Origin of the sequence: Sphingomonas sp. CFBP 13714 (genome assembly GCF_014842205.1) — a bacterium.
GTDB classification, from domain to species: Bacteria; Pseudomonadota; Alphaproteobacteria; order Sphingomonadales; family Sphingomonadaceae; genus Sphingomonas; species Sphingomonas aerolata.
The window spans coordinates 1-52,300 of sequence record NZ_JACYVG010000011.1 but is presented as its reverse complement, the minus strand read 5'-3'; the positions used below and the strand labels follow the sequence as shown (position 1 = coordinate 52,300).

51 protein-coding genes and 5 pseudogenes are annotated in these 52,300 nt (G+C 61.7%); 22 read left to right on the top strand and 34 right to left on the bottom strand.

All coding sequences use genetic code 11. The features are described from left to right. Positions 1-40 precede the first annotated feature (40 nt). From IFT54_RS18715 to IFT54_RS18705, 3 genes are read left to right on the top strand one after another with little or no spacing between them, the layout of a single operon-like run. Positions 41-739 (top strand): hypothetical protein, encoded by a 699-nt coding sequence (locus IFT54_RS18715; protein WP_192071743.1) that lies wholly within the window; start codon positions 41-43, stop codon positions 737-739. Between the two features lie 12 nt (positions 740-751). Further along, positions 752-1,174, top strand: coding sequence for a KfrB domain-containing protein (locus IFT54_RS18710; RefSeq protein WP_192071742.1), 423 nt, complete (start codon positions 752-754; stop codon positions 1,172-1,174). Then, positions 1,171-1,467, top strand: coding sequence for a hypothetical protein (locus IFT54_RS18705; protein ID WP_192071741.1), 297 nt, complete (start codon positions 1,171-1,173; stop codon positions 1,465-1,467). The genes IFT54_RS18710 and IFT54_RS18705 overlap by 4 nt, the downstream gene beginning before the upstream one ends. A 228-nt stretch (positions 1,468-1,695) precedes the next feature. On the opposite strand, the gene IFT54_RS18700 is transcribed toward IFT54_RS18705, so the two are convergent. Continuing rightward, positions 1,696-2,958: a Y-family DNA polymerase gene (locus tag IFT54_RS18700; protein WP_192071740.1), complete on the bottom strand. Its 1,263-nt coding sequence runs from the start codon at positions 2,956-2,958 to the stop codon at positions 1,696-1,698. 8 nt (positions 2,959-2,966) lie between these two features. Beyond that, positions 2,967-3,432: pseudogene (locus tag IFT54_RS18695) on the bottom strand (LexA family protein). Between the two features lie 87 nt (positions 3,433-3,519). Between IFT54_RS18695 and IFT54_RS18690 the strand changes: the two are divergent. Genes IFT54_RS18690 through IFT54_RS18685 form a run of 3 tightly spaced genes read left to right on the top strand, consistent with a single transcriptional unit; the run spans position 3,520 to position 4,581 of the window. Then, positions 3,520-3,762 (top strand): hypothetical protein, encoded by a 243-nt coding sequence (locus IFT54_RS18690; protein WP_192071739.1) that lies wholly within the window; start codon positions 3,520-3,522, stop codon positions 3,760-3,762. A 41-nt stretch (positions 3,763-3,803) separates the two neighbouring features. Next, positions 3,804-3,938, top strand: coding sequence for a hypothetical protein (locus tag IFT54_RS20815; RefSeq protein ID WP_274604175.1), 135 nt, complete (start codon positions 3,804-3,806; stop codon positions 3,936-3,938). A gap of 10 nt (positions 3,939-3,948) precedes the next feature. Continuing rightward, a complete protein-coding gene (locus IFT54_RS18685) occupies positions 3,949-4,581 on the top strand; it encodes an SOS response-associated peptidase family protein (RefSeq protein ID WP_192071738.1) in 633 nt (210 codons plus the stop codon). A 366-nt stretch (positions 4,582-4,947) separates the two neighbouring features. Here the strand turns inward: IFT54_RS18685 and IFT54_RS18680 are convergent, their stop codons facing one another. The 7 genes from IFT54_RS18680 to IFT54_RS18650 all read right to left on the bottom strand — a co-directional run bounded on the left by IFT54_RS18680 (position 4,948) and on the right by IFT54_RS18650 (position 10,687). Then, positions 4,948-6,123 (bottom strand): relaxase/mobilization nuclease domain-containing protein, encoded by a 1,176-nt coding sequence (locus IFT54_RS18680; protein ID WP_244649253.1) that lies wholly within the window; start codon positions 6,121-6,123, stop codon positions 4,948-4,950. After that, positions 6,116-6,556 (bottom strand): mobilization protein, encoded by a 441-nt coding sequence (locus IFT54_RS18675; protein ID WP_192071737.1) that lies wholly within the window; start codon positions 6,554-6,556, stop codon positions 6,116-6,118. Before IFT54_RS18675 ends, IFT54_RS18680 begins: the two co-directional genes overlap by 8 nt. Before the next feature lie 488 nt (positions 6,557-7,044). Then, positions 7,045-7,851, bottom strand: a complete 807-nt coding sequence (locus IFT54_RS18670) for a hypothetical protein (protein ID WP_192071736.1) — start codon at positions 7,849-7,851, stop codon at positions 7,045-7,047. Between the two features lie 50 nt (positions 7,852-7,901). Continuing rightward, positions 7,902-8,201 (bottom strand): hypothetical protein, encoded by a 300-nt coding sequence (locus tag IFT54_RS18665; protein ID WP_192071735.1) that lies wholly within the window; start codon positions 8,199-8,201, stop codon positions 7,902-7,904. A 352-nt stretch (positions 8,202-8,553) separates the two neighbouring features. Beyond that, positions 8,554-9,597 (bottom strand): ParB/RepB/Spo0J family partition protein, encoded by a 1,044-nt coding sequence (locus IFT54_RS18660; protein WP_192071734.1) that lies wholly within the window; start codon positions 9,595-9,597, stop codon positions 8,554-8,556. Positions 9,598-9,671: 74 nt separating this feature from the next. Then, positions 9,672-10,442: a ParA family protein gene (locus IFT54_RS18655; protein ID WP_192071733.1), complete on the bottom strand. Its 771-nt coding sequence runs from the start codon at positions 10,440-10,442 to the stop codon at positions 9,672-9,674. 29 nt (positions 10,443-10,471) lie between these two features. Then, positions 10,472-10,687 (bottom strand): hypothetical protein, encoded by a 216-nt coding sequence (locus IFT54_RS18650; RefSeq protein WP_138995683.1) that lies wholly within the window; start codon positions 10,685-10,687, stop codon positions 10,472-10,474. Between the two features lie 124 nt (positions 10,688-10,811). Between IFT54_RS18650 and IFT54_RS18645 the strand changes: the two genes are divergently transcribed. Beyond that, a complete protein-coding gene (locus tag IFT54_RS18645; protein ID WP_010218566.1) occupies positions 10,812-11,006 on the top strand; it encodes a hypothetical protein in 195 nt (64 codons plus the stop codon). Here the strand turns inward: IFT54_RS18645 and IFT54_RS18640 are convergent. The 3 genes from IFT54_RS18640 to IFT54_RS18630 form a co-directional block, all read right to left on the bottom strand. After that, the gene (locus IFT54_RS18640; protein WP_192071732.1) at positions 11,003-11,350 is read right to left on the bottom strand and encodes a hypothetical protein; all 348 of its coding nucleotides are present in this window, start codon (positions 11,348-11,350) and stop codon (positions 11,003-11,005) included. The genes IFT54_RS18645 and IFT54_RS18640 overlap by 4 nt on opposite strands. After that, complete coding sequence (locus IFT54_RS18635) at positions 11,347-11,916, bottom strand: recombinase family protein (RefSeq protein WP_192071731.1); 570 nt, start codon at positions 11,914-11,916, stop codon at positions 11,347-11,349. The genes IFT54_RS18640 and IFT54_RS18635 overlap by 4 nt, the downstream gene beginning before the upstream one ends. A gap of 436 nt (positions 11,917-12,352) precedes the next feature. Continuing rightward, entirely contained in the window at positions 12,353-13,198 is an 846-nt protein-coding gene (locus IFT54_RS18630; protein WP_192071730.1) for a DUF932 domain-containing protein, read from the bottom strand. A 160-nt stretch (positions 13,199-13,358) separates the two neighbouring features. Between IFT54_RS18630 and IFT54_RS18625 the strand changes: the two genes are divergently transcribed. Next, a complete protein-coding gene (locus tag IFT54_RS18625; RefSeq protein WP_192071729.1) occupies positions 13,359-14,108 on the top strand; it encodes a hypothetical protein in 750 nt (249 codons plus the stop codon). Positions 14,109-14,634: 526 nt separating this feature from the next. Here the strand turns inward: IFT54_RS18625 and IFT54_RS18620 are convergent. Beyond that, positions 14,635-15,126 (bottom strand): helix-turn-helix domain-containing protein, encoded by a 492-nt coding sequence (locus IFT54_RS18620; protein ID WP_244649251.1) that lies wholly within the window; start codon positions 15,124-15,126, stop codon positions 14,635-14,637. Between the two features lie 86 nt (positions 15,127-15,212). After that, positions 15,213-15,404, bottom strand: a pseudogene (locus IFT54_RS20960) (DUF3768 domain-containing protein); the annotation flags it as partial. 361 nt (positions 15,405-15,765) lie between these two features. On the opposite strand from IFT54_RS20960, the gene IFT54_RS18610 reads away from it, so the two are divergent. Beyond that, positions 15,766-16,092 (top strand): hypothetical protein, encoded by a 327-nt coding sequence (locus IFT54_RS18610; RefSeq protein ID WP_192071727.1) that lies wholly within the window; start codon positions 15,766-15,768, stop codon positions 16,090-16,092. A gap of 193 nt (positions 16,093-16,285) precedes the next feature. On the opposite strand, the gene IFT54_RS18605 is transcribed toward IFT54_RS18610, so the two are convergent. Then, the gene (locus IFT54_RS18605) at positions 16,286-16,450 is read right to left on the bottom strand and encodes a hypothetical protein (RefSeq protein WP_192071726.1); all 165 of its coding nucleotides are present in this window, start codon (positions 16,448-16,450) and stop codon (positions 16,286-16,288) included. A gap of 550 nt (positions 16,451-17,000) precedes the next feature. Here IFT54_RS18605 and IFT54_RS20635 point away from each other — a divergent pair. Then, positions 17,001-17,417, top strand: coding sequence for a response regulator (locus IFT54_RS20635; protein WP_342354870.1), 417 nt, complete (start codon positions 17,001-17,003; stop codon positions 17,415-17,417). Positions 17,418-17,511: 94 nt separating this feature from the next. Here IFT54_RS20635 and IFT54_RS18595 read toward each other — a convergent pair whose 3' ends face one another. The 11 genes from IFT54_RS18595 to IFT54_RS18550 all read right to left on the bottom strand — a co-directional run bounded on the left by IFT54_RS18595 (position 17,512) and on the right by IFT54_RS18550 (position 26,478). Continuing rightward, positions 17,512-17,922, bottom strand: coding sequence for a single-stranded DNA-binding protein (locus IFT54_RS18595; RefSeq protein ID WP_192071724.1), 411 nt, complete (start codon positions 17,920-17,922; stop codon positions 17,512-17,514). 885 nt (positions 17,923-18,807) lie between these two features. Continuing rightward, on the bottom strand, positions 18,808-19,611 hold the full coding sequence (locus tag IFT54_RS21045) for a strawberry notch-like NTP hydrolase domain-containing protein (protein WP_446740687.1): 804 nt from the start codon (positions 19,609-19,611) through the stop codon (positions 18,808-18,810). Next, complete coding sequence (locus tag IFT54_RS20625; RefSeq protein WP_244649249.1) at positions 19,601-20,383, bottom strand: hypothetical protein; 783 nt, start codon at positions 20,381-20,383, stop codon at positions 19,601-19,603. The genes IFT54_RS21045 and IFT54_RS20625 overlap by 11 nt, the downstream gene beginning before the upstream one ends. Before the next feature lie 177 nt (positions 20,384-20,560). Beyond that, positions 20,561-21,463 carry a replication initiator protein A gene (locus tag IFT54_RS18585; RefSeq protein ID WP_031393304.1) on the bottom strand — a complete coding sequence of 301 codons (903 nt, stop codon included), beginning with the start codon at positions 21,461-21,463 and terminating at the stop codon, positions 20,561-20,563. A gap of 265 nt (positions 21,464-21,728) precedes the next feature. After that, positions 21,729-23,063: a plasmid replication protein RepC gene (gene repC, locus IFT54_RS18580; RefSeq protein WP_192071723.1), complete on the bottom strand. Its 1,335-nt coding sequence runs from the start codon at positions 23,061-23,063 to the stop codon at positions 21,729-21,731. 679 nt (positions 23,064-23,742) lie between these two features. Then, positions 23,743-24,213: a MarR family transcriptional regulator gene (locus IFT54_RS18575; protein WP_192071722.1), complete on the bottom strand. Its 471-nt coding sequence runs from the start codon at positions 24,211-24,213 to the stop codon at positions 23,743-23,745. Beyond that, on the bottom strand, positions 24,183-24,665 hold the full coding sequence (locus tag IFT54_RS18570; protein WP_192071721.1) for a hypothetical protein: 483 nt from the start codon (positions 24,663-24,665) through the stop codon (positions 24,183-24,185). The genes IFT54_RS18575 and IFT54_RS18570 overlap by 31 nt, the downstream gene beginning before the upstream one ends. A 112-nt stretch (positions 24,666-24,777) precedes the next feature. Next, the gene (locus IFT54_RS18565; RefSeq protein ID WP_244649247.1) at positions 24,778-25,056 is read right to left on the bottom strand and encodes a hypothetical protein; all 279 of its coding nucleotides are present in this window, start codon (positions 25,054-25,056) and stop codon (positions 24,778-24,780) included. A gap of 27 nt (positions 25,057-25,083) precedes the next feature. Beyond that, positions 25,084-25,575, bottom strand: coding sequence for a LuxR C-terminal-related transcriptional regulator (locus IFT54_RS18560; protein WP_192071720.1), 492 nt, complete (start codon positions 25,573-25,575; stop codon positions 25,084-25,086). Positions 25,576-25,806: 231 nt separating this feature from the next. Beyond that, complete coding sequence (locus IFT54_RS18555) at positions 25,807-26,118, bottom strand: hypothetical protein (protein ID WP_244649245.1); 312 nt, start codon at positions 26,116-26,118, stop codon at positions 25,807-25,809. A gap of 222 nt (positions 26,119-26,340) precedes the next feature. Next, positions 26,341-26,478, bottom strand: coding sequence for a hypothetical protein (locus IFT54_RS18550; RefSeq protein WP_192071719.1), 138 nt, complete (start codon positions 26,476-26,478; stop codon positions 26,341-26,343). A gap of 368 nt (positions 26,479-26,846) precedes the next feature. Between IFT54_RS18550 and IFT54_RS18545 the strand changes: the two genes are divergently transcribed. Together IFT54_RS18545 and IFT54_RS18540 are read left to right on the top strand one after the other, a co-directional pair. Beyond that, a complete protein-coding gene (locus IFT54_RS18545) occupies positions 26,847-28,205 on the top strand; it encodes a hypothetical protein (protein ID WP_192071718.1) in 1,359 nt (452 codons plus the stop codon). 10 nt (positions 28,206-28,215) lie between these two features. Further along, entirely contained in the window at positions 28,216-29,082 is an 867-nt protein-coding gene (locus tag IFT54_RS18540; RefSeq protein ID WP_192071717.1) for an ATP-binding protein, read from the top strand. Here IFT54_RS18540 and IFT54_RS18535 read toward each other — a convergent pair. From IFT54_RS18535 to IFT54_RS18530, 3 genes are all read right to left on the bottom strand, one after another. Beyond that, positions 29,065-30,123: a family 43 glycosylhydrolase gene (locus tag IFT54_RS18535; RefSeq protein WP_342354869.1), complete on the bottom strand. Its 1,059-nt coding sequence runs from the start codon at positions 30,121-30,123 to the stop codon at positions 29,065-29,067. The genes IFT54_RS18540 and IFT54_RS18535 overlap by 18 nt on opposite strands. Positions 30,124-30,203: 80 nt before the next feature. Then, positions 30,204-30,338, bottom strand: a complete 135-nt coding sequence (locus IFT54_RS20800; protein ID WP_274602349.1) for a hypothetical protein — start codon at positions 30,336-30,338, stop codon at positions 30,204-30,206. Positions 30,339-30,393: 55 nt separating this feature from the next. Next, on the bottom strand, positions 30,394-33,573 hold the full coding sequence (locus IFT54_RS18530) for a TonB-dependent receptor (protein WP_192071715.1): 3,180 nt from the start codon (positions 33,571-33,573) through the stop codon (positions 30,394-30,396). Between IFT54_RS18530 and IFT54_RS18525 the strand changes: the two genes are divergently transcribed. Then, positions 33,572-34,732 (top strand): cellulase family glycosylhydrolase, encoded by a 1,161-nt coding sequence (locus IFT54_RS18525; protein ID WP_192071714.1) that lies wholly within the window; start codon positions 33,572-33,574, stop codon positions 34,730-34,732. The genes IFT54_RS18530 and IFT54_RS18525 overlap by 2 nt on opposite strands. 49 nt (positions 34,733-34,781) lie before the next feature. Here the strand turns inward: IFT54_RS18525 and IFT54_RS20620 are convergent. The 3 genes and pseudogenes from IFT54_RS20620 to IFT54_RS18515 form a co-directional block, all read right to left on the bottom strand. Next, positions 34,782-35,047, bottom strand: a pseudogene (locus tag IFT54_RS20620) (dihydroxy-acid dehydratase); the annotation flags it as partial. 1 nt (position 35,048) lies between these two features. Next, positions 35,049-36,520: pseudogene (locus IFT54_RS18520) on the bottom strand (IlvD/Edd family dehydratase); the annotation flags it as partial. Positions 36,521-36,555: 35 nt separating this feature from the next. Continuing rightward, entirely contained in the window at positions 36,556-37,713 is a 1,158-nt protein-coding gene (locus tag IFT54_RS18515; protein WP_192071713.1) for an aldose epimerase family protein, read from the bottom strand. Positions 37,714-37,875: 162 nt separating this feature from the next. Here IFT54_RS18515 and IFT54_RS18510 point away from each other — a divergent pair, with 162 nt between their 5' ends. Then, positions 37,876-39,186 carry a sugar MFS transporter gene (locus IFT54_RS18510; RefSeq protein ID WP_192071748.1) on the top strand — a complete coding sequence of 437 codons (1,311 nt, stop codon included), beginning with the start codon at positions 37,876-37,878 and terminating at the stop codon, positions 39,184-39,186. Between the two features lie 68 nt (positions 39,187-39,254). Here the strand turns inward: IFT54_RS18510 and IFT54_RS18505 are convergent, their stop codons facing one another. After that, the gene (locus tag IFT54_RS18505) at positions 39,255-40,016 is read right to left on the bottom strand and encodes a FadR/GntR family transcriptional regulator (RefSeq protein WP_192071712.1); all 762 of its coding nucleotides are present in this window, start codon (positions 40,014-40,016) and stop codon (positions 39,255-39,257) included. Between the two features lie 107 nt (positions 40,017-40,123). Here IFT54_RS18505 and IFT54_RS18500 point away from each other — a divergent pair, with 107 nt between their 5' ends. The 8 genes and pseudogenes from IFT54_RS18500 to IFT54_RS18465 all read left to right on the top strand — a co-directional run bounded on the left by IFT54_RS18500 (position 40,124) and on the right by IFT54_RS18465 (position 51,730). Further along, complete coding sequence (locus IFT54_RS18500) at positions 40,124-41,677, top strand: aldehyde dehydrogenase (NADP(+)) (RefSeq protein ID WP_192071711.1); 1,554 nt, start codon at positions 40,124-40,126, stop codon at positions 41,675-41,677. 57 nt (positions 41,678-41,734) lie between these two features. Next, entirely contained in the window at positions 41,735-42,727 is a 993-nt protein-coding gene (araD1, locus tag IFT54_RS18495; protein ID WP_192071747.1) for an AraD1 family protein, read from the top strand. A 2-nt stretch (positions 42,728-42,729) separates the two neighbouring features. Then, positions 42,730-43,656: a Gfo/Idh/MocA family protein gene (locus IFT54_RS18490; protein ID WP_192071710.1), complete on the top strand. Its 927-nt coding sequence runs from the start codon at positions 42,730-42,732 to the stop codon at positions 43,654-43,656. Positions 43,657-43,663: 7 nt separating this feature from the next. Then, complete coding sequence (locus IFT54_RS18485) at positions 43,664-45,226, top strand: alpha-N-arabinofuranosidase (protein WP_192071709.1); 1,563 nt, start codon at positions 43,664-43,666, stop codon at positions 45,224-45,226. A gap of 51 nt (positions 45,227-45,277) precedes the next feature. Next, on the top strand, positions 45,278-46,312 hold the full coding sequence (locus IFT54_RS18480; protein WP_192071708.1) for an arabinan endo-1,5-alpha-L-arabinosidase: 1,035 nt from the start codon (positions 45,278-45,280) through the stop codon (positions 46,310-46,312). Between the two features lie 2 nt (positions 46,313-46,314). Beyond that, positions 46,315-47,343, top strand: a pseudogene (locus IFT54_RS18475) (glycoside hydrolase family 43 protein); the annotation flags it as partial. A 2-nt stretch (positions 47,344-47,345) separates the two neighbouring features. Further along, positions 47,346-48,689, top strand: coding sequence for a glycoside hydrolase family 27 protein (locus IFT54_RS18470; protein WP_342354868.1), 1,344 nt, complete (start codon positions 47,346-47,348; stop codon positions 48,687-48,689). Positions 48,690-48,808: 119 nt separating this feature from the next. After that, positions 48,809-51,730: a TonB-dependent receptor gene (locus tag IFT54_RS18465; RefSeq protein ID WP_244649243.1), complete on the top strand. Its 2,922-nt coding sequence runs from the start codon at positions 48,809-48,811 to the stop codon at positions 51,728-51,730. 41 nt (positions 51,731-51,771) lie between these two features. Here the strand turns inward: IFT54_RS18465 and IFT54_RS18460 are convergent, their stop codons facing one another. Continuing rightward, entirely contained in the window at positions 51,772-52,218 is a 447-nt protein-coding gene (locus IFT54_RS18460) for a hypothetical protein (protein ID WP_192071707.1), read from the bottom strand. Positions 52,219-52,300: the final 82 nt, after the last annotated feature.

The following is a 52,300-nucleotide window of genomic DNA, read 5'->3' as shown; positions in this document are numbered from 1 at the left end:
CGTCGCGCTCGCGGCCACCGTCATCTTCTGGCTATGACCAATGAGTCCTGACCCTAGCCTCGCAAACGATGTGCAGATGCTAAACAAGCAAATGCAAACCTCGATTAGAGAAGAAAGTGATATCAAGGTCGTCCAGCATGGCGCTCATGCAATGGCGATGCTCAACCTAAGAATGCTTGCCGGTCGTTTGTATGAGGGCTGGAAAACTCACAAAGAGCATTATCCGAAGATATCGGCTATTTATGATAAAGAGCTAAAACCGAACGCAAAGTCAGCATTGACCGACTTAGAGAATTATTTTTCTCCGAAGCAGGCAGAGGGCCAGCCAAAACCGTCGCGCGCTTTACTCGCGATGGTTCGCGATAAGATAGGTTTCCATGCCGATTTTAAGATGACGGCCGCAGCGTTTGACGAGTGTAAAGATGATGCGATAATGGGTGAATACCTGTGCAAAACGATGGGTAACACTCTCTACTTTTCGACGGAGATGGTGCATCTAGAGGTCGTCGCAAAGATTGAAAAATCGTCGTCTGAGGATGCCGCTTCGCTAATGGCTTTGATGGACCACACGCGCGATGTGACAAGCCTTTTTAACACATTCGTATTTGGCTTCTCTGCGATCTTTCTTCGTCGACATTTTCCGAAGAAGATAAAGAAGCTTGCGAGAAAAAGAGTCGTCTTACCCTCGCAGCCCAAGCTTCGAGATTTAAGATTTTCTTTCTTCACAGAATTAGAATGAAAGGCTCCGATCATGAGTTCTGATCGACCGCCCGAACGTGCCGAACGCCTCGTCATTATGAACGGTAGCCGCCTCCACGAAAGGCACCTTGGCGGCCAGTGGACCGTTATGGATTCAGAACCGCAGGGCATGAACCCTCGTGGTATTCATCGCCTCGATACAGCTCGGGACGCCGATCCCAAGACCAAGGGCGAGTATCGTGGTGCGGTGCTGCACGTCGACAAAGCCAACATTTACCAGCTCGGCAACGATAGCCAGGTGGTGCGCCACGATCGCGACCGCTTTAAGGAAACGCCGCACGTCGGGGAGGGTGCGCGGATCGGATACGACAACGGCCGGGGCGTCATGTTGAACCGTTCCCCTGATCCTACCCCCCATCGAGGTATTCCCGGCCCCACGGTAGCGGCACGCGCAACGCCCGATCGTCAAAGATGATGACGGTTATCAATAACGTGGTGCCGGTGCTCGATCTCGTCATTCGCTTTACGGCTTGGATTTCCAGCCGCGACGCTAAAGGTTGGGAAGGTATATTTAAGTTTACCCTAGCCATCTGTGCATTGCTGGGCATCCTTCTCCCCTCGATCGGAGAATGGCTTGATAAGCGTTACCTCACGCACAAAGAAGATAACAAGTCTCTAGCGCTATCTTTTAAGGCTTATGGGCGTCTTTCCAGTGCACTCCTATTCGCTGGAGCAGCGGCCGGACTTTACTATGTTTCTGATTGGTAACGACTTATCGCCGTACGGTTGGAACAGGCGAAACAGTTACTTGCCCCCGCTTAAAACACCGCTTGCACTTTAGCCGCGCAATCGCCTGCGGCATTGTCTGCGGCAAACCGCCAAAGAGCTTCAACACGTTGGCGAACGGGACATTGATCGTCCGCCCGCAATGGCACACGATCCGCATATCTGCACGGTGACGCGCGTAATCCATCGTCGTTTCAAAACGCGCGGTACTCATCGCGCAACCGGGATTTCCGCGATGTTTGTCGTCCACGAATTAGATTTCTGGCTGCGCTTCGTGTCGAAAGCCTTTGGCCCGCGCCCCTGCGCCGCAACGGTGATCGTATCTCGCCCGAACCGTGCGTTTAGTCCGTCCATCGCGGCTAACAGGCCAGGAGCGCGCGGGTCGGGAATAGCGAACAAGTCGGTCTGTGCCGCTCCGGCCGGGTTTAGATCCTCCAGAAGCACGCCGCATTTCGTATATACCCCGCCCTCCTGAAACATCGCCTCGGTAAGCCTCGTTGCCATCGCGACAATTACGCGCGGGTCATGGCTCGCTGGGGACAAGCGCGCCGATCGCGATGCGCTCGGCGGATTCGGCCGGTATTTGCTGCCGTGCGCAAAGACTATCATGCGAGACGCCACCAGCCCCTGCGCGCGTATCTTCTCAGCCGCGCGAGCTGCGCGACGTGCCATCGCCTCGCATAGGTCGTCTAAGGTGCTGACAGGTGCGCCAAACTGCCGCGTGACGGCTGCTCCCTTCATAGCCTCCGGTTCAACTGTGAACTCGGCGCACTCGATACCGTTCAACTCACGCACAAGGCGCTCCAGAACGACTGTCCCGGCGTCTCTCGCGACCGCTGGGGGCAATGCAGCAAGGTCAGCCGTAGTTCGCACCCCTAGCGGCTTCAGGCGGGCCTCCAGAGCCTTACCTATCCCCCAAACCTCTCCGACCGGCCATTGCGCGAACAGCCGGCGACGCAATTCCTCGTCGTGAAGGTCGACGACGCCGCCCCAAATCTTTTCAGTCGCTTTTGCAAGAGCATTGGCAACCTTTGATAGCGTTCGTGTTGGTCCTAAGCCTATGCGGGTAGGCAAACCAACGCTTCGTGATATAGCATCAATGACGCGGTAAGCGGTTGCTACATCTCCAACGCCGCCAGGAAGAACAGGAAGACGAAAAATGCTCTCCTCTATTGAATAGACTTCAACGGTATCAGAAAGTTCTGCAATCACGGCATTGAAACGCCTATTTAGATCGGCGTACAATTCGTAATTAGACGAACGAACCTGTATTCCGTGACGTTTTACAACGTCGCGAATCTTAAACATAGGATCGCCCATCTTTATATGCAGGGCTTTTGCTTCCTCGCTTCTAGCGATGGCGCATCCGTCGTTGTTGGATAGTACGATTACCGGCACGCCACGCAAGCGAGGATCAAAAAGCCGCTCGCTCGATACATAGAAGTTTGCCACGTCACAGATTGCGTAGGACATAGCTCGATCTAACGCCGGTAGTCGCGGACGCCCGATCGCACGACGCCCCACACGTCGACCGCCTCATCTGCGATCGTCACGGGGTAGCTCGTCGATACGTTGCGCGCCTCCAAGTGCGGCACACCTTCGCGGAACACCAGTTGGCGACATACGAACCCGCCATCTACAACCGCGATTACAATGTGACCGTCTGACGGGCGCGTCTCGGTCGACCACAACCACGTCGTTATCGTGGATTCCGGCGTCCCTCATGCTGCTTCCCTCGATCCGGAAAACAAAGCTCGCGGCTCGATCCAATCGTAACAGGTCCACCAGATTGACGGACTCGCAGGCCCAGTCCTGCGCGGGCGAGGGGAATCCAGCTCCAGCGGCTGCGAGAATGCGCGGAAATATGCCTAGCGGAATATCTGCGATCGGAATTGGCTGCATCAGCGGCAGCATTTTGGCGTCTCCCTTCGGCCCCTCATAACGCATCAAAGAACAGAAAGGGAACGGGTAAAGCTGCGCGACCGATCGCATTTTTGCGGCGTCGTCTTCGTGCTTTCGGATAGAATAGCGGGGATGGTCTACCGCAAGCCGCCCCCGCTCCCTGAACAAATGTCGCTTTACTGGTCCCACTGGTCGCCAGCTCGCCAGCGTGCCGAACAAGCGCGCTATTCTGAAATAGTCCGCGCCCGTGAAGTTCGGGACAAAGCGCTAGCCAAGTTGGACCGCGATAGGTTGCGCATCATCGCCACGTTCGACGCGAGCTGCCAAACCATCGAGGCCGTGTTTCTAGATACCGAAAAAAACGGCTGGGAATGACAGACGTTGCCGCCCGGCTATCGATGCCGCATCATTCTGCAATGGATAAGCCCGACGCCTTTGAACAATCCGCCCAAATCGTTGAAGCGTTCGCGGAAGGCGAAACCGACGATCGCGTTCTGGAGCTGCTGCGTAAGATCGCTCAAGCGATCCGTGACCACGCAATAGACGACTAGGGATCGCATAATGTGCAACCGCGCCCGCATGGACGGCGAACCGGAAACCCTATGGGGATCGGCGTCGAAGCTCTTTATCGAACGCCCCCGCGACAATCGGTTTAATCCGCGCGAGCTGCGACCAAAAAGCTGCAATTACATCATCCGCGAACAGGGCGGCGAACGCGCCTGGGACGTGATGACGTGGGACGTTACGGGCGGCAAAGCCCCTTGGCCCATGACGAACGTGCGGAACCTCGCGCTCCCACAATGGCGCAAACTGGCCGAGAAGCCGGAAAATCGCTGCCTCGTGCCTCTCACGGAGTTCTGCGAGTTCACCCCGGAGAAGCACGATCTGGAGGACGGCAAACCGCCCCTCAAAGGCGAAATGTGGTTCTCGGTGCCAAGTCAGCCTGTGTTCGCTGTTGCGGGATTCTGGCAGACCACAGCGGAGGGCAACGGCTTTACGATGGTGACGTGCGATCCCAATTCGCTGGTTAGCCCGATCCACCCCAAAGCCATGATTACGATACTCGATCCCGACGATATCGAGACGTGGTTGCGCGGCTCATACGACGACGTTGTTCGGCTCCAGAAGCCTTTTGATCCCGATAAAATGACGGTGCGTGGCCCTGTCTTTCCAACACGCCGTAAAGAGCGATAGCTGGCAGAAAGTTCGTCCGGACGAACTTTCAGTCCGGCGATCGGTAGCCAGCCGGAGCGTTCGGGTCTGATTTCTTATAGCTTCCCCTGCGGGGGTTAGGGACAGCCTTCCCGTTAGAACGGCTGGTCACAACGGTATCGGGCTGCTTCGTTTGCACCGTGGCTTTCGCAGGGTCGCGATTACATGCCGCCAACGTCAGCGCCATCAGGACCGCAAGGGCGGGGGTCTTATAGCTTACGTTGGCTTTCGGCATTGTAGATCCCTTGAGCGTTTTTGCTGGTGCGATCGTAGGCATGAGGTCGATACCGGGAAAGCCGTCTGTTCGTCGTGACCGAGAAAGTTCGTCCGGACGAACTTTCCGCCGATCTATCGGGTGCGATCGGGCCGCATTGGCGTCTTCGGTATCTCGCGCTGCTTGTCGGGCGTCCGCTCTGGCTGCGGCTGTTGTGTCGGCCGTTGCCGTTCTGACCTTGTTGGAGGAACCGGCTCGGCTCGCGTCACTGGCTTACCCTCCCGATCCCGTTCGCTATGGCGGACATTCCTTGTCGCCTCTGCCATCTGCCGGGCTTGGTCGCGATCCCGTGTCATTGGATCAGGCATCGATGCGACGAACGCCCGCGTCTGCTCGGCCAGCTTTCGATCGGCGGGGTCGGCGCTGGCGTCCAGTTCGCTAGCGGCCTTCTCGTAAGACGCTCGCACCTCGGATTGCCGAACGATCGCGCTCACCTCCCAAGGTCGCGCCTTGGCTGGCTTCTCCTGTGCCATAGCTGCCGCCTCGGCTCGGCTCGATTGCAATACGCGGGGCAGCTCGGCCGTTCCGGCTTCCGCCCGATCGCGTATCTTACGGATAGGCGTCCGCTCCATCTTCTGAATAACGCCCCGCGCTCGGCGGGGTGTTGCCTCGGCTTCGATACCGCGCGCTCGTAACTCGCGTGCGAAGCTCTCGCGCCATCCGGCTAGATCGTCCTTTCTCGGATTGAACCTCTCCCCGCCTTCCCCTCGGGCCGCGACCGTTAAATGAACGTGCGGATGATCCGCGTCTGTGTGTAGCGCCATTGCGTAAGGAAAGCGCTCCAGCTCGGTGCGAGCGAACGCCCGCGCTGCTTGATACACCGTGTCCGGATCGGTGCCGGGCGGCATGGATAGAACCATCGAAATTGACGTAAGCGGTTCGCGGCGCTTGGTGGTCGCCGCTTCATCCTCGGCCCAATCCTGCGCTAACTCGCGAAGGTCCTTCACGCTCTCCAGCTTTTCGCCGTCGCTCGTTTCGACCTCAAGTTTTCCGTGTCGGCCGATATACTCCAAGTGCGCGGCGGTATGCCCGCCACCACGTTGACGGCCGGAAACCTTGACCATGACCTCCGGGACGCGGTTCGTGATCCGCTGGAGCTTTGCCTTTGTCGCCGCAACGCTCCCGCCCCCTCCCCCTCTGGAGCTTTTGCCAGCCGGTATGTTCAACCGGCCTTTCGAGCCTGTTGTTTTGCCTCCTGCTGGTGCGCGCCAGGTGGTGTCTAGAAACTCGATCTTCGGGCCGTCACTCATCCCCGGCTCTCCAATAGGATAGGTCGCCGCGCATCGCGTCACCGATCGCCTCGACTTGTTCGCTTACTGATTCCGCCATCGCGGCCAAGCGCGCAACCTCGCGGCTTACCTCCAAACGGCTATCCTCCATGTTCGCAGCGTGGAACGCCTTCACGACTTGATTGACGTTTTTCGCGATCCCGCGAAGCTGAATGCGAATGTCTGTTAGCGTCTGCCGCTGGTCGACTACCGGGACCGGCGCACCGTTTAGCCGGGTCTGGATCAGTGCGACAATCCAGTCTGTTCGCGTCAACCCGCGCTCGTCGGCCATCGCCTCCAGCCGCTTCGCGTCACCCTTGTTCAACTTAATCTCAACGCGGTATCGACCACTCGACGGCTGAACCTCGGGAAGCGGTTTTGCCTGATCGCACGCGTCCCCGATGACGAGGCGCAACGCCTTCGACCGTCCGCCATAACTCGCGGCGAGCTTATCAAACCGGGCGGCAACGTCGTCAGCCAATCTAACAATGAATGTAGCCATCGGCGGAATGTATTACAAAACCGGCTGTAAGCCTATCCTGCCATCATACCACAAGAGTTAAAATCGTTCGTCCGGACGAACTTTCGCTAATGATCGCTTCTGACCGCTTGTTTGCCCCTCCCCCTGTCCTCTCTCGGTCGAACGCCGGGCAAAGCCCGGCTCGCGCGAAAATGCCCCCGTGACGATCCAGCTCTTGCGCCGATCGTCACGGGGGCATTTTCGCGCCGCCCGGATCGTAATCCCCTACCCTCTGTTATCCTTCTGACGGCGCGTTCTCCCTCCGGTCTTCGCGTCGTCACCCCTCCATAATTTCGGCCGATCGGATCGTAACCCTCCGCGCCTCGTTCAGATTATGACGGCGCGGTTTTTCCCCCCTGTTTCCGCGCCGTCACTTACCCATCCTAAAACGCGAACGCTGCCTGTCCTGTCTTTGCCTCAACGTAGGTGACGGCATTCCCGGCGCTGTACCTGTCGCGTCCCTTCACGGACCATTGCAGGAATCCGGCGCGGTCATACTCAAACCATCCGTCTTCGATTCCGAAAATCATCGCCCACGCCTGATCCTCAAGGCTGCTGGCTTTCCCGTTGATCGGCCAACGCTCGCCGCCTTTCTTGCCCTCTGAATTGCAAGCTGACGGTTTCCCGAGTTCTCTAATGATAGAGGCGCGATTGGTCGGTTCGGTGGCTCCAAGCTCGTCCATGATCTGCCGGGCATCCAACGTGGAAAGGTGGCCGTGGCGCTTCCCCCCCTCGCTATAGTCTGAATATCGCAAACCAAAATCCACCGCGTTGAAGATGCTGCGGGTGGTGGTGAAGGCGGACGTATCGAGCAACGCGCGCCACTGGCCCGCCGTCACGAGGTCGACCGCGTGAAACCAACCGAAACTTTCGGAAGTGCTGTAGCCGTTTTCGTTGGGTGCGCCGTTCGGGTCCAGCTTGAACCCTAGCGCGGCCTCGACGTGCTGCACGAAGGGATGCCCGGCTAGATCAGGGTGACGAAGGCCGATCGTGCGGGGCCGATCGCCTCGCGCCTTGCATACCTCGATCGGGAACCGGAACAGGCGGGAAGGGAGATTCCAAGGGGAGGGCAGGGGGAAGCCGCTCGGCACGGTCAAACCGCCATTAAGGTCCAGAATGAAATCGTTCTCCGCAAGTCCTGCGGTGATGATCTGTTCGCCTAGCTCGTCGCGGGTCTTGGTGGTGGTCATATCGGCATCCTCGAAAAGAGGGGCCGGGGCGTTGCCCGGCCCGCAATGGATCAGAGGGTTTTCCAAGGTTCGTCCGAACGGACGGGCCGATATCGTAATTCGGTGCAGCCGTAGGCTTCGGCCCAATCGAGCGGGGCGAAAGCGAGGTCCGCGCCGTGGTTGATGCAACGGGTGCGACCCTCAAAATAGACCTCGCCGTCATCGTCCAAAAGCTCGAACTCGGTCGGCATCGTTGCCAGTGCGTCGGCAACCTTGCTCTCGTTCTGGTAGCGCCGCGTTTCGTCGTCGAACTGGCCGAAGTTGACTGCGTTACCGTCGTCGATTTTGTCGGTGATGATGATCCAGCGCATTTTGCGATCCCTTCATTGGCTGGCGGGAACACCCCGCAAACTCCTTCATCGTGGAATCTAACGGGGAGAGGGGGGCAGCGAGAATCTAGGGGAGTGGTGCGGGCGCAGGGAGCTTTAGCGACTGAGCCTCGGTCCCCTAGATTGTCGTTGCGGGGGAGAGGGCGCGTGCGTCCTTTCCCCCCTTTCTACAAACTACGCGCCGGCTTTCGCCGGCACTTTCTGCGGCGCTCTTCCGCGTCGCCTCTTCGTCAGTGATTGGAACCCGTAAGGGCCAAGACCCCGCTTGGGGGCTTGGGGAGCGTAGCGACTGAATGAACGGTGCCGCGAAGCGGCAGACGCCATCCCCCTCCCTTTATGAACCGAAAGCCAAAAGGCTAACGTCGTTTGGATCAACGGACTCTTCCGCTCCGTCATCGTCAAACACGACGCGAACAACTGGCGGCATGATAAGCCTCGCTGCTCGCCCATACACCATGACAGGAAGGCTTGGCTTGCTGCTGTCAGCCGCACGGGATTTTTCAGGCGTGGATTGCGCGGGCTTTCCCTCACCCTTTGGCGTTGCTGGTGTCGCATTCTTCGCAACGGGCTTCGTTACTGGAGCTGGTAGGTTTTCCGCGTCTTTTCCCGTCGCGGCCGGTGGGTCTGTCGCTGTCGATCCGTTTGGAGCTGGCTCGGAAGTTCGTCCGGACGAACCTTTTTCATCGTCGGCAGAAGTTCGTCCGGACGAACTTTTGTCGTCTGGTTCCAGCGGTAGGGGTGGCTCATCGGCGTTTGGGGTAGCTGCTGGAGCTGGTGCCGGGCGCTTATTTACCGCGTCTGCTCCGCGTACAAGCTCACGCGCGGCAGCTCGTCGAATGCCTGTTCCGTCACTGTCGGCAACGAACGCCTCGACCTTTGCCGGGTCTGCCTTCCAACCTTGATAAAGCTCGTAGAGCGTTCGGATTGCGGTCGTGTCGGCCAGGGCGCGAAGGAACGGCGGCATTTCCTGCAACGCGGAATATTCCGCGATTACCGATTTCGGCCGTCCTAGCTTCTTCGCTATGTCCGCTGCCTTATCGCCCCGCGCCAACGCGGCTCCGATCGCCTCGCCCATTTCGGCGGTCGTCAGCGGCGCGCGCTGGTCGTTCTCTATGACCTGATCGAACAAATCATCTTCGGAAACATCGGCCGTCGTCACGATCGCGCGGATTTCAGTCAGCCCCGCTATTCGAGCGGCGCGAAAGCGCCGATCGCCATAGCGGACCATAAACGACGTTCCGCCTTCCAGCGGGCGAACGGTGATCGGCTGGAGTATCCCGCGCTCCTTGATCGACTGCGCCATTTCCTCAAGCTGCGTCTGATCGAAAATCTTGCGGGGATTGTTTGGGTCGCTCGTGATCCGATCGAGCGGGATCATCTGAATAGCAACCGCGCTCGCGTTAGAATTAAGCGTAAATGCAACGTCGCCAAGTAGGCTTCCAAATTTGGACATTACTTAGCCTCCGTCGTTTCGGGTTGCTTAGGTGCAACCCGGTCGTAAACCGTCGTAAGTATCTTCCGGATTTCTGCGCCCGCTACTTTCGCGCCGGAAGTTTTGATTGTCCAAACTGGAACGGCGTCCGACATGGCCTGTTCGTATCCGTCTCGGTTAGTAATTACACCCGGAAACAACATATCAGAGCCAAGCGCGTTTATAAGCGTCTGGAGGTTGTCACGCTCTCGGTTAGAATGGCTGTTGAACCGCGAAGCGAGCAAACCAAGGAAGTTGACGGGCTTCCCGTTTCTACCCTTGTCCTGAACATTCTTCATCGACTGTAATAGCTTGCCGACGCCACTTATGGCGAAGTCCTTCAATTCGATGGGCGCAATTACATGATCGCACACAGCCATTGCAGAGAAGTTGCGCCAGCCCCAGGCGGGCGGGGTGTCGACGACACAAAAGTCAAACGCGCCCGCGATCGTCGCAAACTGCGGAATCATCGCATCCGCACCCGCCGCCTCGATGGTGTCTAGGCGTCCGTCGCTGGCTAGAACGGTGATGCCGGGTTCAGCGGTTAAAGGATCTAGCTTACCCGTCTCGAATAGGTCGGCTGCATAGCCGCCCTTTCGTTCAGCCTGTAGAACGGTGCTGGAGTTGGCTTGGCCGTCTAGGTCGATGAACAGAACACTCGCCTTTAGCTCGGCCAGAAACCAAGCAAGGTGAACGGAAAACAACGTCTTCCCGACGCCGCCCTTCTGGTTGTTGATTACGATCGTCTGCATGGCTCAAGCCTCCACCGGCTATGCCGGGATCAATGGTTGTCCGGACCCTTCCGGAGATTGCGGTCATAAAGTTCTTGGGCCGATTGATCGTAACGGTAGGGGCCTTCCCCTCCGCGTCCTGCTCCGCGATTGCGCCCGAAGGGCGTCGATCCGCGCACGAACAGTCCCCAAAGGATCAATCCTGCAATGAATAGGTAGCCGATCGCTTCGCTAATACCGCGAATGCCGTCCCATAATTCTTGCATTATCGTTCCTCCGTTACTCGGCCGGGGGTGCTTACGTCATCCGATGACGCCACCCTAGCACGATATCGTTAAATCGCCTATGATCGCTCCTGCCATCGTCAAACGCGATCGGTGTAGGAGCATTATGGACGATCAAGCAAAGCCGCGCGGTCGGCCTTCTCGTGGCGCGATGGGGTCGGTTTACGCCCGTCTCGCGGCCGATAAGCACGAACTGTTGCAGCGTATCCGCGAAGAAAAGGGCTGGTCGCTTGTGACGGCGATCGAGCGCGCTGTTGACGCGCTGGCGAAGCAAGAGGGCTATACCGAACATAAGGACTAGTGCGCTGTCGGGTTGATCGGCGGTTGGCCGGTCAACGTGTTTAAGAGGCGGTCCATTGTCGAGTTGCCAGCCGCAAGCGGCCGGGCAGGGGCCTTGAGTTGGTCGACCATAAGCGTTCGCGCCAGGTCGGCCGGGATCTCCGGAACGTGACGCTTCGCGATCGTCACCAATACGCCGGGATGACTGACCTCGGCATAGGACGCACCTAACCAAATCAAAGGCGGCTCGTCTTCCGAACCGTCCTGCAGGGCGTCCGTCCAGACGGTCAGAAAGAACGACGCAAGCGGCGCGTCCCATCCGATCGCGAGGCGCGCGCCGTTCCCCTCAAAATCGTACCGGCTCATATTTGCTGTTCCTCGGTCCGCATCACGATCCGCGAAATTGTGGCTTGGCTCACGTTGAAGGATCGCGCGACGTTGCGTTGTGTCTCGCCGCTTGCGACGCGTGCAGATGCCTCGCGTATTTGGTGGGGTGTGAGTGTCGGCTTGCGACCGAACTTGATCCCTGCCGCCTTCGCCTGAACCCGTCCCGCCGTTGTCCGTGCGATGATCCGGCCTCGCTCCCATTTGGCTGCGATCCCGAGAACGGCAATCACTACCTCGGCCAGCTCCGACGACGTATCTACCAACGGCTCCGCGATCGATCGGAAAGCCGCTTCCGATAGTTTGACCTCGTGCAAGATATTCAAAAGGTCGCGCGTGTCGCGTGCAAGCCTGTCGATTGCCGTCACCACCAGCACGTCGCCCGGTTCCAGCGACTTCAACGCTTGCCGTAATTTCGGCCGGTCGGCGTTGGCGCCGGCGCTGCGCGTCTCGCGAATAATCTTCTGACAACCAGCGGCGCGAAGCGCCTCCGCTTGCTGGGTCAAATCCTGTCCCCCTGTCGAGACGCGCGCATAGCCCAAAATCATGGCCCTCTTTTGTATCAGAAATGTGCATAGCGGAAGGCCGCGGAAAACAGCCGTTTTTGAAATGATGCAAAATTGTTGATTTCTGCATCGCGAAGCGATGCGCGCGATTATCGGCCTTCCCGATAATCGCGCCGCGCCATGCGGGAACGGTCATCGTGCAAACCTCCGGTTTCGGATGCCAGCGGCGCGGCGCAGCTCGTGCGCGACGCATACGCGGCAAGGCGGATACGTGTTGGCGTCCAGCCAGTTGACGAAGGAAAGAGCGGCGCGGGCTGGGGCCAGGTGACGCCAGCGGGTTTGTGCAACGGTCGTCATGGGTCTGTCTCCGTGACGGCACGACGCGACCCTGTTAGGGGGCGCGCGTCGGCTTGGGGTCTGTCTCCGATTGTCGGCAAAACCGGGGGGGCGGCGCTGCAATGCCGTCCCCCCACCTTTGTTAGGCTGCGGCCTTTAGGCGCTGCATCCCCTCGGCCAGTGTCCACATGGCCCGATTGAGGCTGACATTCTGGTCAATGCCGTTGATCGCGCGCGACTTGCTGCGGCGAATGCGGCCCTCGTCGGTGCGCTTCATCCCGTGCACGCCGCCACGAATGACGTTCTCCTGAATGACGTTAAACGTGCTCCAGACACTGCCGCCCACATCGGCCGAACGGCGCGGCTGAATGATCTGGTCGGGACGGATGGGGCTTTCGTCGTCGCCGTAGCGGGCGATCAATGCCGCCTCACCGAAAACGCGCTGCTCGGCCTCGCTAAGGCGCGTTCCCTTCATTTCGGCCGTGGCGTCGATGATGCGCGGGAAGTCCTTGGCGATGGTGTACGCGCCTTCGATGATCTGATCCTGAATGTTGCCCTTGTGGGGAACGCGGACCTCCTGAAACTGATCGCCGCAAATCATGCCGTTGGTGCAGACGAAACGCAGCATCCCGGCGAACATCTGATAAGCGCTCGTGCCGTCATGGCTGTTGACGATGATGACCTCTGCGGCCTCGGCGTTGCCGATATCGTCGGGACGACGGAGGCGAAGCATGTGCTTCGTATGCGCCATGCGGCCCAGGTCGCGGGGCTTCGACTGTGCCGCGAAAAACGGTGCCCAACCCTCTTTGCGAAGGCCGTCGACCAGCTCGATCGTCGGGACATAAACGTAACGCTGCGAACGGCTGTCGTGCGCTTCTTCCGCGAAGATCGAGGGGACGAGGGCGCGGAGCGTGTCGTTGTCGAGTGCTTCCAAACCGCGAATCTGGCGGGCGTTGCGAGCGAAGCGGGTTGCGAGGGTGGCGTTCATGGGTCTGTCTCCGGTTGGTGATCGCCGCTGCAAATCGGCGGGAAGGCCGTCCTTCCACTCACGATATTAAGCGATATCATTTGCTATGCAATAGGGATTTTGCATATTGCTTAATATTTTTCGATATCGTATTGTTTTGGGGAGGTTAGGAGGCTTTTAGATGCTGCTCACGCCCGAACTCGCTGCCATGTTTCCAACGCTGGGGGAGCATGACGAACCCTATAGCTGGTCCTTATTCGAGGTAGGAACGCAGCCCTCGGGCTGCCTGATCGCCATCGGCACGCTAGAAGAGGAAGGCGGGAGAAACCGCGAATTGAAAGTGCGGGTGGTCGATGTGACGAGGCTAGGATGGCATCGCTTGGTGATGACTAGCCTCGGCCGTTTCTCCGGTTCCGGGGTCAAGCTGACAGACGGTTTTGTCGAGGTGATCCATCCCCGTTTGCGAGCGCAGGGGATAGGAACGCTCGTGTTCAACGTCGTTACCGCATGGGCGCAACGCACCTTCCCCGGCGTGGCCGTCGATCCCATAACCCTAGTTCGTCCAGATACTGCGGCGCAGTTCGACCGCCTGACGCGGTTCTATGGTCGGTTCGGTTTCGCCTGGGATCGCCCGGCCGATGGCTGGGGTCGCCATTTCCCGTCTAAGCCGATGACGGTCGACGCTCTCAAACAATATCCGGAAGAGCTGTTGGCAGACGTGCGCCGCGTCGACCTGACGGCCGGTTTAACCGCGATGATTGATCGGATGCTAGAAGCCGACGACGATCGCCGGATGATCGCCGTCCTGCGCGATCAGCTCAACGAACGCCGCGACCGCTGGCGAACGATTGGCTATCGCCTCAATCTGCTAGGCTATGGAATTGCGGCGCTCGCTGGGTTCGGCGCTGCTCGGGCGCTGTTCCTGCTATAGTCGGTGCCGCTCTCGTCGTGTTCGTGACCCTTTGCACCGTTTCAACGGGACGAACGCGCTCAAATGGAAGCTGACAAAGCCGCTTGCTCCATCGTGGAGCATCGTGGCGGCGCAGCCGACACTCCCGCACTATCCACAAGGAAACCGTTCTAGATCCTTTCCAGTGGCTTCCTCGCCTCCCGCCATCAGGCGAAAACGTGTTGGCCGACTAGGCCAACTCCATCCGAGCTATGATTAAATGAATCTATTAGCGGTTGCGTCTGTAATTGAGACTCGCTGTCTCTCCGATCGATCGCCGCGCCAAATTTCTCCAGCATCTTCCCCAACTGCCCGCCTACTGTGGCTTTCGCGAAGTCGCGGCAGGAGAGGGTGGCTAGCATAGCCTTCGTCTCGGCCGCGCTGTCGGCGTGGTGCTGCTCGTGATCGATCGGGACCGGCGCCGGTCGCATCCAGCGCGGGAGATAGGCCAGGACGCGCGCCGGCAGCATCGTGCGATAGGCATTCGACGTTTGCTTGTACCGCGGCCCTATGCCCTCGACCTCAACCCGCTTGAAACGGCGCTGCGGGCAATGAAGCCGACTGCCTCCAAAATCCCCAATGCACGCGCGACCGTTGCCCGGCTAATGCCCGTCTTTTCCATCAACCATTCATAGGTCGGATAAACCCGCCCTGCGTTAAGCCGCGCCAGCTCTAGAATCCGCTCAAATATCAGGATCACGTTCCCGTTGAGCGATAGGATAGCGCGCTCGATCCGCGACGCCTTGCGCGCCTCGCGGCCGATCGTCGCCCAGATTGCCGAACGACGCGCGCAAAGCTCCTTTGCTGCCTTCAACGTCTTGTCGGTTTCGCCCTTCGCGGGAACCGCGAAAAACATATCCTCGAACGTGCCTTCTTCGATGCTGTTACGCAGCACCGGCGCGCCGGTCCTATGCGCTGCACCTGACGGCTTAGGCTTACGCGCGGAGTTCCATCCGCCGATCGCGCTCCGCGCAATCTCGCCAATCGATAATGCTTCCATCGTCCATCCCCTCGATAGGGCTGGGACAGGACGCGCGTCGTTTTGAAGGGATCGGCCGGATCCTCTGAACCCGCGCTCAGGTCGTGATTGTAATAGTCGATCTTCCAGTAGCAGTCGGTGCCTTCAAACCGGAACCGGCCCAGGTCGTGCTCGCCATACGGGTCGATGGCGTCGTCAAAGCCATCGAAGTCGCGAACCTCTCGGAGCAGTTCCGCCCGCTTGCGGAAGTTTCGGAAAAGAGTGACGTCGCCGATCAGATCTGCGATCCCGCTGGTCATCACGATACGGTTGTTGCCCGGGACGGTGAGATGCTCGCGCAGCCAGTCGTTGAGGCGGGCGATCTCCGCTGCGCCACCCTTGGCGTGGTTTGATTGGGGCGTTTGCTCGGCCATGATGGTCTCCTGCCATTGACCCCGACGATCGGGGCCTTTCGACAGGCGACAGGACGGCCGGGGCACAGGTCGCTCGCGCACCCATAGGGTCGAAACGGAGTGGAGAAGCCCGCTGGCGGGCTTGCGCGGGGGAGCGCCCCGGCCAGGACGTACGAGCCCGAAATGCCGCGCGGATCGTCGACACGGGAAGACTTCAGGTCCATGCTGATGCTGGACGACCACGCCGATCGCGGCGTATCGTTTGATCATGGAAACGGCTGCCGACATCGTTGCCCTGTGGCGCCGCTGGATGGACAGCGCTGGCGATATGCTCCGGATGAAGGCGTTGGTCCGGACCCGGTGCTGCAAATGCGGGACGCTAATGCGGGCCGAGCTGGAAGACATCGTGGCACGCCGCGGCTCCGACTATTCGCTGGTCGACAAGCTGGAGCGCTGTCGGATGGTCGAGTGCGAAGGGTCTACCTTCTATCTGGTGTCGCGAACCTATGGCCGCGAATGGGTGACGCTCCTGCGCGACCCGCGGCTGATGAAGGTGTTCGAGGAACTGCCGCCTGTCCGGACGGCGTGGAGCTGATTGCCCGCCTTCGGAAGAGATACCGCCTGAATTTGGATCCCGCACCCAAGCGGTGGGTAGAAGGGGGCAGAAGCGCGTCGTCCAGCGGCGCTGCCGTGCTTGCGCAGCGGGGCCGGGGCGGGCTCGATGCCCGCTCCGGCGCCTTCACGGTTGACGAGCGGGGAGGGGAGGGGGGCCGAAGCCCCCGGGAGGCTCAGGCGTAAGGGTCGTATTCGTTGACGATCGTGAGCGAGCTGTCGTGATCTTCGGCGGTGATGATGACGTACCCCGTGCCGACGGCGATGACGATGGTTGCCACCATGAGGGTTCTTGCTAGGCACATGGCGTTTTTGCGGGCGATCCAGATATCGTTGAACATGTCCGAGGCTCCTGTGAAGCCGACGGGGTTCATCCCCGCTCGACAGGCGCCCGACAGGACGGGGAAGGGCCGCGATCACTTTGTTGCCGCAGGCAAGAAAGCCGTAGCAAAGCGCCCGGACCCCTTGCGGGTTGATCGTACAGGGCCCTGAGGCGGCCCAAGGATTGCGCCTCAAAAGCGGGGGGGAAGCCCGCCTGCCGGGAACGTCGTGCTCAGCGTTGGTTTGCCAGTAACGCGCCCCTCGCAGGCGCGGTGGACACCTGCCCAGTCCGTGCCCCTCTCTGCGCCCCGATGTCGACGGGGACAGTGCGCTGCGCGGCGGTGCAGCCCCGGCCGGGCCAGGATGGAAGGAAGTTGCCGCTTTCCGGAAAGACGTTTCCGCGCTGTGCGTCCGTCAGTCGATCGTCACCCGAAAGGGCCGAGACCGGCTACGGCATCGGTGAAGCGAAGCGGAATAGAGCGACGGTCCCGGCTTCGCCGGGAGACGCCATCTCATTTCGAAACGCCAACAACGGCAACCAGATTTTATAACGAGGCTTCAGATCGGAAGGTGATCTCTACCGTCGCTTATGCCTTGGTAGTCGATGATGATCCGCTTATCCTGATGCACGCGTCCGACGCTCTCGTGGCCGCCGGGTTTCGCTTTCACAAGGCGGGTACGGGGGATGAGGCGAAGACCCTCCTGGGCGATCATGCCGACAATGTGATGCTCCTGTTGTCCGACGTGGAGATGCCCGGCGACACCGACGGGTTTGCGCTAGCCCATCACGTTGCCCACCATTGGCACGGGATTGAAATCGTGATCGCAAGCGGCAACCGGAAGCCGGGTCCGGGTCCGGGTCCGGGGGTCATGCCCGACAAGGCTACGTTTATCGGCAAACCGTTCACCGATCGCATGGTTCACCGACATCTTAGGCAGACGCTACCGGACAACAAGCAACCCGAGCAGCTCAAGCGGGCGGTTTAGCTGAGTTTTCCTGAACTTGTGACCTTACGGTCCTGATCGCCAATGAACGCGATAAGAGACCCGGAGCGTCAGCTCCGGGCCCGTACTGCCTCCCTCAGAAGGGGACGTCATCGGCCTCATTTTCCTGCGCGGCGCCTTGGCGTTCCTGGCGGTTCTTGCCGTAGGAGAGGAAGGTCACTTCGTCGGCGATGATCTCGACACAGTAGCGCTCGATATTCTGGTCGTCGGTCCAGCGGGTGTAGTGGATGCGGCCCCGGACCATGACCTTCTGGCCCTTCTCGACATACTGCGCGACGGTCTGGCCGACGCCGCTGAAGCAGGTGATCCGGTGCCATTCGGTGTCCTCGACTCGGCAAACTTCGCCATCCTTCATGGTCTTGCCGTCCTGGTCACGCTTGGGACGCGAGGTGGCGAGGGAGAAGTTGGTGATCTTGGTGCCGCCCTGGGTGGTGCGGACTTCAGGCGTGGCGCCGACGTTGCCGGTGAGGATGACGAGGTTCTGCATTTCGAAGTTCCTTTTTTTACTCGCCGGGGGGTCCGTCCCCTCGACTGAGCACCAAAAAAGACGGCCAGGACGCCCCCTCCACCGCAAGCGCGTAGACGCGCAGGGGAACCCCGATCAAAGGGGTGGTGCGGGCAGCCGTGGCACACGGCAACTCGGCCCGAATGATCGCGGGTTGGAGGGGGTGGACGGCCGAATTAGGTCGTTCAGGAAAGAGAGGGGATGGACCGCCCGGCGGGCAGCGGTCATGGAACCGTGAAGCAGTACGTCTTTGTCGCGTTACTCGTCCGGAAGTGCCACTCTGCCTCAATCCTGTTATCCCGGGCGGCTCTGACACTCTCCCTCGCTGGTGCTCGCGCCCTGCGCCGGTGTCTGTGGTGAAGGATGATGGTTGCGGCGTGGACCTTGGTGCGGCTTTCGCTGACACGGCGCGCGCGCGCCGAGCATGTCGAGATGACGATGGGACGGTTCGTGCTTCGCAGCATCCCGCCCGGACTGCAGGAACCAAGCGCGGCTGACGTGCCTGCCGGTAGTGCGTCCCGCCTGGCACACCGCGGCGAAGCCGGCGCAAAGGCCATCGCTGTGAGTTAGCGTGCGGCCTGAACGAGAAGCACACGGCGCGGGGCAGACTCCGGCCTCGCCCCACGGAACCGCTCCGCGTCGGAATCGCGATCTGGGCGCGATAAGCCCCCGTCAGTCGATCGTCACCCGGACGGGCCAAGACCGGCTAGGAACTCGGTGGAGCGAAGCGGCATAGCGCGCTGGTCGTTACACTATTCGCCACCAACCATCGCGAGCTTGCCCCTTAGGAACCAGTCATCACCGCTCGGCTGTTCGCCTTGGGAGCGTGCACGACCGATCATGGCCTCGACAGCGCGATCCGCGTCCTCACCATGCAGGCGGGGGGCCGAAGCCGGCGACGGTGACGCAAAGCCTCTTGCCGCTCGCGCGAGGAGCGCCGAGGTTGCTTGCGGCGACCGCGCAATCATTGATCCAAGATGATCGCGGCGACCTGGCGACCCTTGCCGGCGCCGGTGCCGTCACCGAGGAAGAAGCCGGTCCGGTACGGACGGCCATCCTCGGAGAAGCGATTGAGAGACCTTCCTCGACGGATTTGAACAGGCCGAGTAGGTTACGCCCAAACGCGTCGCCGGCATAAATCAGCGTCTCGAGCTGTGCGTCGGAGAGCGCCTTCGCGTAGACGACAGCCTGGGGCAGGGTCGGAACATAGATTGGCCGCGGCGCTGTGATCGAAGCCATCGCGATCGATTCTACCAGCGCGGTTGGATGCGCCGACGCGCAACCGATCGCGATACGGCTTGGCCGATAGGGCAGGTACACACCGACAGACTCCCCCGTCGGAAGTGGCTTGACAAACACGGTGTAATCGATCGGCGTTGCGGTCTGCGACAGCGCGCCTTTTGCGGGTGGTGCGCTCAGCCGCGGTTTGCTCGCCAAGCCGCCAAAACGCGAGCTGCGCCCGCGGGGGCGGATGAGCAGCGAGGCCGTGCGCGGGACAGACGCGGACACAGACGGAGCGGTCTTGGCGGTGATCGCCGCGGGCGCATCGGCGAGCGTCGTGCAGCGGATCATCTCGGCAGGCGTGCCGGTCACCTTTTCCAGCACCATGATCTTCACAGGTTGGCTGGTGGCATGCTTGGCATAGGTATTCGCCGGCAGTTCAAGGTGCAACGTCAGCGTACAACCCTCGGTCGCCTTCGCTCACGCGCGACTCGACGTCTCGACGCGGTCGGGCAAGATGGCGGCGCAGCGGCCTCCCGTGCCCAGACGCATCAAAGCGGTGCGAAGATGCCGGAACGCTGTTTGGCGGTCGGCGTGACGACCGATGCTGCGCGATAAAGGCGGATTGATAAGAACGGCCGTAAGGCCGGATGCTCGGCGCCAGCAGGTCGTGAATCAGCTCGGCGTCGTGCCGCGTGACGGCAGCCCCGGGGGAGTCGGCTGCGAGCATCTCGGCGCGAGCCGGATCGATCTCGTTCAGGACTAGGCGAGCATTGGCGCGGGAGGCGAACTCAGCGAGGAGACCAGTGCCGGCAGATGGCTCGAGCACCAGGTCCGTGGGCGCGATGCGCGCAGCGAGCGCGGCGAGGTACCCGATGGGCGCCGGTGTCGAGAATTGCTGGAGCTCAATCTGCTCTTCGCTGCGAACAGTGTGGGTCGGCAGATTGGCGACCAGTTCGGTAAGTGCAGCGACACAAGCGCCAGGATCGGCGGGAAGGCCTGCTTTTGCGAAGTACTTGACTTCGACGAGTTCGAGCATGTCGCGGAGCGACCAGCGACCAGCGACCATCTGCAGTCGAAGCGCCATAGGCTTGCTCCATGACCCACACAGCATGTCGCGCTGGAGCGATCCATTCTTGGCAATGGTTTCGGCGACGGCCTTGGCAGCGGTGACTGACGGTTCGGTGAAATCGAGTTTGAGAGCTGCGTCTGAGGTTCGCATCGAGGGCCTCGGTTAAGTCGTCCGGTGATCATCACCGAATCAACAAGCCGAAGGCTCCCTCTCCTCTGAACACCTTGTGCCCGACAAAGCATCGCGACCGCGAAGCCATCTTCCAAAGCCGGTCGGGCGGCGTCGGCCGCGGCTAGTCGCGCAGGATGTCAGGCATATGGATCGATATCACGCGGCCAACGTAGCCCGACCGCCTGTCGACCGATCCTTGGGCCTCATTACAACGACCGTTTCTGGCTTCCCGACCCGTCGTCCTAGTTTATCCCGCGCAGGGACCTCCGGAACAACTTCGCGCACTTCAATTGAGTAGCTCGGCATCTTATTGTCGGCCGCAATCTTCTTCAGCTGACTTTTCAACGTGCGTAGCGGCGACGTGGAGCCGATTTTCGCACCCAGCATCTCCAGAGGCATTTCATATTCTTCATCACGACAATAGCAGTGCGCCAATTCATAAAGGCGTCGTTCAATCGAGCCAAGACGAAAATAGTCGTTGTGGTAGTCATAGATACGACTGTCACGCGAAACCGCGCGGACGAGCCAGTCACAGAGCTGGACGCGGACCGGCATGAGTTGATCGACGCCGCTCGCTGTTTCGCGAGTTGTCGCCTGCGCCTCCGCGAACCATGAGAAGAAGCCCTTCGTCCCCACGGTGCCAGTTTTAATGTTTGTTCGGATTTGCGTGCCCTGTAAACGACCGAGTGCTTCGATGAAGCGATCGTAATCACGCTTCGATGGGCGACCGACGCCGGTCGCCCGGAAGAAGTCGTGTGCATTGAAGGTAAAGACGTTCTGTACTTCACCCCCGGTCCGGCCAATATGCTGCACCATCAACGACAGGACGTAGATCAGGACTTCTTTATCCCACATCGTCGCGATACCGCTCGAACTGGGCTTGATCTCGATTTTGACGCCGTCCATCTCGTAGGTCATGGCCTCCATCTGAGGCCGCTTCGCTAACGAGAATAGTGGAAAGTCCATGATGCTCTGCTCGCCGCGGACTTTGCCGTGCAGCGGGCTGTCGAGATAGTCGAACAGCTTGCCCTGGGAGAGAGCGACTTCTCGCGAATCCATCGTCGGGGCTCCCACCAGCTTCACTTAGCAAGGCCGCTTATAGCGGATCGGCCGCAAACCTGCAGTCGGATAAGCGACCGCGTTATCGATAGCACGAGGATTTGGAGCGATTTAGCCGGTAAATCGGGGTGTGTTTCACATTTTGATAGGTACGGGCCACCGCAAACCCGGTCGAGACTCGTGCTATCGGTAACGCCGTGAACCTCATTCGGAGACCCGGTGTGCAGTACGAGTTCCAGGTCTTTGAGAAGGTGACGAAATCCTGTCATCGCAGTTCAGCCCCCCGGGAAACCAGCCGCGACATCAGGCTCCCGATCGGCGTCGCGTCGGTCCCATCGGACATCCCCCGCATGGCGACCGTGCGGCTCGTGTCCTTGAGGCCGTGGAGCGTCCGCCCAAGGTTCAATTCGCCCTTGTCAGCCTTGCTGCTCATTCCGCGGAGATACGCGCCGGGCCGCTGAACCTCGCCGCGCCGGTATTTCTGGATCGTGGCGATGACGGAGGCAGCGGCACCTCGCTGGCCCATGATGCGACAGGCTTCCTTGAACGCGTGACTGCTGATCCCCGACTGTCCCGCAAGACGCTCCGCGGTGGCGACCACCTCGCCCCACGATCCATCGCGGTGGAGCAGACCGGAACAGAGCTCCGGCGCGATCGACATCATGAATTCCGGATCGACACCGTGTTTCTCCAGATCGTCGTCGACTGCAGTTTGAGGTTGAGAGGAGAGGGCGTCCCCATTTCCACTACTTTTTTCCGCCAAGCCGCTACTGGTATCTGCTTTAGCAGATTGGAGTTGGCTTGTAGTTATAGTGTGGATGTCCCTAGGTCCATCCCAGCATGAACTATCATCCTGATCGCTACCGGTACTGGGGACAGCGATCTCGGCCGAAACAGCCCCGGCTAAACGACGCGCACGCTCTTCGATCTGCTCCACACAGGCCGTCAGAAGGCCGACATCGCGGACGCAACGCATCTGGTCGGTGGCCATCAACGCCAACGCGAGATCGTCACCCGCCTTTAAATCGTGAAGATCGGCATCGAATACCGTTTGGGCCAGAGCCCTGATATTCCTGCGGGCAGCGGCAAGGCGTTTGCGGAGCACTGTCAGTGCCGCGTCCTCTGCGGCTCCCTTGGCCGCGCGGGCAGCAAATTCTTGAAGCCTAGTGCCGATCGGAGCGAGGACGATGCCGTAGCCCCATGTGATGAAGCCGTCGGCCCCGCGGCGTCCACCACGATGACCGTTCGGACTATCCCGAAAGCTGACCAGACCGAAGGCCTGTGCCTGATTTAAGAGCTTTTGAACCTGTCGGACGGTTACGCCCAGCTTTTGCGCGAGCAGGTCGTTCGACGGCCAAACGACGGGGATTTGTCCACCCTGCCAGTCCTGCGGCTTCGTCCAGGCAAACAGGAGATCGATGACGGAAACCACGCGCAGGGGCACGCCTATGTAAGGAGCCGCTCGTTTGAGCGCCGCAAGCGCTTTGGAAGGTGCCATTCCAGTTTCAAGACCGCAAAATTGCTCGGCAAGTTTCGTCGCCTTGGCGGCATGCTCGTCAAACCGGCGCAGTCCCCGGCCGGGGCTATGGGCAGTAGCCATTGTTCGTTCTCCCTGGGAGGGGAGCCCGTGCAGACAAAGCGACACCGTGGCGCCACGATCGACGCTTTGGGGTAGCAATAGGAAAGGAAGCCAGCTAAAGTGAGGTTTCTCACATCCGCCCTAGCAGGCGTCCCGAAAAGCCCGGCCTCGTGCCGGGTTTTTCATATCTGCACAGCGTCCCCCTTGATCGTTGTGACGCGCGCCCGAGTGGACGGCGGAGGTCAGCGTCGAGCTGATCCACAGCATCGATTGTTAAGCATCACTGGCGGGTCGGTCGTGCGCGATGAATCGTGCTATCAGTAACGGAATGGGTGATAATCACGTGCTATCAGTAACGACGTGTCGATCTTCGCTCGTGCTATCGATAACGCTGTCCCCAGAGGCACGTGCTATCGGTAACGCCGTCGCGCACTCGCTCGTGCTTTCGGTAACGGCGTGAGAATCGGGCGTTTCGGCAGTCTTACGTGACATGTTGCGCAGACGTAGAGCAGCCTCCTCATCGGCGCGCCGGGTAGGCGTGGCAGGGAAATGGCAATTGAGTCAGCGAGAGACTGCAAGTTCAGGCTCGAAATTGGCTGATGCCGTTTGTCCAAGCAGGGGAGCGAGTTGGACGTTTTCGGGCATTCGATATGTCACTGGTGGCTGAAAGACCGGAGTCTAGTGTGACCCGTAGACATCGTCAGCCCGATCTCCGATCCTGTATTCGGAACTCGGCAATTTGAAGATCGAGCCACTGCTCCGAAGCGACAAGAAGGGGAGTGAGCGTACCGACGATCAGGCGGCGTCCGTCTTCGGGATCCGTTTGTCTGACTATGTATCCAAGCGCCTCGAGATGCTCGATGTGGCGCAAAGCGGTGGTCGTCGAGCCTCCGCTCAGCTTACATAGCTGGGACACAGCGATGCGGCGTCGCTCGCATGCGGCTACGTAAAGTTCCAGGATCATGTCCCAGCTCGGATCATAGAAGCGGACCCCGTTGAAGTGGGTCGCCCGCCGGCGCCGGCCGACCAACACCGCCCTAGCCTCGGCAAGCCTGCGCTCGGACAGCTCTCTCGCGTCTGGCGGCATAGACAGCAACGTCTCCTCTATCGCCTTGCGCGGCAGCCGCACAACGACGTCGATCAGGTCATCTCGTTCAGATGCTGCACCCATAATCGTCTCGATCCGTTTCGGATGTGGGCCTCGGCGTTCGCCGGCAAGCGGAGCGTGCCGAGCGCAAGCGTGCCAAGCGCGAGATAAGCGTAGATCCCAAGGCCTGTATGGTAGGCAAAGAGTGGCACACCGGGCAGCAGAGCGCCGAAGATGCTCATGAAGAGGTCGGCTACTGCAAAACCTGTTGCCCAAATTGGCCAGAAGCGGATCGTCGTTACGCCCAGCCAGTAGAAGCCCGCAGCGACGCCCGCATCAATCACCAGGATCAATACCTCACCCGGGGCCCAGCCTTCTTTCGCCGCGATCAATCGTATAGCAGTAGTGGTGGCGAACTCCGCCATGTTGATGAGCGCCCCCAATCGTTCCGGCCTGCCCCCTCTGAGTGCCGCGAAGAGCAGCACGCCGAACATGACGACGTTAAAGATGACCGCGAGGATTATCTGGGCGCTCATAGGATTTCTCGCGGCCTACCCGCCGTTACCCCCGCGGTGACGTAGCCTCCGCAATCCGCGGAACGTCGATCTCCTTGATCGAAACAGATGGCGGCTTCGGCAAGTTCTCGCCTCAGTTCGTTTCTGTCAGGCCCAGTTGGCGACCGACCTTCTCGACAGACAGATGTGCTCGCATTGCCAGCTGATCCTGAACATCAACGAGGGCCGACAGTGCCGCGACCGTCGCCTTTACCGTTTGCTGCGTCATCGCGGCAGATAAGCTGTGGGCCTCCGTCGCCTCGAGTATGGTCAGTAGAAATTGCGCCGTATCACGTGTGGCTAGAGTGATCGATCGCTCCGCTCGGCGCAGGTCGTCCGCGACGATCCGGCTTGTGTCGGAAAGTGATTGCATAAGGCCTCCTTGGGCACCGAGCGCCCATCACAGTGGTTTCAATCCAAGCAGGAGAAGCAGCGTTACGATCGCCATGCCGGCCGCAGTTAGGCCCAAGGGGGTCACGATCGAGATGATCGCGGTCCAGAAGGCAACCTGCTTCCAGGTGAGCATATTCGCTGCCGCCCCAGCGGTCGGCAACGGGAGGGGAAGCGGTAAAGTTGGTGGCGCGGAAGGTAGGTCGTTTGCAGGGGGTAAAGGCTCTACCCCTCCGTCGTACTCCGCCAGGAGCCGCGCGGCATCATAACGGGTCGGCACGCCGAGGATATTATTTGCCTTTAACAGCTGCTTATCGACCGCCCGGTGGCTGCTACCCGTGGCTGCCGCGATCTCCTTCGAGCTGCGGTTCTGAAGCACCAGGCGGAGATAAGACCGCTGACGATCGGTCAGCAGAGCAACGCGCTCCGGTGTGCTTACACCCGGCGTCGGTGTTGGAGGCGTCCGTTGGGCAGGACGTTTGCCCGGTTCGATCGTCAGCATGCTCGTGAAAATACTCGCAACCCGGAATGATTCGGCTCCATGTCTGCGATGACTCCTGACGGGGCCCGTCTATCAAATCCACATCACAAGGTTCAAACGTCGCTCGAACGCGACGGACCGGGCACGTTCCAGAGCCCACGACGCCTCGCCGCTTTCTCACTTTCGACGCAGGCTGAAGCCAAGACCAGCGTAGCGATCAACTGCGATCGCCACTCAGCATGAATAATAGAGCTAATGGACGGAAGAGAATATGCAGACGGTTGCCGCTGTGTCGTTCAAGCGGGAAGCCCAGAAGGAAAGGATCTGCCCCTCCACCGGGCGATCGTCGGCTGTATACGCGGCAAACTCGGACAGGGTGCGGGCGAGTTCGGCACCTGTGATTACGCGTTCGCGTTCCAGTATTGTGGCCAGCAGCGCGAGCCAGTCGCCATGTGCCTGCACCAGCGCTTCGATCTGAAGCATTCCCGAACCACTGTTCGAGAAATCCTTCGAAGGGCTTTGGCGCCGGCGGAACCTCGTGAGCAAACTTTTGATCAAGGACATGGCGCGCGTTCCATCAACCGCCGGTAGCCGGGACGGTTGAACACGCGGCAACACTGGTAACCACGCCCCACGTATTCCCCGCACCGACAAGCCGTAGCAAGGTCATGTATCTTGCGGGCCGCCCGACGGAAGTCGGGGACCCAGCATTCGACCGCACTTGCGGGCCAAGGATGGTGTTCAAGCCACGCCGCTATGGTACAAGGCTCAGGCGAAAACACGCTGTCATTGCAAAGCTAAGCGGACCGCAGCATCCTGGAAGCAGGCATCGCGCTCGTCGACGGAGCAATATGGCGGACGGCGCGCTCGTAGCTCGATCGGGGCGCGGGAGATCGCCCCGGCGATCAGCGTATCAATCGCCATGCTTTACCAGCAAGTTCCGGCATCCGAGCACGAAGCGATCCGGGATCGGTATTTGAAATGGACACAGATACACAGTTAGCGTCGGCAGGCTCGCTGAGGCGTCACCAAGCACCTGTTTGTCACACACGGGTGACGGGAACCGGGTTTTCCGTACTTTCGACCGCTGAAGGGCAATAAATGATGGAAAGGCGACAGTCCGCTTTCGGGAAGAGGATGGTGATCGGCCGACGTTCCTGGCGGGCTGCCGCCTTTTCCAAAAACGATCACAAAACGAGAAATTCTAGCGCTGGCTGCACTTCAAATCGATTGTACTCCGGTCAAGGGCACTGAGCGTTGCCCCGACCTTTGCTACGAGCCAAGCCGGCGACGTGGCCGCATACGGCGCGCTCGGACTGCTCTGGGTAGGGCAGGCGCAGGCACTCGAGGTCACGCCTCCCGGTGAGATTGTCCGCGACAGCGTGCGCGCGACGCTGGAAGCCGAGGTTGGTACCATCATGGGCGGTGCTGCCTATCAGCGTGTCCGGCCCCGAATCGACAGCCAGTTCGCAGACTATTGGACCAGCACTGGTCGGCCTGGCGCTCGACAGTCGACAGCCCGTACCGAACATGATGCGGCCGAGCGGGCTGCAACCGAAGCCGCAACTAGGCTCGCCGCCCTCGAGCAGGGTTTCGCTGATCTTGAAGCTGCTCGGGCCAGGCTGAAGCTCTTGGATCGCGATCTTGCCGATACGGCGGATGCAGATCGGCGAAGGGTTCTGGTCGATCAGGTCGACGTCGCACGATCCGCGGCGCAATTGCGCGATACGCGGCGGGCCGAGCAAGGTCGCCTTGCGGACCAGGTCAAGGCTCTCGAGGAACTTACCGCGCGTCTGGTCGATGCCCGCAAGGCCGTCAGCAAGACGGTCGCAGAGCTTGCCAGCGCCTTCGAAAACCGATCTGCCCTGGAAGAGGAATTGGCCAACGCGCGGGAGCGAGCGGGTACGGCGCGTGATCGGTTGGCGGCGGCCCGGGATACCCGGCGAAACGCCCATGCCGCGCTCGATGCTGCCGGCAGGCTGGTGGCCACCCAAGCACGCCATGTCGAGATCGCCCGAGCACGTCAGCGGCACGACGAACTACTGCCTCTTGGAGCGCAACTCGATGTGGCGCGCGAGCTTGGTAAGACGCTGATTCCACCCAACGTCATCAAGATGTTGGAGGAGCGCGAACGGGCCGTCGACAAGGCGCGTGCGGCCGTGGAGGCGGGTGCGACCCGGGTCGAGTTGACGGGCGATGTCAGCGGCGTTCAGATCGACGGCATGCCAGCGGAGCCTGGCGACCGGACGCTATCGCGTGAGACGCGCATTCAGCTTGGTGGCGCCATGCTGATCATCCGGCCGCCAGCAGAGCTACAGAGCGCCGAAACAGTGCTGGTCAACGCCCGCGACGATCTGAGCGCTGTACTGGCTGACCACGGGGTGGCGAGTGTCGCCGATGCGCGAACTCATAATGAGGCTGCACGAGATGCCGCTGCTAACGCCCGTACGCTCGAGGTGAAAATCGCCGGGATGACCCCAGCCGTGCCGCTGCTCGGTATCGCAGGTGGTGCTTCAACCCTGAAGACTTTCGTAGCGGGATTGCACGAGAGCGCGGAAGGGGAGGGGAGTGAAGAGGGGCCAGACCTCGACGCATTGACGGCGATTGCGGCGGAAGCGGACTCCGCTTGCGAGAGCCGAGGGAGGCGATGAGGCAGCAGCAATGCACCTGCGCGAACTGGAAGCGCGCAATGCCCCTCTGATGGTTCAGGCAGCTGGCGCCGAGCGTGATGCCGCTAACGCCGAAGCACAGCTTGCTGCCCTTGAAGGCAAGTCTGAGGTCGCCGGTCTGGATGAAGCCCTGTCGGAGGCTCGTCAGCAAGAGGCGGCAGCGCTGGTCAGCCTGCAGGATGCCGAGCGGGCAGCGACGGCGCATGACGTCTCCGCGATCGAGCGGCAGATCGCCGTGTTGGACAAATGCGCCGAGGTTGCCCGGACGCAGCGTATTGATCTTGAGAAGGTGATCGCCGGGCTCGAGGCGCGGATCGAAGCCGAAGGGGGCAAGGGCCTCGCGGACCGCGCTGCGGTCTCGCGAGACGAAGCGGAGGACGCGGCCGCTAACCTCGCGCGAGTGATGCAGGAGGCGGACACGTTGAAGCTTCTTCGCGATACGCTGGAAGGCACGCGTGCGGAGACGTCACGGACGTTCGTCGGTCCTGTTGCGCGCCGCGCGCGGCGCCATATCGAGCGACTTTTACCGGGCTGTGATCCGAGCTTCAGTGATGATCTGGGCCTGACATCTATTGTGCGCGGTGGTCTTGGCGAAAACTGCGGGGATCTCTCCCGGGGCACCCAGGAGCAGCTGGCCGTCCTGACCCGGCTTGCCTTTGCGGACATGCTATTGGAGCAGGGCGTACCCGTGTCGCTGATCCTGGACGACCCGCTCGTCTATTCCGATGATAGCCGGCTCGATCTTATGACCGAGATTCTTACCGATGCAGCGACGCGGATGCAGGTCATTCTACTGACCTGTCGCGATCGTGCCTTCAGGCATCTCGGCAACCGCATAAACCTAACGGGAGTCGAGTAGGGGCGCAGAGCGGGACGTCTGTTTTGAGGCGAAACTGGTGGAAAGTCGCCCGTCCGCATTCGCGCGGCGAGCGGCATGAGTAGCCGTTCGTCCAGATGACGGGCAGCCGCCTAATCGCTGATTGCTCGCGCAATTACCTATTCCGTGCAGCTTCGGGACCGCGTCGCCTTCGGTCATAATAACGGGCACAATAGTGCCGTCGGTGCCGTAGCATACCCGGTCGATCGCAACCTGGCGCTCGCCCTTAAGCGGCGCTGGACCGGGGGGCTGGTCCCAACGATGATACACAATCAACCACTCATCCTGTGGTGTACGGACGAAGCTGTGGTGGCCCGGCCCTTGATGTCGCGTGTTGCTCGTCAGGATTGCGCCACGGTAGCGCCACGGGCCGATGGGGGAGGGCGCAGTTGCGTAATGGACCGAGTAATCAGGGCCGTTCCAGTGACCGTGGCTGTACGAGAGATAATACACACCATTCCGCTCGTGCATGAACGCACCCTCGGTGAAATTGGGCGGCTGGTGTACCGGAACTTCGCGCGCGAGACTGACCAAGTCGCGACTGAGTTCCCAGATACGCAGCTTCGCGCCGGCACTGCCGCCGGCGTAGAGATAGGCCTTGCCGGACCGTGGGTCGACGAATGCCATCGGGTCGATCGCCTCGAATTCCCCGTTCGCCTGACGACCGCCGGTGACCAGTGGCCGTCCGCTGTCGCGGTACGGGCCCTGCGGTGCGTCCGCGACGGCAACACCGATCCGGCTCGGCGTAGGGTTCTGCGGTCCGACCGAATAATAAAGATACCATTTGCCGTCCCGTGTCGCAACGCCCGGCGCCCACAGGAAATGCGCCTTCGCGCCATCGTCGCCGATCCAGCGGATTTGATCGCGGCGCATGATCTCGCCACGGGAGGTCCAAGTCTTGAGATCACGAGACGAGAAGGCACCGAACCGGTCCGCGGCCCAGCTTCCGCCCGGGCCGCCAGTCGGAAAGATCCACATTTCGCCATCGATCATCATCGCATGCGGGTCGGCGCCCTGGAACACTGGGTTGCGGGCGAGGCCTGCCGCGGCCGTTACCAGAGCGACACCGATTGTGCTTGCGATCCACGGTCCCCAACGCCGCGTCATTGCGCTGGCTGCCCGGAGTCGAGCACGAACAAGAGATCCAGGTCGGGCGCCACACTCGGCGCATCGTTGGTGGCGTACGAGGCCGACATAAGCGCGCCGAGCTCCAGCGTAGCGAAGAAAGCAATCCGCATGACAGTATCTCCTATGATCGCTGTGTCAGGTCAGGTCAGGTCAGGTCAGGTCAGGTCAGAACCGAAACCGGACGCCGAGCGAGTAGGTACGCTCGAGATAGAAGATCTGGCGTGCGAACTGATCGCCGGCGTCATCGAACTGGCGATAGCGCCGGATCGGATTGCCCAGAACGTTAACGATGTCGAACGCCAGCGTGACGCTCGGAATCGGCGTGACCGTTGCGGACAGATCGAGTTGCCCGCGCGCCTTCTCGATCACCCCGCCAGTGCGTTGAGCGCCGTTGACGTCGACGTCGAGCGGCTCCTGGCTGTAATATTGAACGAAGTCCGAGCGGAAATTATACGCGATCCGCGCCGAAAAGAACGGCCGTTCGTACAGCCCGACCAGGTTGTAAGTCCATTTCGACACGCCGTTGAAGCGTTGCTGCTGACCGGCGACGTTGGGGGACGTCGCGAGCGTCGATGCGAGATCGCCCTTAGAATCGACGTAGGTGCCGTTGGCCTGCAAGCCGAAGCCCTTCGCCCAGTCAGGCAGTCCGTCAATGTCGAGGAAGCTGGTGAAGCCGACTTCGACACCCTGGAACCGCGTTGCGCCGGTGTTTTCGGGCCTGGTGAAGCGCACGCGACCGTAAGTCGGGTCGGTGGTGAAGACGGTCGTGTTCGAGATGAAGCCCTGCGCATCACGCCGGAAGATCGCACCGGTCAGCGAGCCGGTCCGTGAAAAATACCATTCGAGGCTCGCGTCGTAGTTGTTTGACGTCAACGGCGACAGGTTTGGGTTGCCGGCCGTGATATTGCGGGCGTTGCTGTTTGGATCGTTCGAGTTCGGCGGATTGTTCGGATCGATCGTCGGCGGCGATCCGACGGTCAGTGCGGGATTGAGGTCGAAGAAGTTCGGCCGGGTCCGCGTCTGCGTATAGGCGAGCCGCAACTGCAGTTCATCGGTGGCGGCAACGCGCGCGCTGACGTTGGGCAGGTAATCGGTGTATTCGTTCTTCGCGGTGATCGGGGTGATCACGAAATTCCCCGGCGTCTGTTCGTCGCGCAGGAAGCCGCTGATCTGATTTTTCGTGCGGACGGCCCGCAAACCGACCACGCCGTCGACGACGACGCTGCCGATGTCGAAGCCGTATTTGACTTGAGCATAGGCTGCCAGCGCCTTTTCGTTCGCGCGGAAATTCTCCGAGGGATTGAACTCCGGTCGTCCAGCCGGCGCACCGTAGAAGCTCCGCAACGCGACGAGATTATCGCGGATGCTGCTCGAGGGGATTGCGGTGAAAGTATGGATCGGCAGCGTGTTGTTATAGCCGAACCCGGCCAACGTGCTTTCGGTGCTGACCGGCAGCGCGGTGATGGGGATCTGAGCCGGCAAGTTGAAAATATAGGGCGCGCCGCGATCACGGTTGGCGTCGCGATCGTTGTAGCGAATGCCGAACTGCAGGCGCTTAAGCAGGCCCTCGCCGATGTCGTACTGGACGTCGAAGCGCGACTGGATGTCCTTGCCGCCGACCTTGGTATATTCCTGGAAGAAGCCGCGGCTGAGGTAATTCGCCGGATCGGTCAGGTTGAAGGTGCCCAGGTCGAAACTCGGACCACCGTCCGTTCCTGGCGACTCGAAGACGACGTTGCGGACCGGCGAACTGCGGAACGTGTAGTCGATATTGACCGCATCGAACGTGTAGGTGCTGTCGGTGTAGGCGATGTCTCCGGAAATTTGGAGATTGTCATGTTTCCAGATTGCGCCACCGCCAGCCTGATACGTGTTGGTCGTCCCGTTGGCCGATCCATAATAGCCATCCGGTGCGTTAGCGCCCGAAACCGTCGCGCTTTGCGCGACGTTTGCGTTGCCGGGGCGCGTGACCACATTGTTCAGCTGGAAATCGGCGCCGCCGAAGTTCGGCACGAACATGAACCGGTTGGAATCGCGCCCACGATAACCTTGGTAGAGACCGTCGGCATAGATCTCGAGTTCCGGCGTTGGTTTCCATTGGAATGCGGCGTTGGCGGACGGCCGCCAGCGTCGACCATAGCCGAGGAAGAGCGACTGCGCGTCTGGATAGCGAACACCGCCGGTCGTGCCAGGCGCATTCACGGCATTGGTCGTCGCGACGACCAGCGATTGCTCGCGCGTTGAGTCCAGGAAATTGATGCCGACATAGGACGCGTTGACGAGCAGGCCCATCTCACCGATCCCGGTGTCCCAGCGGTCGCTGACGAGCAGATTGCCGTTCCAGGACATCTTGCCCGATTGTTGCCAGTTTACGCCGTTCAACGATCCCGACAGTTCGAAGCCGTTGAAGTCGAAGGGGCGACGGCCGCGGACGTTGACCTGGCCGCCGATGCCGCCTTCGATCAGGTTGGCAGTGCCGGATTTATAGACTTCCAGCGCTGCGACCGTGCCGGCAGGAAAATCCTGGATCTGGACGAAACGACCTTCGGCTGTGAAAATCTCGCGGCCATTATAGGTGGTGCTGAGATCGGGTAGGCCGCGCACCGTGACACCCGCCGACTCGCCACCACCCCGCGTCACCTGCACACCCGACACGCGCGCGAGCGCGGACGACGCGAACGTGTCCGGCAGCTTGCCAATGTCTTCGGCGACAATCGCATCAACGATGCCGTCAGAATTGCGCTTGATCGCCTGCGCCGACTGAAGGCTGCGACGCAGGCCGGTAACTACGATCTCGCCGTCTCCCTCCGTAGGACTTTCCTGCAGCGATGGCTGCGGGGCGGCGGGGTTCGCGTTCTGATCGGAGGCGGTGGTCGGCTTGGGGAGATCCTGACCGCCCGCCCGAACTTCGGCTGTCGATTTGTCGGAGATCTGCGCGCTGGCGGACGCTGTGGTAAGCAGTGCCATGGTGGCTACGGATGCGCAGAGAAGTGCCTTCGCTTTCATGTCTCTCTCCCCTTCGATGTCGATGGTTTTCCACGCGACCTGATTCCACGCTAAGATTATCCTACGGAGCTGACAACCGTTTGTAGGACAATACCGAACAATTCTTCGGTTGGTTCTTGGTGATCCGGAGCGTGGCCAGCTAGGATGATCAAAGGCGCGGCGAACAGCGCTGCGGTGATGTGGCGCGTCGTTAAGTGAATGAACGGCACGATCGCTCAACAGGAGAGGACAACCGGTGAAACAACGCACGTCGAGGCAGATGCGGGATGGATCGGAACGAGAAGTTTGCTCCGATAAGCCGCATCGGAGGATTTCGGTCGGAAGAATCGTCGCGCCCATGAGGGCGCTGCCCCCCGTCCTGCTTGCCGCGATCGTCCTATCAGTCAGCCCCGCCCAAGCGAGGGGTCGCTGGACCGGGGGACAAGCCAAGGGATGGTATGCCGCGCAACCGTGGCTGGTCGGCGCAAACTATGCGCCATCAACTGCGATCAACCAGCTCGAGATGTGGCAGGCGGCAACTTGGGATCCCAAGCGGATCGATTATGAGCTCGGCCTTGCGCAGGGCATCGGCATGAACACGATGCGCGTCTTTCTTCACGACCAGCTCTGGCAGCAGGACCCCGAGGGCTTCAAGCAGCGGATAGGCGCGTTCCTGACGATCGCTCGGGCACACGGGATCAAGCCGTTGTTCGTCTTGTTCGACAGTTGCTGGGATCCGGATCCGAAACTCGGGCCGCAGCATCCGCCGATCCCCGGCGTGCACAATTCGGGGTGGGTGCAGGGGCCGGGAATGCCAGGTCTACGCGATCGCACGCGCTATCCCGGCTACAAGGCGTATGTGCAGGGCGTGATCGGTGCGTTCGCCAAGGACGACCGGATCCTCGGCTGGGACGTCTGGAACGAGCCCGACAATGGTGCCGACCAGTATAAGGGGCAGGAGGGCAAGGAGCCGCTGGTTCGCGCACTGCTGGCGCAGGTGTTCGACTGGGCACGCGAGTCCGATCCGTCCCAGCCGCTGACCTCGGGCGTGTGGATCGGAAACGATTGGACGCCGGGCGGCAAGACCTCACCGATGGAAAAGCTTCAGCTTGCGCAATCGGACGTGGTGACATTCCACGATTATAGTTGGCCCGAGACGTTCGAGCGGCGGATCAGGCAGCTTCTGGCCTACGATCGTCCTGTAATCTGCACGGAGTATATGGCGCGTGGCAACGGCTCGACCTTTGACGGTTCGCTGCCGATTGGCAAGCGCTACAATGTTGGGATGATCAACTGGGGGTTCGTCGATGGCAAGACGCAGACGCGTCTACCCTGGGACAGCTGGCAGAAACCGTACGTGCTGGCCGAGCCGACGATCTGGTTTCACGAGGTGTTCCGGAACGACGGCACGCCGTATCGGCAGGCCGAGACCGATCTGATCCGTCGATCGAGTGCAGCGCCGAAGGGTGTCGTACCGGTGGCCCTTTCCGAAGTGCCAGCGGTACGGCGCCAACGCTGAAGGCCTATGCAGTATCGCCTTCACATAGGAAGGCGATACTGCATCTTTATCAGTGATTGTCGCGCGGTAGACCCATCGTCTGCGCGATCCGCTGGTATTTCTCGGCACCTTCGAGGATGGCGCCGGTTTCCATCTGGCCGACGGTGGCGCGCTGGATTTCCTGCCACGGCGTCTGCGAGCGCGGGAAGGCATAGCCGCCCGCCGCAGTCAGCGTGCGGCGCCGCTCGGCCAGTTCCTCATCGGAGATCAGGACATCGGCGCTGCCCTTGCCGAGATCGATGCGAACCCGGTCGCCGGTGCGGATCAGCGCGAGGCNCGACCGTCGCCGATGCAGGGAAGCGCGTGAACGCCTTCGCGGATGAGATAAGCGGGCGGACGCATGTTGACGACTTCGGCGGCACCCGGATAGCCGATCGGGCCGGCACCGCGCATGAACAGCAGCGTATCGGTGGTGATGCCGAGCGACGGATCGTCGATCCGGTGGTGGTAATCCTCGGGGCCGTCGAACACGACCGCGGGGCCTTCGAACGCTTCGGGATCGTCCGGATTGCTGAGATAGCGTTCGCGGAATTCCGGCGAGATGACGCTCGTCTTCATGATCGCGCTGTCGAACAGGTTACCGCGCAGGACGATGAAGCCGGCATCCTCCAGCAGCGGGGTCGCGAACGGGCGGATGACGCGCTCGTCCTCGATCGTCGCGGTGCGGCAATTGTCGCCGATGCTCTTGCCGTTGGCAGTCATCGCGTCTTCGTGGATCAGGCCCTGCTTCATCAGCTCGGCGACCACCGCTGGCACCCCGCCGGCATGGTAATAATCCTCGCCGAGATACTCGCCGGCGGGCTGAAGGTTGACCATCAGCGGGACCTTGTGACCGTGCGTCTGCCAGTCGTCGATCGGCAGGTCGACGCCGATGTGGCGCGCGATCGCGGCGAGGTGGATCGGCGCGTTGGTCGATCCGCCGATCGCCGAATTGACGACGATCGCGTTGTGGAACGCCTCCCTGGTTAGGATGTCGCTGGGCTTCAGATCCTCGGCGACCATGTCGACGATGCGCTTGCCGGTCTTGTACGCGACTTCCTGGCGGTCGCGGTAGGGCGCCGGAATCGCGGCCGAGCCGGGCAGCTGCATGCCGAGCGCCTCGGCGAGCGAATTCATCGTCGTCGCGGTGCCCATCGTGTTGCAATAGCCGGTCGAGGGCGCCGACGAAGCGACGAGCTTGATGAAGCCTTCATCGTCGATCGCGCCGGTCGCGAGCAGCTCGCGCGCCTTCCACACGATCGTGCCCGAGCCGGTCCGCTCGCCCTTGTGCCAGCCATTGAGCATCGGCCCGACCGACAGTGCGATCGCGGGAATGTTGACCGTGGCGGCGGCCATCAGGCAGGCGGGCGTCGTCTTGTCGCAGCCGATCGTCAGTACGACGCCGTCGAGCGGATAGCCGTAGAGCACCTCGACCAGCGCTAGATAGGCGAGGTTGCGGTCGAGCCCCGCGGTCGGGCGCTTGCCGGTTTCCTGGATCGGGTGGACCGGGAATTCGAGCGCGATGCCGCCCGCCTCGCGGATGCCTTCGCGCAGCCGTTCGGCGAGCACGAGGTGATGGCGGTTGCAGGGGCTGAGGTCGCTGCCGGTCTGCGCGATGCCGATGATCGGCTTGCCCGAACGCAGTTCTTCCAGGCTCAACCCGAAGTTCAGATAGCGCTCCAGATAAAGCGCGGTCATGTCGATGTTCTCGGGGTTGTCGAACCAGGCGCGCGAACGAAGCTTCTGAAGAGGCGTGGTCAAGTCGGTCATCGATTGGGCTTTCTGGAAATCGGATCAGCGGGGGGTCAGCGGGCGACGGAGACGCGGTAGATCATGCGGTGGTGATAGGGCTTGCCCGGGTCGACGCGCGCTGAGCCGAACGCCGGCTGGTTAGGCGTGTCGGGAAACTTCTGTGGTTCGAGCGCTAGGCCGTCGCCCATCCGATAGACGTGACCTGACTTGCCGACCAGCGAGCCGTCGAGGAAATTGCCCGAGTAAAATTGCACGCCAGGCTCCGTCGTGAATACTTCGAGCACGCGACCCGATGCAGGGTCCTCGACGCGGGCGGCCAAGCCGGGCTCCGCGCTCGCGCCCTTGTCGAGCACGAAATTGTGGTCCCAGCCGCGGCCGATGACGATCTGCGGATCGCGGCCGTCACGGATGCCATCTGACAGCGCCCGGCCCTTGGTGAAGTCGAACACGGTGCCGGCTACTGGCTTCAACTCGCCGGTCGGGATCAGCGCAGCATCGACGGGCGTATAGCGGCGGGCGCGGATGGTCAGACGCTGGCCGTAGATCCCGGTCGCCGAGCCTTCGCCGGCGAGGTCGAACAGCGCATGGTTGGTCAGGTTGACGATCGTCGGCGCGTCGGCCGTCGCATCGAAGTCGATCGTCAGTCCGCCCTTGTCGTCAAGCGCATAGGCGACCTTGACCGCAAGCGTGCCCGGATAGCCCTGGTCCCCTGCCGGGCTGGTCATCGTCATCACGACCTTCGCCTGCGCGCCGTTCGTGACCGAGACGATCTTCCAGACCCGCTTGTCAAAACCGGTAGTGCCGCCATGCAAACTGTTGGTCTTGTCATTGAGCGGGAGCTGATACGCCTTGCCGTCAAGCTCGAAACGGCCACCGGCGATCCGATTGGCATAGCGTCCGACCGTCTGGCCCCAGAAGTTCGGTGCGCTGACATAGCTTGCAGCATCGTCATAGCCGAGCGTGATGTCGACCGTCTTGCCGTTGCGGTCGGGCGCGCTGAACGACTGGAGCGTCGCGCCGAGCGTCATGATCCTCGCGCTGACGCCGTTGCTGCCGGTCAACGTCACCGCCTCGATCGCGGTACCGTCGGGCAGGGTGCCGAATGCACCGCGCTTGGCCGTCGCGGCGTTGGCGGCCTGAGCCGTCAGCGCCGCCAGTGCGACTGATAGTATGATCCCCGACTTCGACACCGACTTAATCATTGCGCGCATCCCGTCCTTAATCGTTCGGCGCCGTTGACGCGCCTTATGCGGCTATATAGTCAGACAATATATTTCTGGGCAAGCCGTGCGGGAAAAGACGATCGACCAAAGTCCGTCGATCAGTCGCCGACATGGCACGGAGGATGAACGATTATGGCGATGCCGATACAGATGCAACGACAGGTTGAGAGTGCTGCGACACAAGTGCCGCCAAGCGGGGGGCCAAGCTACCGATCCGCGTTGACGCTGCTGGCCAGTCTGTTCTTCATGTGGGGCTTCATCACCGTCATCAACAACACGCTGCTGCCGCACCTGCGCAGCGTGTTCGACCTCAGCTACACACAGACCACGCTGATCGAGAGCGTCTGGTTCATCGCCTATTTCTTCGCGTCGATCCCGTCGGCCAAGCTGATCGAACGGGTCGGCTACCAGCGCGCGATGGTGTTCGGGCTGGGTCTGATGGCGGTTGGAGCGTTGATGATGGTACCCGCCGCGCGGCTGCCCTCCTACGGCGTCACGCTATTCGCGCTGTTCGTGATCGCCAGTGGGATCACGCTGCTGCAGGTCGCCGCCAACCCGTATGTCGCCGTCGTCGGCCCGCCTGAGACCGCCTCGTCGCGGCTCAACCTGGTCCAGGCGTTCAACTCGGCGGGCGCCACGCTCGCGCCGCTGTTCGGTGGATATCTGATCCTCGGCCGCTCAACCTCCGGTACCGCGGTTGCTGGGTCAACGGCACTCCTCACGCCGGCCGAACGGCTCGCCGACGCACAGTCGGTGGTGTTGCCGTATCTCATCGTCGCCGGCGTACTGGTGGTGCTCGCGATCGTCATCGCGCGCTTCCCGTTGCCGGCGATGGGCGCATCGACGCAGCGCTCGGCAAAGACGGAGCGTAAGGGGCTGTCCCTGTGGTCGCACCGCAACCTCGTACTCGGCATTCCGGCGATCTTCATCTATCTTATCGCCGAGATCGGCGTCGCCAACCTGTTCATCAATTTCGTCAGCCAGCCGGACATCGGCAACCTCACGCACGAGCAGGCCTCGCATTACCTGTTCGTCCTGTGGGGCGGTATGATGGTCGGCCGACTGGTCGGCAGCGTAGTGATGCGGACGATCCCCGCCGAGCGCGTGCTGGCGGTGGCGAGCATCGGCGCGTTCGTCGTCATGTTGATCGCGACCTTCACCACCGGCCATGTCGCGATGTGGTCGCTGATTTCGGTCGGGCTCTTCCACTCGATCATGTTTCCGACGATCTTCACTCTCGGCATCCGTGGCCTGGGGCCGCTGACCGAAGAAGGGTCGGGGCTGCTGATCATGGCAATAGCCGGCGGCGCGCTAGTGATCGTCCAGGGTTGGCTCGCCGACACCTACGGGTTGCAGATCTCGTTCCTGCTGACCGCCGTGTGCGAACTCTATATCCTGTTCTACGCGGTATGGGGGTCGCGCGTGACCGACGCGCTGCCTGATCCCGTTCCCGTTCCTTAATCAGAGTTCAGCTTAACCAGGCTGCGGTTAGTCAGAGCAAAGGACGCCGAAACGACGGTGGCGTGCGATCAGCCCGCCATCGCCAGCTTCGTATCCTCCAGCGCCAGATCGACCAGGGTTCGCATCGCCGTGCTGGCACCGTTCGCATCGCCTGAAGCGATCGCGTCGTAGACCAGCGCGTGATCCGGGATGGGATTGCGAGGCAGGGCACGTGCGCGCTGCTTGAACTGAGTGGTCCAACCGACCGCGGCGCCGATGCTCGCGCTCAGTACGATCAATGCATCGTTGCGCGTCGCGGTCAGTACCGCATCGTGAAACTCGCGGTCCGCCGCGCGGCCGGCTTCGGTGGCCAAGGTATGCCGCCGCATCGCCGCCAGCGCATCCTTCATGATCTTGAGGTCGCTGCGCTCGCGTCTCTGGGCGGCCAGCGCCGCCGCGGCAGGCTCGACGATCGCGCGAAGTTCGAAGAGACTGCGGATCAATCCGATGTCAGGTTCGCAGGCGAACGACCACGCCAGAACGTCGGGATCGAGCAAGTTCCACCGGCTGCGCGGCAGTATGCGCGTTCCGATTTTCGGACGGCTCTCCACGAGCCCCTTGGCAGTCAGGACCTGGATGGCTTCGCGGTAAGCAGTACGCGACACGTCCAGCATCGCTGAGAACTCGACCTCCCCGGAAAGCGTGTCGCCAGGCGCGTATTTCCCGGACAATATCGCCGTTCCCAGCTTGTGAGCTACGGCCCCGTGCAACCGTCTTCCCGTACCACGGGTGGCCCGCGGCGGTTCACTTATCGCATCAACGACGTCGTTAACGTCTTGAGTCTTAGTCATTCGCGCTCCCTGTTCGACAGATACCACGCCGTTCCAAATGGAGGAATGTCGTAGATTGCCAAACTCAAACGAGCCTTATATGTCAGAGTATAAGGAGTGGATACCACATGGCCGACGTGTTTTTCACGAACAAGGTTCACGATACAGGCTTCTGGTCCGTCGAGGCGGCAACGGGTGCGACCGTAGGCGATCCGATTGCGGTTCATGGTCATGGCGACGTCGAAGCGGGCTGCGCCGCTGCAGAAGCCGCGTTCGACGTATACCGCGCGACCACCAATGACGCACGGGCGGACTTCCTGGAGCGGATCGGCGCGGAGATCGTCGCACTGGGCGACGACCTGATCGTCACCGCGATGCGCGAGAGTGGCCTGCCGCGCGCCCGGCTGGAGGGCGAGCGCGGGCGTACCGTCGGCCAGTTGAAGCTGTTCGCAGGCGTCGTTCGCCGTGGCGGCTGGATGGGGTTGCGGATCGATCCGGCACTCCCCGATCGCGCACCGTTGCCGCGTCCTGACCTGCGCTTGCGTATGATCCCGCTCGGTCCGGTCGCGGTGTTCGGGGCGAGCAATTTCCCGCTCGCCTTTTCGACTGCCGGTGGCGACACCGCGTCGGCGCTGGCAGCCGGTTGCCCGGTCGTCGTCAAGGGTCATCCTGCACATCCCGCCACCGGCGCAATGGTCGCTGGCGCGATCGATGCCGCGGTCGCGGCGTGTGGGCTGCCCAAGGGCGTGTTCTCCCATCTGGTCGGCCCCGGCAACGAGCTTGGCAGCGCGCTGGTGCAGGATTCGAGGATCGCCGCTGTCGGGTTCACCGGTTCGCGGGCTGGCGGGCTGGCCTTGGCCAAGCTGGCGCAGGTTCGCGAAGTCCCGATCCCGGTCTATGCTGAGATGTCAAGCATCAACCCGGTGGTGCTGCTGCCCGAAGCGCTGAAGGCCCGTGGCGCTGCGCTCGGTACGGCGTTCGTCGGGTCACTGACGATGGGCGCGGGCCAGTTCTGCACCAATCCCGGTCTCGTGCTCGCGCTCGAGGGCGAGGGGCTCGACGCATTCGTGTCCGCGGCCGCAACGTCGTTGCCCGAGGCTCCTGCCGCAACGATGCTCACCAGCGGCATCCATGCCGCCTACGAGCAGGGCATCGCCGCCCTTGCCGGCCACGACGCGGTGAACGAGATCGCGCGCGGCAAGGTCGGCGAAGGCGTTGCGCAAGGGCAGGCGGTATTCTTCGAAACGACCGCCGCACAGTTCCTGAGCGACAAGGCGCTGGGCCATGAGGTGTTCGGTGCGTCGTCGTTGCTGGTACGCTGCACGAGCGAGGACGAACTCCACGCCGTACTGGGTGCCGCCGAGGGTCAGCTTACGGCGACCATCCAGATGGATACGGGCGATGCCGGGATGGCGTCGCGCCTGATCCCGCGGCTCGAGCGCAAGGCGGGGCGGATCCTGGCCAATGGATGGCCGACGGGTGTCGAGGTCGCGCATGCCATGGTCCATGGCGGGCCGTTCCCGGCGACGTCGGACGGCCGCACGACTTCGGTCGGCAGCCTGGCGATCGACCGGTTCCTGCGGCCGGTGTCGTACCAGAATCTGCTGCCCGAACTACTGCCGGAGGTTCTGCGTGACGGCACGACCGTGCCGCGACTTATCGACGGCGTTCCCGCCATCTAAATCAAGATACTGGGGACGAACCGTAACAACGGCGTCCCGCTTAGGAGAGAGAGTGTGATGATTTTGCGCCTGTTGCAGCATGTTGGCGTCGACGGCACGCGATCGGTGATCGCTGCCACTAGTGAAGGGGCCACGTTCGTTACCGGCGTAGACAGCGTCCGCGCGCTCGCCGAACGTGCGCTCGCCGATGGCACCGATCTCGCCGGCGCAGTTGCAGCTTGTGGAACAGGCGCGAGCGTCGACATCGCCGCTGAGCTCGCCGCTGGTCGCCTGACCTCACCGATCGATCATGTCGATCCGGCCCACCTCATAATGACGGGCACCGGCCTGACGCATCTCGGTTCGGCTGAGGGCCGCGACAAGATGCACCGCGCGGCCGCGGACGCCGAGAAGCAGACGGATTCGATGCGGATGTTCCTCGAAGGCGTCGAGGGCGGCAAGCCGGAAGAAGGGACACGCGGCCAGCAGCCCGAATGGTTCTACAAGGGTGATGGCTCGGGTCTGGTCGCACCGGGTGCCGCGCTCGCGATGCCCGATTTTGCCGAAGACGGCGGCGAGGAGCCTGAGCTTGCCGGGATCTACCTGATCGGTCCGGACGGAACGCCGTTTCGCCTTGGTCTGTGCCTTGCCAACGAGTTCAGCGATCATGTCACGGAGCGCCACAACTACCTCTGGCTCGCGCATTCCAAGCTGCGCCAGGCCTCGCTCGGGCCTGAATTGCTGGTCGGCACGCCGCCCGCGCATATCGAGGGCATGAGCCGGATCCACCGCGACGGCGCCGTCCTGTGGGAAAAGCCGTTCCTGTCGGGCGAGGCGAACATGTCGCACAGCATTGCCAACCTCGAGACGCATCATTTCAAATATGACCTGTTCCGTCGCCCAGGCGATGTCCATGTCCACTTCTTCGGCACCGCAACGCTGTCATTCGCCGACGGCGTGACAACGCGCGAAGGCGACGTATTCGAGATCGAGGCCGCGCCGTTCACGCTTCCCTTGCGCAACACGCTGACCAAGGCAGCACCGCAGCCTGTCGTCGTGAAGGCGCTCTGAGTATGGCAGCTATCAGCATCGCGATTGTCGGCATGGGCAAGATCGCCCGCGACCAGCATCTACCCGCGATCGCAGGCAACGCCGAATTCGACCTCGTCGCCAGCGTCAGCCCGCGGGATGCGGGCGTCGAGGGCGTCGCCAACTTCAGGTCGCTGGAGGCGTTGCTCGCCGACGGTCCGGCGATTGACGCAATCGCGCTCTGCACGCCGCCGCAGGTGCGCTACTCGCTCGCCGCGATGGCGCTCGACAAGCGCCTGCACGTGTTCCTCGAAAAGCCGCCGGGCGCGACACTCGCGGAGGTCGACGCGCTCGAGGCTCAGGCCGCACAGACCGGCGCAACGCTGTTCGCCGGCTGGCATTCGCGGTTCGCGGCGGGTGTCGCACCCGCCAAGGCCTGGCTTGCCGACCGTCGCATCGACCGCGTGTCGATCGTCTGGCGCGAAGACGTCCGCGTCTGGCATCCTGGCCAGGCGTGGATCTGGGAGCCGGGCGGGCTTGGCGTGTTCGATCCTGGCATCAATGCCTTGTCGATCGCGACGGAGATCCTGCCCGAGCCGTTCTTCCTTGCGTCTGCGACCCTGTCGACACCGGCCAATCGTGCCGCGCCCATTGCTGCCGATCTTGCCTTCCGCAGTGCGTCGGGCACGCCGATCACGATGGATCTCGACTGGCGCCAGACGGGCCCGCAAAGCTGGGACATCGTCGTCGACACCGACGCCGGCACGCTCCGTCTCGCCAAAGGCGGCGCGGTGCTAACGCTGCCCGAAGGCAGCAGCGAGCATGACGATGCCGAATATGCCGGGCTCTACGCGCGCTTCGCCGCCCTGGTCCGCGACGGGCGCAGCGAGGTCGACACGACCCCCTTCACACTCGTCGCCGACGCATTCCTGCGCGGCACCCGCAAATCCGTGGAGACTTTTAATGATTGAGGCAAAAATGACCCGCACGCTGAAGGGCCTCGCCGCCGCGCTGCTGCTCTCGACCGCCGGTATCGGCACCGCGCAGACCGACGCCCCCACGTCGGCTGCGGCAACCGTGACCGTCCATGCGGACACGCCCGGCCCGACCTATGATCGCCGCATCTTTACGCAGTTCGCGGAACATCTCGGCACCGGCATCTATGGCGGGCTCTGGGTTGGGGACAAGTCAAAGATTCCCAACGTCCGCGGATTTCGTACTGACGTCGTCACCGCGCTTCGCGGGATAGGCGTGCCGGTGGTGCGCTGGCCGGGCGGCTGTTTTGCCGACGAATACCACTGGCGAGAAGGGATCGGCCCCAAGGCTAAGCGCCCGACCAAGATCAACACGCACTGGGGCGGCGTGACCGAGCCGAATACGGTCGGCACGCACGAGTTCATGGAGCTTGCCGGACAGCTGGGCGCCGAAGCCTACATAGCGGGCAACGTCGGCAACGGCACGCCGCAGGAAATGGCGGAGTGGGTCGAATATATGACCTCGCCCGCCGGCGCTCTGGCCGACGAACGCGCAAAAAACGGCCACAAGGCGCCGTGGGCAGTGCCGTATTTCGGCGTCGGCAATGAGCTGTGGGGCTGTGGCGGCAACATGCGCGCGGAGTATGCCGCCGACGTCACGCGACGTTACGCCACCTTCATCAAGGCGCCCGCAAATACGCGCGTCATGAAGATCGCGAGCGGCGCCAACGTCGACGACTATCACTGGACCGAGACAATGGCGCGTGAGCTGGTCGGCAAGGTGGATGCGCTGTCGCTGCATTACTATACGATCCCCGGTGGCTGGCCGCCGCGTGCGTCCGCGACCGTGTTTGACGAGCGCGGCTGGGCCGAGACGTTGTCCGAGACGCTCAGGATGGACGAGCTGATTACCAAACATTCGGCGATCATGGACAAGGTCGATCCGAAGAAGACGATGTGGCTCGCGGTCGACGAGTGGGGCACGTGGTATGCCGGCGATCCGGGCACCAACCCCGGTTTCCTGCGCCAGCAGAACACGCTGCGGGACGCGCTGGTCACCGCGATCAACCTTAACATCTTCGCCAAGCATGCCGACCGTGTGAAGATGACCGCGATCGCGCAGATGGTGAACGTGCTGCAGGCGATGATCTTGACCGACGGCAGCAAGATGGTGCTGACGCCGACCTATCACGTGTTCGCGATGTACAAGCCGTACATGGACGGCACTGTCTTGCCGATCGACATCAAGTCGCCCTGGTACAACAAGGACCAGTGGACGATGCCGTCGGTCAGCGCATCTGCCGTCCGCGGCAAGGACGGCGTGGTGCGGATCGCGCTCTCGAACCTCGATCCGAACAAGCCTACCAGCGTGTCCGCCGCGCTGCCGGGCGTGACGGCGCAGACCGTCACCGGGCAGGTGCTGACCGCGCCGACGATGACTGCGCTCAACACCTTCGAGGCGCCCAACGCGGTCGCACCGAAGGCATTCACTGGCGCTAGCCTGAGCGGTGGCACCCTGTCGGTGACGTTGCCACCAATGTCGGTGGTGATGCTCGAACTGAAGTGATCGTGACGCCCGCCGGAGCAACCGGCGGGCGTACCTACCGGGAGAGAGACGATGGCCGCATCGAAATGGGCGACCGGGCTGATCGCGTTGACGCTCGCAAGTAGCGTGCTGGCGCAAACCGCCGATGCGCCGCCGACACTAAATGCCAGTCTAACCGGCGATATCGTGCCCGTTCACGACCCGGTAATGATCCGGGCGGGGGATACCTATTACGTCTACGGCACCGGGCTCGACGGCCAGATGCTGAGCGCACGCACTTCGCCCGATCTGGTCCACTGGACCGCGGGTACGCCGCCGCTGTCGCGCCTGCCCGACTGGGCGACCAAAGCGGTGCCGGGCACCAAGGGGATGTGGGCACCCGACATCTCGCGGAGCGGGGACGGGCGGTACCGGCTTTATTATTCGGTCTCCACCTTCGGCTCGAACCGCTCGGCGATCGGGCTCGCGACCAGCCCGACGCTCGACCCCAAGGCGCCCGACTATGGCTGGCGCGACGAGGGACTCGTGGTAATGTCGACGCCCAAGGACGATTTCAACGCGATCGATCCCAACCATGTCGTCGATGCGCAGGGCCGCGAGTGGCTATCGCTCGGCAGCTTCTGGACCGGCATCAAGCTGTTCGCGCTGAACCCGAAGACCGGCAAGCTACTCGACCCCGTAGAGAAGCCTCACGCGATCGCGCGCCGCCCCGCACCAGCCGGCGGACCCGCCCCGGTCGAGGCGCCGTTCATCATCGTCCATGGCGGCTATTACTGGCTGCTCGCGAGCTACGACTATTGTTGCAAGGGCGTGAACAGCACCTATTACACCGTCGTCGGCCGATCGAAGGCGATCACCGGCCCGTATCTCGGCAAGGACGGCAGCGCGATGATGCAGGGCGGGGGGACGATCTTCCTGCGCGCCGACCTGCAGGAAACGCAGCGCTTTCGCGGACCCGGCCACCCCGGCGTGATGCACGATACCGACGCCAAGGACTATGTCGTCTACCATGCCTATGATTCCCAGACCAAAGGCACCCCGACGTTGCGCATCGCACCGATCGCCTGGGGTGCAGATGGCTGGCCAATTGCGGAGAACCGACCATGATGATGAATTTCACACGACGGCTGTTCTTGGCCGGTGCCGGCGCAGCGACCGCAAGCGGCGCCCTCGCGCGGCTTGCGGCCAAAGTGCCGCTGCCGGTCAACCCGCTGGTCCGCCAGCGTGCCGATGCACAGGTCTTTCTGCACACCGACGGCTATTATTACATGACCGGCTCGGTGCCCCAATACGATCGGCTCGTACTACGCCGCTCGCGCACGCTGGCAGGGCTGTCGACAGCCAAGGAGCGCGTGTTGTGGCGGCATGAGAAAACCGGGCCGATGTCCGGTTTTCTTTGGGCACCCGAGCTGCACATGATCGACGGCCGCTGGATCATGTATTTCGCGGCAGGCCCGAGCGGCGGCGGCGAGGACGTTTTCCGTATCCGCACCTTCGCGGTGGTCTGCGACGGACCCGACGCGATGACCGGCAACTGGACCGTGCTGGGGCAATTGACGACGCCGTGGGACAGTTTCACGCTCGACTCGACCAGCTTCGTTCACCGCGGCACGCGCTATCTCGCCTGGGCACAGCGCGAGCCGGGGATCGAGACCAACAGCAACCTCTATCTCGCACCGCTCGCAACCCCGCTGACGCTGGCGGCGAAGCCCGCGCGGCTGGCAGTGCCGACGCTTGATTGGGAGATCCGCGGCTTCAAGGTCGCCGAGGCTCCGGCGCTGCTGGCGCGCAACGACAAGCTGTTCATGACCTATTCGGCGAGTGCGACCGATGCGCGCTATTGCCTGGGCATGCTGACCGCGCGCGACGATGCCGATATCATGGATCCGGCAGCCTGGACGAAATCGCCGAAGCCGGTGTTCAAGTCCTCGCCAGCGCACAAGGTCTTTGGGCCTGGCCACAACAGCTTCACCGTTGACGAGCGCGGCCGCGATATTCTGGTCTATCACGCGCGCGACTATGAGGCGATCAAGGGCGACCCGCTGTTCGATCCCAACCGCCACACCCGCGTCCAGACCTTCACGTACATGCCCGACGGCACCCCCAATTTCGGCGAACCGGTTGCCAACGGCCCATTGCGGTGAGCGGTCTCGATCGCCGGACGTTCCTTGCAGCAGGAGCCGCAGCCGTACCCGCGGCCGCGATCGGCGCTGGCGCAAGTGCTGGCTCGAAGCTCTTGGCGCCGACGCCGCCAATGGGCTGGAACAGCTGGAACAGTTTTGCGACGACGATCACGGAGGCGCAGGCGATCGAGACCGCGACGATCATGGCGGAGAAGCTGCTACCGTCGGGCTATGATGTCTTCACCGTCGATATTCAGTGGTACGAGCCTGGGGCGACCAGCTACACCTACGCGACCAAGTCGACCCCGGCGATGGACGGCTATGGCCGGTTGCTGCCCGCGCCGAACCGGTTCCCGTCGAGTGCCGGCGGCAAGGGCTTCCGCCCGCTCGCCGACCGGGTGCACGCGCTCGGCCTGCAGTTCGGCATCCACCTGATGCGCGGTATTCCGCGACTGGCGGTGGAGCACAACCTGCCGGTGTTCGGGACGAAATACCGCGCGCGCGAAATCGCCGACACCGCCAGCATCTGTGCTTGGAACCCGGACATGTACGGCGTCGACATGCGTAAGCCCGGCGCACAAGCCTATTACGACAGCGTGTTCGCACTCTACGCATCCTGGGGCGTCGACTTGGTCAAGATGGACGACATGAGTCGCCCCTATGACGCGCATGCCCCCGAGATCGAAGCTGCACATGCCGCGATCGTCGCGACTAAGCGGTCGATCATCCTGAGCCTGTCGCCCGGAGAAACGCCCCTATCCCGTGCCGATCACGTTCGCCGCTTTGCGCAGATGTGGCGGATCAGCGACGATTTCTGGGACGAGTGGCCGTTGCTCGAAGCGCAGTTCACCCGCTTGGAGAACTGGAACCCGCACCGCGTACGTGGCGGCTGGCCCGATGCGGACATGCTCCCGCTTGGGCGTCTGGCGCTGGGCGCGCGCGACACCAAGTTTACGTCCGACGAACAGCGCACACTGATGACCCTGTGGTCGATTGCGCGATCGCCGCTGATTATGGGCGGCGACCTGCGTTATCTCGACCGCCCGACGCTCGACCTTCTCACCAACCCTGAGGTCATAGCGGTCAATCAAGCAAGCTACGACAACCAGCCGCATTTCGTCGCCGACGGAATTCGGGTCTGGTCGGCGCGTGTGCCGGGATCGCGAGACCGCTATCTCGCTCTATTTAACACCGACAAATCCCGGCGATCTGTGCGGTTTTGCCTCGACATGATCGGCCTGAACGGACCGGTCGGTGTCCGTGATCTTTGGATACGACGCGATCTGGAAAGGGCGTCGGGTACGCTAGTAAAAAGCCTGCCACCGCACGGCGCCGCATTGCACCGCCTCAGTCCTCGCTGAAATATCCTGCTGAGTAGTCGGCCAAATAACCCTTGCTTTAACGTCCTTCCGATCATAACGAATGTCCGAGTAATACCGACTGCCAATAAGGTCGGATAGACATGATAGGGAGAGGCTAGATGGCGATGAAATCATTAATTCTGTGTTCCGCATCGATCGCAGCGCTGGTGCTGGGAGCCCCCGCACATGCGCAGGCCGTGCCGACCACGCCACAGGATCAAAACGGCCTGCCAGCGACCGGTACGCCCGCGGGCGTCGTTAACAACGCTGCCCAGACGCCGCCCGCGGCTGAGCAGTCCGCGACTGACCAGACTGCCACTGATCAGACCGACGCTGACATCGTTGTGACAGGTGTCCGCGCCAGCATCGTCGGTGCGCTTAACGTGCGCAAGAATTCGATCCAGATTGTCGATTCGATCGTGTCGGAAGATGTCGGTAAGCTCCCCGACAATAACGTCGTCGAAGCGCTTCAGCGTGTTACCGGTATTCAGGTCACTGATCGCGCCGGCGGCGAAGCGGCGACGATCACCATCCGAGGTCTGACCGATCCGTTGACGACGCTAAACGGGCGCAACATCTTCACCGCGGCCGGCACGTCATTCGCCCTACAGGATATCTCGGCGAACCTCGTCAAGCAGGTGGACGTCTACAAGACCCGCTCGGCTGACCAGCTGGAAACGGGCCTGGCCGGGCAGATCGATGTTCAGACCCGGCGCCCGCTCGATTTTGACGGCTTCACGATATCGGGCCTCGTACGCGGACTCTATTCGGAACTCGCTGACAAAGTGAACCCAAACGCTGCGCTGTTAATCAGCGACCGTTGGAAAACCGGCATTGGCGATATCGGGCTGCTCGTAAACGGCAGCTACACGCGCGCTCAATTCCGCAACCAGAATTTGCAGGCTGGCGCGATGGTGCCGTTCGCAACGGAAAACCCGGCGGCGGGTTCGGGCCTTACCCCGTTGCAGCGGATCTTCCCGGGTGACAGGAACCAGAACTGGACGCCGGGCCTGGATGCAGGTCTGCCCACCGCGCCGGGCTCCACGCTCAACATCAATGGCGTGAATACGCCGTATTATCTGTCGAGAGACGCGGTCATCGCGTCCGATGTTTACGGCAAGCGCGAACGTCGCGCGTTCAATGCAGCGCTGCAATGGGCGCCTAACGATCGTTCGGTCTACACGGCGGAAGTCTTCTACACCGGCTTCAAGGGCAAGACGTTCAACAGCCTGAACTTCAGTTTCGTCGACTGGTGGGGCGACCTGCCGGCCAATCCTGGAGCAAGCTTTGAGCTGTTCGACGGGACGAACATCATCAAGTCGCGTCAGGTCGGATCGGTCGCGGGGTTCAACAGCGGCGACACGGGCACCAGCAAGACCGACAGCTATGTCTATGCGTTAAACGCCAAGTGGGACGTGGCCGATCGCGGCAAGATCTCGGCCGACATCGCGTATCAGGACAGCAAGAACAAGACCTCGTTCTTCGCCATCCGCACGGATCGCGGGCCGCTCGACATCGACGTGGACTTCAACGCGGGCGGTGGGCTGCCGTCTTACAGCTTCGGCAATCAGTCCGTGCTGACCGACGCGACGGCGTGGACGATCGGTAATTTGTTCGACAGCGGTACCAAAAATACCGGTAGCGCGCTGACAATGATGCTCGATGGCGAATATGGCTGGGACGAAGGATTCCTGCGGCGCATCAAGACGGGCTTCCGGTTCGATGATCGCAAGGCTGACAATTACGTGCGCGACCAGGGCGCGGGTGGGCTGGGCACCACGCTGGCGGCGTTCGGCGAGGGCAAGCCCTTCACCAACAGCGGCTTCTTCGACGGTCAGGCGAACATTCCGACGAGCTGGGTGCTGGCGGATCCGCGCAGCATGGACCGCGACGCCGTCCGCACGCTGTATCGCGCCGTGGCCCCCGGCCTATTGCTCTCCGATCAGCTGAGCTTCGGCCAGGTGTTCGGCATCTCGGAAAAGAACGTGGCCGCTTATGCGCTTGCCGATGGCGAAGTCAGCATCTTCGGGCGTCCGCTGCAGCTGCAGGCCGGCGTACGCTATGTCGCGATCGATACCGATTATGACTATTTCGATCGCGGTGCCAACTTTGCTCGGACGAGCGTGTCCACCGGTTCGGAGAAGTGGCTACCCTCGTTTACCGCGCGCTATGCGATCAGGAATAATCTGCGCGTCCGTTTCAACTATGGCGAAACGCTCCGGCGTCCCAGTTTCGGCGATCTGAACCCCAATCCAGTGCTGACAGGCGACTTGTCGCGCATCGGCTTCGGTTCGGGCACGTCGGGAACGGCAAACCTTACCCCGACGCACTCGAAGAATATCGATCTGGCGGTCGAATGGTATTTCGAACGCAACAGCGCGATCTACGTAACAGCCTTCCGTCGTGAGATCGACGGGCTGGTCGTGCCGCTCACAGTGCGTGAAGCGATCCCGAACAACTATCTACCGCGCAATGAAACCTATACCGAATTGTTTAACATCACTCGTCCGGTGAACGCCTCGGACGGCGTCCTGAAGGGCGTCGAACTGGGTCTGACCTATTTCCCGACCTATCTGCCTGGTCCGCTGAACGGGTTGGGTGTCACCGGCAGCGCTACGATCCTAGATTCCGAACAGACCATTCCGCTTACCAACGCTGTCGGCGAGATTACGGGTTCGACGAAGTCGGCCTTCTTCGGCGTATCGAAACTGTCGTACAATGCGACGCTGGCCTACGACAACGGTCCGATTGGTGCGCGTCTATCGTACGTCTGGCGCAAAGGGTTCTTGCAGAGTAACGAAGCCCGGGCGTTTGCCAACCCGATCGGCTTCTGGCGCGCGCCGGAAAAAAGCCTGGACTTCCAGCTCACCTTGAATGTGAATAACGATATTGGCTTGACCTTCGACGCTGTGAATCTAACCAAGGCAAATCAGCAGAGCTATTACAAGTTCGGCAATGTCGGTAACCCTGAGCAGTCCAACTCCAGCACGCTGCTGATCGACCGAACCTTTGCGCTTGGTGTGCGCTTTAAGTTCGACTGAGGTTAAGCAGCGGACTGGCTCCCGAGCTCTGCCGTTCATCTTCATGAATGGATGGCAGAACTTATTAAGCCCAAGCCCATGCAAAAATGACCGATTATGGGTCTTAGCGTCTTTGCGGTAGCGAGCTCGCCGCCCAACCACGTGTTCATTAAACCACCAAACAAAGGGTTCGCTTGCGAAGCGTTGCAGCAAGACCTTGGCCTTTCCCGCTCTTCCGGATACGTAGCTTCCAGAGCAGGCAAAGTCTCGCACTTCTTGATCAAGCAGCGCGCGCCCCACAGGGCGAAGAATTCGCGCCTAAACTTCGCTTGTTGCGGCCGCGCAAAGACCTCAGCCAGCTTGCGCTGGCGTTCCACCGCCTGTTCGGCTTCCGCTTCCGGGCTGCCAATCAAACGAGACTTAAGCTTGGCGAACTGATCTCTGAAGACATTACTTACTGAATTGTCTTTCATCGGATGACCGGCAAGAGCATTTGCGAAGCGATCCACCGAAACTTAGCTCCGTCATTCTATTTCCTAGGGTCAGGACCCATTGATGTGAGAGGCGCGATCTGATTCAGGTTCCGTGAGG

Coding starts and splice junctions, on each gene's coding strand:
- IFT54_RS18715 (WP_192071743.1), top strand. CDS start 41: ATGAGTCCTGACCCTAGCCTCGCAAACGATGTGCAGATGCTAAACAAG.
- IFT54_RS18710 (WP_192071742.1), top strand. CDS start 752: ATGAGTTCTGATCGACCGCCCGAACGTGCCGAACGCCTCGTCATTATG.
- IFT54_RS18705 (WP_192071741.1), top strand. CDS start 1,171: ATGATGACGGTTATCAATAACGTGGTGCCGGTGCTCGATCTCGTCATT.
- IFT54_RS18700 (WP_192071740.1), bottom strand. CDS start 2,958: ATGTCCTACGCAATCTGTGACGTGGCAAACTTCTATGTATCGAGCGAG.
- IFT54_RS18690 (WP_192071739.1), top strand. CDS start 3,520: ATGGTCTACCGCAAGCCGCCCCCGCTCCCTGAACAAATGTCGCTTTAC.
- IFT54_RS20815 (WP_274604175.1), top strand. CDS start 3,804: ATGGATAAGCCCGACGCCTTTGAACAATCCGCCCAAATCGTTGAAGCG.
- IFT54_RS18685 (WP_192071738.1), top strand. CDS start 3,949: ATGTGCAACCGCGCCCGCATGGACGGCGAACCGGAAACCCTATGGGGA.
- IFT54_RS18680 (WP_244649253.1), bottom strand. CDS start 6,123: ATGAGTGACGGCCCGAAGATCGAGTTTCTAGACACCACCTGGCGCGCA.
- IFT54_RS18670 (WP_192071736.1), bottom strand. CDS start 7,851: ATGACCACCACCAAGACCCGCGACGAGCTAGGCGAACAGATCATCACC.
- IFT54_RS18665 (WP_192071735.1), bottom strand. CDS start 8,201: ATGCGCTGGATCATCATCACCGACAAAATCGACGACGGTAACGCAGTC.
- IFT54_RS18660 (WP_192071734.1), bottom strand. CDS start 9,597: ATGATCCCGCTCGATCGGATCACGAGCGACCCAAACAATCCCCGCAAG.
- IFT54_RS18655 (WP_192071733.1), bottom strand. CDS start 10,442: ATGCAGACGATCGTAATCAACAACCAGAAGGGCGGCGTCGGGAAGACG.
- IFT54_RS18650 (WP_138995683.1), bottom strand. CDS start 10,687: ATGCAAGAATTATGGGACGGCATTCGCGGTATTAGCGAAGCGATCGGC.
- IFT54_RS18645 (WP_010218566.1), top strand. CDS start 10,812: ATGGACGATCAAGCAAAGCCGCGCGGTCGGCCTTCTCGTGGCGCGATG.
- IFT54_RS18640 (WP_192071732.1), bottom strand. CDS start 11,350: ATGAGCCGGTACGATTTTGAGGGGAACGGCGCGCGCCTCGCGATCGGA.
- IFT54_RS18635 (WP_192071731.1), bottom strand. CDS start 11,916: ATGATTTTGGGCTATGCGCGCGTCTCGACAGGGGGACAGGATTTGACC.
- IFT54_RS18630 (WP_192071730.1), bottom strand. CDS start 13,198: ATGAACGCCACCCTCGCAACCCGCTTCGCTCGCAACGCCCGCCAGATT.
- IFT54_RS18625 (WP_192071729.1), top strand. CDS start 13,359: ATGCTGCTCACGCCCGAACTCGCTGCCATGTTTCCAACGCTGGGGGAG.
- IFT54_RS18620 (WP_244649251.1), bottom strand. CDS start 15,126: ATGGAAGCATTATCGATTGGCGAGATTGCGCGGAGCGCGATCGGCGGA.
- IFT54_RS18610 (WP_192071727.1), top strand. CDS start 15,766: ATGGAAACGGCTGCCGACATCGTTGCCCTGTGGCGCCGCTGGATGGAC.
- IFT54_RS18605 (WP_192071726.1), bottom strand. CDS start 16,450: ATGTTCAACGATATCTGGATCGCCCGCAAAAACGCCATGTGCCTAGCA.
- IFT54_RS18595 (WP_192071724.1), bottom strand. CDS start 17,922: ATGCAGAACCTCGTCATCCTCACCGGCAACGTCGGCGCCACGCCTGAA.
- IFT54_RS20625 (WP_244649249.1), bottom strand. CDS start 20,383: ATGCGAACCTCAGACGCAGCTCTCAAACTCGATTTCACCGAACCGTCA.
- IFT54_RS18585 (WP_031393304.1), bottom strand. CDS start 21,463: ATGGATTCGCGAGAAGTCGCTCTCTCCCAGGGCAAGCTGTTCGACTAT.
- repC (WP_192071723.1), bottom strand. CDS start 23,063: ATGGCTACTGCCCATAGCCCCGGCCGGGGACTGCGCCGGTTTGACGAG.
- IFT54_RS18575 (WP_192071722.1), bottom strand. CDS start 24,213: ATGGGTGCAGCATCTGAACGAGATGACCTGATCGACGTCGTTGTGCGG.
- IFT54_RS18570 (WP_192071721.1), bottom strand. CDS start 24,665: ATGAGCGCCCAGATAATCCTCGCGGTCATCTTTAACGTCGTCATGTTC.
- IFT54_RS18565 (WP_244649247.1), bottom strand. CDS start 25,056: ATGCAATCACTTTCCGACACAAGCCGGATCGTCGCGGACGACCTGCGC.
- IFT54_RS18560 (WP_192071720.1), bottom strand. CDS start 25,575: ATGCTGACGATCGAACCGGGCAAACGTCCTGCCCAACGGACGCCTCCA.
- IFT54_RS18555 (WP_244649245.1), bottom strand. CDS start 26,118: ATGTCCTTGATCAAAAGTTTGCTCACGAGGTTCCGCCGGCGCCAAAGC.
- IFT54_RS18550 (WP_192071719.1), bottom strand. CDS start 26,478: ATGGCGATTGATACGCTGATCGCCGGGGCGATCTCCCGCGCCCCGATC.
- IFT54_RS18540 (WP_192071717.1), top strand. CDS start 28,216: ATGCACCTGCGCGAACTGGAAGCGCGCAATGCCCCTCTGATGGTTCAG.
- IFT54_RS20800 (WP_274602349.1), bottom strand. CDS start 30,338: ATGCGGATTGCTTTCTTCGCTACGCTGGAGCTCGGCGCGCTTATGTCG.
- IFT54_RS18525 (WP_192071714.1), top strand. CDS start 33,572: ATGAGGGCGCTGCCCCCCGTCCTGCTTGCCGCGATCGTCCTATCAGTC.
- IFT54_RS18530 (WP_192071715.1), bottom strand. CDS start 33,573: ATGGGCGCGACGATTCTTCCGACCGAAATCCTCCGATGCGGCTTATCG.
- IFT54_RS18515 (WP_192071713.1), bottom strand. CDS start 37,713: ATGCGCGCAATGATTAAGTCGGTGTCGAAGTCGGGGATCATACTATCA.
- IFT54_RS18510 (WP_192071748.1), top strand. CDS start 37,876: ATGCAACGACAGGTTGAGAGTGCTGCGACACAAGTGCCGCCAAGCGGG.
- IFT54_RS18505 (WP_192071712.1), bottom strand. CDS start 40,016: ATGACTAAGACTCAAGACGTTAACGACGTCGTTGATGCGATAAGTGAA.
- IFT54_RS18500 (WP_192071711.1), top strand. CDS start 40,124: ATGGCCGACGTGTTTTTCACGAACAAGGTTCACGATACAGGCTTCTGG.
- araD1 (WP_192071747.1), top strand. CDS start 41,735: ATGATTTTGCGCCTGTTGCAGCATGTTGGCGTCGACGGCACGCGATCG.
- IFT54_RS18490 (WP_192071710.1), top strand. CDS start 42,730: ATGGCAGCTATCAGCATCGCGATTGTCGGCATGGGCAAGATCGCCCGC.
- IFT54_RS18485 (WP_192071709.1), top strand. CDS start 43,664: ATGACCCGCACGCTGAAGGGCCTCGCCGCCGCGCTGCTGCTCTCGACC.
- IFT54_RS18480 (WP_192071708.1), top strand. CDS start 45,278: ATGGCCGCATCGAAATGGGCGACCGGGCTGATCGCGTTGACGCTCGCA.
- IFT54_RS18465 (WP_244649243.1), top strand. CDS start 48,809: ATGGCGATGAAATCATTAATTCTGTGTTCCGCATCGATCGCAGCGCTG.